The organism is Ornithinibacillus massiliensis (assembly GCF_018310345.1).
In the GTDB taxonomy this organism is placed as follows: domain Bacteria; phylum Bacillota; class Bacilli; order Bacillales; family Amphibacillaceae; genus Ornithinibacillus; species Ornithinibacillus massiliensis.
Genome location: NZ_JAGXBY010000002.1, coordinates 346,028 through 403,698, shown reverse-complemented (window position 1 = coordinate 403,698; position 57,671 = coordinate 346,028). Strand labels below are relative to the sequence as shown.

62 protein-coding genes, 1 other RNA gene and 3 pseudogenes (2 of these 66 running past the window's edge) are annotated in these 57,671 nt (G+C 35.0%); 36 read left to right on the top strand and 30 right to left on the bottom strand.

Features of this window, described 5'->3' with window-relative positions; translation table 11 throughout:
- From KGF86_RS06250 to KGF86_RS06210, 9 genes are all read left to right on the top strand, one after another.
- Window positions 1-699, top strand: the 3' portion of a protein-coding gene (locus tag KGF86_RS06250; protein WP_211741374.1) for an ABC transporter permease. 51 nt of this gene lie to the left of the window's left edge; only the last 699 of its 750 coding nucleotides appear in the window; its start codon lies beyond the left edge, outside the window; it ends in the stop codon at window positions 697-699.
- Between the two features lie 65 nt (window positions 700-764).
- Window positions 765-902 (top strand): DUF1048 domain-containing protein, encoded by a 138-nt coding sequence (locus tag KGF86_RS06245; protein ID WP_186871507.1) that lies wholly within the window; start codon window positions 765-767, stop codon window positions 900-902.
- A gap of 600 nt (window positions 903-1,502) precedes the next feature.
- Window positions 1,503-2,027 carry a sigma-70 family RNA polymerase sigma factor gene (locus KGF86_RS06240; protein WP_211741373.1) on the top strand — a complete coding sequence of 175 codons (525 nt, stop codon included), beginning with the start codon at window positions 1,503-1,505 and terminating at the stop codon, window positions 2,025-2,027.
- Complete coding sequence (locus KGF86_RS06235) at window positions 2,020-3,015, top strand: LCP family protein (RefSeq protein WP_211741372.1); 996 nt, start codon at window positions 2,020-2,022, stop codon at window positions 3,013-3,015. Before KGF86_RS06240 ends, KGF86_RS06235 begins: the two co-directional genes overlap by 8 nt.
- Before the next feature lie 228 nt (window positions 3,016-3,243).
- Window positions 3,244-3,417, top strand: coding sequence for a hypothetical protein (locus KGF86_RS06230; RefSeq protein WP_186871504.1), 174 nt, complete (start codon window positions 3,244-3,246; stop codon window positions 3,415-3,417).
- 643 nt (window positions 3,418-4,060) lie between these two features.
- Window positions 4,061-4,492, top strand: a complete 432-nt coding sequence (locus tag KGF86_RS06225; protein ID WP_186871503.1) for a hypothetical protein — start codon at window positions 4,061-4,063, stop codon at window positions 4,490-4,492.
- 463 nt (window positions 4,493-4,955) lie between these two features.
- On the top strand, window positions 4,956-5,549 hold the full coding sequence (locus tag KGF86_RS06220) for a GNAT family N-acetyltransferase (RefSeq protein ID WP_211741371.1): 594 nt from the start codon (window positions 4,956-4,958) through the stop codon (window positions 5,547-5,549).
- A 217-nt stretch (window positions 5,550-5,766) separates the two neighbouring features.
- Window positions 5,767-6,561, top strand: coding sequence for a class I SAM-dependent methyltransferase (locus tag KGF86_RS06215; protein WP_186871501.1), 795 nt, complete (start codon window positions 5,767-5,769; stop codon window positions 6,559-6,561).
- Between the two features lie 682 nt (window positions 6,562-7,243).
- On the top strand, window positions 7,244-7,393 hold the full coding sequence (locus KGF86_RS06210; RefSeq protein ID WP_186871498.1) for a hypothetical protein: 150 nt from the start codon (window positions 7,244-7,246) through the stop codon (window positions 7,391-7,393).
- 27 nt (window positions 7,394-7,420) lie between these two features.
- Here KGF86_RS06210 and KGF86_RS06205 read toward each other — a convergent pair whose 3' ends face one another.
- Window positions 7,421-8,596, bottom strand: coding sequence for a serine hydrolase domain-containing protein (locus tag KGF86_RS06205; protein ID WP_186871497.1), 1,176 nt, complete (start codon window positions 8,594-8,596; stop codon window positions 7,421-7,423).
- A 351-nt stretch (window positions 8,597-8,947) separates the two neighbouring features.
- Here KGF86_RS06205 and KGF86_RS06200 point away from each other — a divergent pair, with 351 nt between their 5' ends.
- The 17 genes and pseudogenes from KGF86_RS06200 to modB all read left to right on the top strand — a co-directional run bounded on the left by KGF86_RS06200 (window position 8,948) and on the right by modB (window position 23,237).
- A complete protein-coding gene (locus KGF86_RS06200; protein ID WP_211741370.1) occupies window positions 8,948-9,427 on the top strand; it encodes an NUDIX domain-containing protein in 480 nt (159 codons plus the stop codon).
- Between the two features lie 31 nt (window positions 9,428-9,458).
- Window positions 9,459-9,671 carry a hypothetical protein gene (locus KGF86_RS06195; RefSeq protein WP_186871495.1) on the top strand — a complete coding sequence of 71 codons (213 nt, stop codon included), beginning with the start codon at window positions 9,459-9,461 and terminating at the stop codon, window positions 9,669-9,671.
- A gap of 185 nt (window positions 9,672-9,856) precedes the next feature.
- Window positions 9,857-10,567, top strand: a complete 711-nt coding sequence (locus KGF86_RS06190) for a metallophosphoesterase family protein (RefSeq protein ID WP_211741369.1) — start codon at window positions 9,857-9,859, stop codon at window positions 10,565-10,567.
- An 853-nt stretch (window positions 10,568-11,420) separates the two neighbouring features.
- Complete coding sequence (locus tag KGF86_RS06185) at window positions 11,421-11,855, top strand: hypothetical protein (protein ID WP_186871493.1); 435 nt, start codon at window positions 11,421-11,423, stop codon at window positions 11,853-11,855.
- Between the two features lie 271 nt (window positions 11,856-12,126).
- Window positions 12,127-12,963 carry an aminoglycoside adenylyltransferase domain-containing protein gene (locus tag KGF86_RS06180; RefSeq protein ID WP_211741368.1) on the top strand — a complete coding sequence of 279 codons (837 nt, stop codon included), beginning with the start codon at window positions 12,127-12,129 and terminating at the stop codon, window positions 12,961-12,963.
- Between the two features lie 30 nt (window positions 12,964-12,993).
- A pseudogene (locus KGF86_RS06175) lies at window positions 12,994-13,322 on the top strand (HIT domain-containing protein).
- Between the two features lie 483 nt (window positions 13,323-13,805).
- On the top strand, window positions 13,806-14,873 hold the full coding sequence (locus KGF86_RS06170) for a GNAT family N-acetyltransferase (RefSeq protein ID WP_211741367.1): 1,068 nt from the start codon (window positions 13,806-13,808) through the stop codon (window positions 14,871-14,873).
- 445 nt (window positions 14,874-15,318) lie between these two features.
- Window positions 15,319-16,458, top strand: coding sequence for a threonine synthase (locus KGF86_RS06165; protein WP_211741366.1), 1,140 nt, complete (start codon window positions 15,319-15,321; stop codon window positions 16,456-16,458).
- 231 nt (window positions 16,459-16,689) lie between these two features.
- The gene (locus tag KGF86_RS06160) at window positions 16,690-17,655 is read left to right on the top strand and encodes an ornithine cyclodeaminase family protein (RefSeq protein WP_186869719.1); all 966 of its coding nucleotides are present in this window, start codon (window positions 16,690-16,692) and stop codon (window positions 17,653-17,655) included.
- 177 nt (window positions 17,656-17,832) lie between these two features.
- Complete coding sequence (locus KGF86_RS06155) at window positions 17,833-17,991, top strand: hypothetical protein (protein ID WP_211741365.1); 159 nt, start codon at window positions 17,833-17,835, stop codon at window positions 17,989-17,991.
- An 81-nt stretch (window positions 17,992-18,072) separates the two neighbouring features.
- On the top strand, window positions 18,073-18,249 hold the full coding sequence (locus KGF86_RS19660; RefSeq protein WP_366481077.1) for an HAD hydrolase-like protein: 177 nt from the start codon (window positions 18,073-18,075) through the stop codon (window positions 18,247-18,249).
- A 162-nt stretch (window positions 18,250-18,411) separates the two neighbouring features.
- Complete coding sequence (locus KGF86_RS06145) at window positions 18,412-19,068, top strand: hypothetical protein (protein ID WP_186869722.1); 657 nt, start codon at window positions 18,412-18,414, stop codon at window positions 19,066-19,068.
- Between the two features lie 122 nt (window positions 19,069-19,190).
- A pseudogene (locus tag KGF86_RS06140) lies at window positions 19,191-19,520 on the top strand (tyrosine-type recombinase/integrase); the annotation flags it as partial.
- Between the two features lie 763 nt (window positions 19,521-20,283).
- Window positions 20,284-20,583, top strand: a pseudogene (locus tag KGF86_RS19655) (site-specific integrase); the annotation flags it as partial.
- Between the two features lie 6 nt (window positions 20,584-20,589).
- The gene (locus KGF86_RS19470) at window positions 20,590-21,261 is read left to right on the top strand and encodes a tyrosine-type recombinase/integrase (RefSeq protein WP_211741364.1); all 672 of its coding nucleotides are present in this window, start codon (window positions 20,590-20,592) and stop codon (window positions 21,259-21,261) included.
- 535 nt (window positions 21,262-21,796) lie between these two features.
- Window positions 21,797-22,576, top strand: coding sequence for a molybdate ABC transporter substrate-binding protein (modA, locus tag KGF86_RS06125; RefSeq protein WP_186869724.1), 780 nt, complete (start codon window positions 21,797-21,799; stop codon window positions 22,574-22,576).
- The gene (modB, locus tag KGF86_RS06120) at window positions 22,557-23,237 is read left to right on the top strand and encodes a molybdate ABC transporter permease subunit (protein ID WP_186869725.1); all 681 of its coding nucleotides are present in this window, start codon (window positions 22,557-22,559) and stop codon (window positions 23,235-23,237) included. Before modA ends, modB begins: the two co-directional genes overlap by 20 nt.
- A gap of 64 nt (window positions 23,238-23,301) precedes the next feature.
- Here modB and KGF86_RS06115 read toward each other — a convergent pair whose 3' ends face one another.
- Window positions 23,302-24,828 carry an FAD-dependent oxidoreductase gene (locus KGF86_RS06115; RefSeq protein ID WP_211741363.1) on the bottom strand — a complete coding sequence of 509 codons (1,527 nt, stop codon included), beginning with the start codon at window positions 24,826-24,828 and terminating at the stop codon, window positions 23,302-23,304.
- A 126-nt stretch (window positions 24,829-24,954) separates the two neighbouring features.
- Between KGF86_RS06115 and KGF86_RS06110 the strand changes: the two genes are divergently transcribed.
- The gene (locus KGF86_RS06110; protein ID WP_211741362.1) at window positions 24,955-25,224 is read left to right on the top strand and encodes an acylphosphatase; all 270 of its coding nucleotides are present in this window, start codon (window positions 24,955-24,957) and stop codon (window positions 25,222-25,224) included.
- 35 nt (window positions 25,225-25,259) lie between these two features.
- Here the strand turns inward: KGF86_RS06110 and KGF86_RS06105 are convergent, their stop codons facing one another.
- The 7 genes from KGF86_RS06105 to KGF86_RS06075 form a co-directional block, all read right to left on the bottom strand.
- Window positions 25,260-25,499 carry a DUF362 domain-containing protein gene (locus KGF86_RS06105; RefSeq protein WP_186869728.1) on the bottom strand — a complete coding sequence of 80 codons (240 nt, stop codon included), beginning with the start codon at window positions 25,497-25,499 and terminating at the stop codon, window positions 25,260-25,262.
- Between the two features lie 333 nt (window positions 25,500-25,832).
- Complete coding sequence (locus KGF86_RS06100) at window positions 25,833-26,378, bottom strand: NADPH-dependent FMN reductase (protein WP_186869729.1); 546 nt, start codon at window positions 26,376-26,378, stop codon at window positions 25,833-25,835.
- Between the two features lie 94 nt (window positions 26,379-26,472).
- On the bottom strand, window positions 26,473-26,676 hold the full coding sequence (locus tag KGF86_RS06095; RefSeq protein WP_186869730.1) for a DUF6501 family protein: 204 nt from the start codon (window positions 26,674-26,676) through the stop codon (window positions 26,473-26,475).
- A gap of 53 nt (window positions 26,677-26,729) precedes the next feature.
- Window positions 26,730-27,683, bottom strand: coding sequence for a peptide-methionine (R)-S-oxide reductase MsrB (msrB, locus tag KGF86_RS06090; RefSeq protein ID WP_186869731.1), 954 nt, complete (start codon window positions 27,681-27,683; stop codon window positions 26,730-26,732).
- Window positions 27,684-27,758: 75 nt separating this feature from the next.
- Window positions 27,759-28,364 carry a VrrA/YqfQ family protein gene (gene vrrA / locus KGF86_RS06085; protein ID WP_211741361.1) on the bottom strand — a complete coding sequence of 202 codons (606 nt, stop codon included), beginning with the start codon at window positions 28,362-28,364 and terminating at the stop codon, window positions 27,759-27,761.
- A gap of 52 nt (window positions 28,365-28,416) precedes the next feature.
- Entirely contained in the window at window positions 28,417-31,530 is a 3,114-nt protein-coding gene (locus tag KGF86_RS06080) for an AAA family ATPase (RefSeq protein WP_211741360.1), read from the bottom strand.
- A gap of 1 nt (window position 31,531) precedes the next feature.
- Window positions 31,532-32,683, bottom strand: coding sequence for an exonuclease SbcCD subunit D (locus KGF86_RS06075; protein WP_211741359.1), 1,152 nt, complete (start codon window positions 32,681-32,683; stop codon window positions 31,532-31,534).
- Between the two features lie 119 nt (window positions 32,684-32,802).
- Here KGF86_RS06075 and KGF86_RS06070 point away from each other — a divergent pair, with 119 nt between their 5' ends.
- Window positions 32,803-33,126 (top strand): YolD-like family protein, encoded by a 324-nt coding sequence (locus tag KGF86_RS06070; RefSeq protein WP_211741358.1) that lies wholly within the window; start codon window positions 32,803-32,805, stop codon window positions 33,124-33,126.
- A 31-nt stretch (window positions 33,127-33,157) separates the two neighbouring features.
- Here KGF86_RS06070 and KGF86_RS06065 read toward each other — a convergent pair whose 3' ends face one another.
- The 6 genes from KGF86_RS06065 to KGF86_RS06040 form a co-directional block, all read right to left on the bottom strand.
- Window positions 33,158-33,379, bottom strand: coding sequence for a YozE family protein (locus tag KGF86_RS06065; RefSeq protein ID WP_186869736.1), 222 nt, complete (start codon window positions 33,377-33,379; stop codon window positions 33,158-33,160).
- Between the two features lie 23 nt (window positions 33,380-33,402).
- Window positions 33,403-34,146, bottom strand: a complete 744-nt coding sequence (gene tatC / locus KGF86_RS06060; RefSeq protein ID WP_186869737.1) for a twin-arginine translocase subunit TatC — start codon at window positions 34,144-34,146, stop codon at window positions 33,403-33,405.
- Between the two features lie 164 nt (window positions 34,147-34,310).
- Window positions 34,311-34,514, bottom strand: coding sequence for a twin-arginine translocase TatA/TatE family subunit (locus KGF86_RS06055; RefSeq protein ID WP_186869738.1), 204 nt, complete (start codon window positions 34,512-34,514; stop codon window positions 34,311-34,313).
- A gap of 20 nt (window positions 34,515-34,534) precedes the next feature.
- Window positions 34,535-34,771 carry a twin-arginine translocase TatA/TatE family subunit gene (gene tatA, locus KGF86_RS06050; protein WP_281413767.1) on the bottom strand — a complete coding sequence of 79 codons (237 nt, stop codon included), beginning with the start codon at window positions 34,769-34,771 and terminating at the stop codon, window positions 34,535-34,537.
- A gap of 135 nt (window positions 34,772-34,906) precedes the next feature.
- Window positions 34,907-35,398: a dihydrofolate reductase gene (locus tag KGF86_RS06045; RefSeq protein ID WP_211741357.1), complete on the bottom strand. Its 492-nt coding sequence runs from the start codon at window positions 35,396-35,398 to the stop codon at window positions 34,907-34,909.
- A gap of 12 nt (window positions 35,399-35,410) precedes the next feature.
- On the bottom strand, window positions 35,411-36,367 hold the full coding sequence (locus KGF86_RS06040) for a thymidylate synthase (protein WP_211741356.1): 957 nt from the start codon (window positions 36,365-36,367) through the stop codon (window positions 35,411-35,413).
- Window positions 36,368-36,502: 135 nt separating this feature from the next.
- Between KGF86_RS06040 and KGF86_RS06035 the strand changes: the two genes are divergently transcribed.
- Window positions 36,503-37,513 carry a C40 family peptidase gene (locus KGF86_RS06035; protein WP_186869741.1) on the top strand — a complete coding sequence of 337 codons (1,011 nt, stop codon included), beginning with the start codon at window positions 36,503-36,505 and terminating at the stop codon, window positions 37,511-37,513.
- A gap of 67 nt (window positions 37,514-37,580) precedes the next feature.
- Here KGF86_RS06035 and KGF86_RS06030 read toward each other — a convergent pair whose 3' ends face one another.
- Window positions 37,581-38,174 carry an HD domain-containing protein gene (locus KGF86_RS06030; RefSeq protein ID WP_211741355.1) on the bottom strand — a complete coding sequence of 198 codons (594 nt, stop codon included), beginning with the start codon at window positions 38,172-38,174 and terminating at the stop codon, window positions 37,581-37,583.
- Entirely contained in the window at window positions 38,174-39,844 is a 1,671-nt protein-coding gene (locus KGF86_RS06025; RefSeq protein WP_186869957.1) for a formate--tetrahydrofolate ligase, read from the bottom strand. The genes KGF86_RS06030 and KGF86_RS06025 overlap by 1 nt, the downstream gene beginning before the upstream one ends.
- Window positions 39,845-40,195: 351 nt before the next feature.
- Between KGF86_RS06025 and KGF86_RS06020 the strand changes: the two genes are divergently transcribed.
- Window positions 40,196-40,396 (top strand): cold-shock protein, encoded by a 201-nt coding sequence (locus tag KGF86_RS06020; protein ID WP_186869743.1) that lies wholly within the window; start codon window positions 40,196-40,198, stop codon window positions 40,394-40,396.
- 48 nt (window positions 40,397-40,444) lie between these two features.
- On the opposite strand, the gene KGF86_RS06015 is transcribed toward KGF86_RS06020, so the two are convergent.
- Both KGF86_RS06015 and KGF86_RS06010 read right to left on the bottom strand, forming a co-directional pair.
- Window positions 40,445-40,963: an isoprenylcysteine carboxyl methyltransferase family protein gene (locus KGF86_RS06015; RefSeq protein WP_186869744.1), complete on the bottom strand. Its 519-nt coding sequence runs from the start codon at window positions 40,961-40,963 to the stop codon at window positions 40,445-40,447.
- A complete protein-coding gene (locus tag KGF86_RS06010; protein WP_211741354.1) occupies window positions 40,963-42,048 on the bottom strand; it encodes a type III polyketide synthase in 1,086 nt (361 codons plus the stop codon). The genes KGF86_RS06015 and KGF86_RS06010 overlap by 1 nt, the downstream gene beginning before the upstream one ends.
- A 242-nt stretch (window positions 42,049-42,290) precedes the next feature.
- On the opposite strand from KGF86_RS06010, the gene KGF86_RS06005 reads away from it, so the two are divergent.
- From KGF86_RS06005 to KGF86_RS05995, 3 genes are all read left to right on the top strand, one after another.
- Window positions 42,291-42,428: a cytochrome c oxidase subunit 2A gene (locus KGF86_RS06005; RefSeq protein ID WP_186869746.1), complete on the top strand. Its 138-nt coding sequence runs from the start codon at window positions 42,291-42,293 to the stop codon at window positions 42,426-42,428.
- Window positions 42,429-42,452: 24 nt separating this feature from the next.
- Window positions 42,453-42,956, top strand: a complete 504-nt coding sequence (locus KGF86_RS06000; RefSeq protein WP_186869747.1) for a cytochrome c oxidase subunit II — start codon at window positions 42,453-42,455, stop codon at window positions 42,954-42,956.
- 80 nt (window positions 42,957-43,036) lie between these two features.
- Window positions 43,037-44,644, top strand: coding sequence for a b(o/a)3-type cytochrome-c oxidase subunit 1 (locus tag KGF86_RS05995; protein WP_246521386.1), 1,608 nt, complete (start codon window positions 43,037-43,039; stop codon window positions 44,642-44,644).
- 200 nt (window positions 44,645-44,844) lie between these two features.
- On the opposite strand, the gene KGF86_RS05990 is transcribed toward KGF86_RS05995, so the two are convergent.
- The 7 genes from KGF86_RS05990 to KGF86_RS05960 all read right to left on the bottom strand — a co-directional run bounded on the left by KGF86_RS05990 (window position 44,845) and on the right by KGF86_RS05960 (window position 49,701).
- Window positions 44,845-46,344 (bottom strand): carboxypeptidase M32, encoded by a 1,500-nt coding sequence (locus KGF86_RS05990; protein ID WP_211741352.1) that lies wholly within the window; start codon window positions 46,342-46,344, stop codon window positions 44,845-44,847.
- A complete protein-coding gene (locus KGF86_RS05985; RefSeq protein ID WP_211741351.1) occupies window positions 46,344-47,486 on the bottom strand; it encodes a THUMP domain-containing class I SAM-dependent RNA methyltransferase in 1,143 nt (380 codons plus the stop codon). Before KGF86_RS05985 ends, KGF86_RS05990 begins: the two co-directional genes overlap by 1 nt.
- Window positions 47,487-47,615: 129 nt before the next feature.
- Window positions 47,616-47,990: RNase P RNA component class B (rnpB, locus tag KGF86_RS05980), an RNA gene on the bottom strand.
- Window positions 47,991-48,054: 64 nt separating this feature from the next.
- On the bottom strand, window positions 48,055-48,363 hold the full coding sequence (gpsB, locus tag KGF86_RS05975; protein ID WP_186869751.1) for a cell division regulator GpsB: 309 nt from the start codon (window positions 48,361-48,363) through the stop codon (window positions 48,055-48,057).
- Between the two features lie 210 nt (window positions 48,364-48,573).
- The gene (locus KGF86_RS05970) at window positions 48,574-48,972 is read right to left on the bottom strand and encodes a cytidine deaminase (protein WP_186869752.1); all 399 of its coding nucleotides are present in this window, start codon (window positions 48,970-48,972) and stop codon (window positions 48,574-48,576) included.
- 71 nt (window positions 48,973-49,043) lie between these two features.
- On the bottom strand, window positions 49,044-49,394 hold the full coding sequence (locus KGF86_RS05965; protein ID WP_211741350.1) for a DUF1798 family protein: 351 nt from the start codon (window positions 49,392-49,394) through the stop codon (window positions 49,044-49,046).
- Between the two features lie 97 nt (window positions 49,395-49,491).
- Window positions 49,492-49,701, bottom strand: coding sequence for a hypothetical protein (locus tag KGF86_RS05960; protein ID WP_186869754.1), 210 nt, complete (start codon window positions 49,699-49,701; stop codon window positions 49,492-49,494).
- 159 nt (window positions 49,702-49,860) lie between these two features.
- Between KGF86_RS05960 and KGF86_RS05955 the strand changes: the two genes are divergently transcribed.
- Window positions 49,861-49,962, top strand: a complete 102-nt coding sequence (locus KGF86_RS05955) for a spore protein (RefSeq protein ID WP_211741349.1) — start codon at window positions 49,861-49,863, stop codon at window positions 49,960-49,962.
- A gap of 274 nt (window positions 49,963-50,236) precedes the next feature.
- Here the strand turns inward: KGF86_RS05955 and KGF86_RS05950 are convergent, their stop codons facing one another.
- The 4 genes from KGF86_RS05950 to KGF86_RS05935 form a co-directional block, all read right to left on the bottom strand.
- The gene (locus KGF86_RS05950; RefSeq protein ID WP_186869755.1) at window positions 50,237-50,920 is read right to left on the bottom strand and encodes an ABC transporter ATP-binding protein; all 684 of its coding nucleotides are present in this window, start codon (window positions 50,918-50,920) and stop codon (window positions 50,237-50,239) included.
- The gene (locus tag KGF86_RS05945) at window positions 50,910-53,423 is read right to left on the bottom strand and encodes an FtsX-like permease family protein (protein ID WP_211741348.1); all 2,514 of its coding nucleotides are present in this window, start codon (window positions 53,421-53,423) and stop codon (window positions 50,910-50,912) included. The genes KGF86_RS05950 and KGF86_RS05945 overlap by 11 nt, the downstream gene beginning before the upstream one ends.
- Complete coding sequence (locus KGF86_RS05940) at window positions 53,420-53,815, bottom strand: hypothetical protein (protein ID WP_186869757.1); 396 nt, start codon at window positions 53,813-53,815, stop codon at window positions 53,420-53,422. Before KGF86_RS05940 ends, KGF86_RS05945 begins: the two co-directional genes overlap by 4 nt.
- 677 nt (window positions 53,816-54,492) lie before the next feature.
- Window positions 54,493-55,440 carry a DUF2515 family protein gene (locus KGF86_RS05935; RefSeq protein ID WP_186869758.1) on the bottom strand — a complete coding sequence of 316 codons (948 nt, stop codon included), beginning with the start codon at window positions 55,438-55,440 and terminating at the stop codon, window positions 54,493-54,495.
- A 105-nt stretch (window positions 55,441-55,545) separates the two neighbouring features.
- Between KGF86_RS05935 and recU the strand changes: the two genes are divergently transcribed.
- The gene (gene recU, locus KGF86_RS05930; protein ID WP_186869759.1) at window positions 55,546-56,130 is read left to right on the top strand and encodes a Holliday junction resolvase RecU; all 585 of its coding nucleotides are present in this window, start codon (window positions 55,546-55,548) and stop codon (window positions 56,128-56,130) included.
- A gap of 17 nt (window positions 56,131-56,147) precedes the next feature.
- Window positions 56,148-57,671, top strand: partial view of a transglycosylase domain-containing protein gene (locus KGF86_RS05925; RefSeq protein WP_211741347.1) — the 5' portion only. The gene runs 1,182 nt beyond the window's last position; the window shows 1,524 of its 2,706 coding nt (coding positions 1-1,524); the start codon lies at window positions 56,148-56,150; the stop codon falls past the right edge of the window.

Here is a 57,671-nt window from a genome sequence, read left to right as displayed (position 1 = left end):
CGCAGTCCAGATACGATAATTACGGTGGCGATTACACCGATAATGATGATGTTACTATTTGTCTACGTATTTGGTGGCGCTATAGAAACAGGAACGGACAATTACGTCAATTATTTATTACCGGGAATTTTACTGATTGCTATCGCATCCGGCGTTGCATATACTTCCTTACGGCTATTTACAGATGTAAAGAGCGGGCTGATGTCGCGTATTATTACCATGCCAATCAAACGCTCGTCCATATTGTGGGCTCACGTGGTAACCTCGCTTGTATCCAATGCGATTACGATTGTGGTGGTTATTCTTGTTGCGCTCTTAATGGGGTTCCGATCTAATGCTGATATCCTAGAATGGTTCGCAGTAGTTGGGATTCTTGGGCTGTTTACGCTGGCACTAACGTGGTTGGCGGTCATTCCCGGATTGACAGCAAAGTCTATAGAAGGGGCGACAGCATACTCGTATCCGCTGATTTTCCTGCCGTTCATCAGTTCAGCCTTTGTACCCACCGAATCCATGCCCAACATTGTTCGTGTGTTTGCTGAGAACCAGCCTGTGACGTCAATCGTGAATTCTATTCGTGCTCTCTTGTATGACGGTACTATTGGCAATAGTATCTGGACCGCGCTCGCCTGGTGTGTAGGAATCATGATTATCGCTTATTTGATTGCCAGAAAAGCATTTAAACGCCAGTTAGGATAAGAATATCAGAGAATATGTAAAGGAGGAGACGACAATAAACTTCTTAGAAAAGTAACCAGCAGCATATGACAAAAGAAATGAAAGGCTTCGATACCCGAGTAAAAGTTTTGCCAGCTGAATATCAGACTGCTTGGAAAGAAATTATGAATAATCTCTGGATTTATGGAGATTTCACCGATAGTAATCTAATGCCGATTCTTTAAGTAAAAGGACAAGAAAGATTGAAGTAGAGAAAAGTATAGAATGAAGAGAATTCCTAAAAAATGCCTGGTAAGCTAAGGAGGGTAAAGTCAACCAAGATTACCCATGGCTAAATCAGCAGACTAAAATAATAATTATTTCAATTATACTGGTTATTCTATTGGGAAATAATGTTAAAATTATAATATATTATTGAACAAACGAGGTATTGTACTTCAATCAAAATTTAAAAATAATGCGTCATTCACTCTTATCGAATTAATTTATATGTTAACTATAATATGCTTGTTCCACTAAAGAGGGCGTTAGTTTAAGATGATGGTTAAACACTTTTTGTATTAACCGGACAGGTTAGTGAAAAAAATAATTTAAAAACAATAAACCTGTATCCATGATTATTTGGTAATCAGAGATACAGGTTTTGTATTTCAGTTATAATTGTGTGAATGTATTTATCCATTATTCGAAAAAAGCAATTAACTATTATACATCGATTAGAAGAAAATCTTTGTTAAAATAAATATTTTCTTAAATGAACCTATTATGACTTAGCAATCGTCTAATAGCAGAATTCGAAATAGGTTAAAAGGGGGGTAGTAGAATTGGACAGAGAAGAAAAAGATTCCATATTAGAAAAAATGATGATTGAATATGGTGATGAGTTGGTACGCTTGGCATTTTATTATGTGAAAGATAAAGAGATTGCTAGGGATTTGGTTCAAAATACGTTTATCAAATGCTATAAAAAACTTGATTCGTTTCGATTTGACGCAAAAATAAAAACATGGCTCTATCGTATAACAATTAATGAATGTAAAGATTATTTAAAAAGTTGGAATTACAGGATGGTACAGGTAAAAGAACTTATAAATGAAACAACAAAGTCAATATTACCGTCAACAGAAAGAACAGTTATCGATAAATACAATAATGAAGAAATAAAAGATAGTATCTACTCTCTTCCAAAAGTCTATCGGGAAGTGGTTTTTCTATACTACTATGATTCATTAAAAACAGAGGAAATTGCAATCGTTTTAGATATCCCAATTAATACAGTGAAAACTAGATTAAGAAGAGCAAAACATAGATTAGAGTCGATGTTAAAGGAGGCAGAATTTTATGGATAAACGAATAAAAGATAATATTAATAATCTATTTGATCAAGAATTAAGATTTACGAAAGAAGACCGAAACAAAGTCTTTGAACAAATTAATATAATGGAGAAAAATACTACACAAAAGAAATCTCTTGTTTCTATTGTAAAACAATTCTCCATCCTTACAGCTTCTTTATTAGTGGTCAGCTTCTGTATATTTTTGTTTATTCCATCGATTCTTTACGAAAACTCTAATAACGAAAACAATGGAAGTAATCTAAGTGGGGTAATAACTCATGAAGACGAGTATGTTACCACTCTCTTTACGGTGAAAGATGAGAATAATAGAATACCTATTAACCTTTTACTTACTTATAGTAAAGATAAAAAGATGATGAAATTTATCTCTATCCCTCGTGATACTTATGTTCCGATATTAGGTAATGATGAAACTACTTCGTATGATAAATTGACACATGCTTATGCTTACGGAGCGGAAGGTACTGAAAGTGTAAAAACAACAGTTACTAACCTATTTGATGTAAAAATTGATTATTATGCAGTTTTGGATTTAGATACGTTATCAGCGTTGATTGATTCAGTTAATGGTATAGATTACGAATTAGAAGAAGATATTCGAGTAAGAGCTATATCTCAAGTGGCATTTGAATTTAAAAAGGGGACGCATCGTTTGAATGGAGAAGAGGTTGTAGCATTAATGATGGATGCGACTGTGGGAAAAAGTATGGATGATAAAGACCAATTAAACCTCATTCATGCAGTTATAAATCAAACAATAAACGTAATATCACAAACACAATTAAAAGAATTTAGTACTAAAATAGAAGGCAATATTCCAATTGAACAATTGTTTGAGGCTAAAATGGAGCTTCCTTCAATACATTTGGTATCATTAATTGATGGAATGGTAAGTACAATGATTGACGAGGCTTACTATATTAAATTTGAAACAGACTTTTTAAATTCTGTTTCAGAGGAATTGACAACATTTAACTAAATAGAAAACTTGAGAAATTTCTTTAATGCACTTCTGGTACAAAATTTAAATTGATTTAGGATAAATGTTAGTACACAATAGAAAAGTTTTATAGAAAGATAAAGAGAGACTGTTATCATTACAGTAAATTTGAATATATGTACCAAAGACTATGAGCAAATAAAGATAGCTATAGGTAGCAAAAAATATTATAATTAGAGACATACGAATGAAGAGGAGACAAATACGATGTCCGAGAAAAAGAAGCTTAGTACCAGAGAAATTGTACAACAGCAGTTGGAACGGAAAAAACAAGCACAAGCAAACAATACAAACACCATACATGGCAATGGATCAGCAAAGCATATGCAAAGCCAGCTCGCAAAGAAACCAAGTATGACCCGACGTAAAATGGGTAGTTAATATTTGATTTAAAAAGGTATTTTTTATATTATAGCGAGTTTGATTAACAACGAGAAAACTTCAAAGAACTGATTAATAGAGGCATTAATTTCACCCCGGAATTATGTCTCTATTTTTGTTTTTATATCTTAATGATTTTAGTGGGCTGATTAACTCATAAGTTAACATACAAATTGTTTGTATCAATAAATTTTTGCATTTTTGGTAAAACCTCTGCCCAATTTTTTTTCAAACAGTAAGATTACGGAGGGTGTGTTTGATATAGATATTGTGTGAAAGGGTGCATTACTTTAACAAAAAACATTGTACACCTTTTATAGCTGTAGGTTAGAACTTAATAAGAATCATCAGATTATCTAAAATAAAGGGATCATCAAATTAATGATTCCTTTATTTTTTGGATAAAGGTTCATAATATTATGTTAGTATTTTGCAAAGAAGTTATTTTACTAACGGGGAATTTAGTTGAACAGCTTAATGAATGTTTACAAAGCTAATAACAGATATATGTTTTTTGATGAAAATAATGAAGAAAACACAGACTGGTAGTGTCGAAAGTGAATATTACCGAAAATAATTAAATCTTTGAAAAGTGAAACTTCCAATTAAATAGAAACGTATAGAAATTATAATTTGAAAGGAAGTGGATCTAATCAGCTTAATAGAGGTTGTAAAGAGTAATGAAATTCTGTTTATCCTGTTATATTGCTGTATTATTCTGTGGATCAATTACGGTTATCTTAAAGAACATAAAGAGATAAAAAAAGGTTTAGGAGCGATTACGGAAGAAGAGGAGAAAGAGATGTTTTGGAAAACCGATAGTATCTCTGTTCTGCTATTTGCCGTTGTATTTAATTTTTTCAGAAGATGGTTGTTCTATCTAATAGCGGTACTGATGATAGACAATATTATTATCACTATTATTGCAGTCGTGTTATTTATCATCGGTCTATATGACGCTGTGTTTAACGTAAGTATAGCAAGGTTGAGAAAGTCCAACCTCAGCTACTATCTTGCAATCATTGATACAATTTTAGTTGTTTTATTTGTTATATTTTTACTTTATGTTAATTAGAATCACTGTTAACGATTCAGTGGCTTATTGGAACCATCTAAATGGGTAAGGGAGAGATTTAAGCTAATACGAAAGGGTGATTTATGTGGATAAGATGATGTCCCCTGTTATTTAAATATCTAAGCAGGTTAGTTGAACAATAAGATATTTAAATAACGGGAGGAGTAGGCAACATTTTGCTATTACATACTGAAGTTAGGCAAGAGAACTAAACAAAGCGTCCTTGTTTAACAAGAACACTTTTCATATCAATATTTACTTACTGTCACAGAGTAAACCAAAGTTTGCTGATATAAGCACATCGCTAATTCCATCATTGTGATAAGAGGTTGCTGTAATGAATATGCACCTTGTAATTAGTTTTTACTATTCAATAAACCTATATATTACTTCAAGAAGGTAAACTACCTTTTATGCAACTTTTGGGGCGAGATAAATTAATTAATGATAAGGAGTAGTCAAAATGATTGAACATAAAAATTTTTCTAACATAGAATCAGATAGGCTGCTATTGCGAAATGTAAATAATGAAGATGTTGATTTTATTTATAAGCTTTTTAGTGATGAAACAGTATGTAAATATTTATATGATGAGGAAATTTTCACAAGTAAAAATGATGCAATAGAGTTTGTTGAATGGAATAAAGACCCAGAAGAAAAGGGATACAATCGTTGGGTATTAGTTGAAAAGGATGCTAACCACGAACCAATTGGGACCTGTGGATATGATAATTGGGACAGAATGAACAATATCGCTGAAATAGGCTATGATTTATGGCACGAATATTGGGGACAAGGATATATGAAAGAAGCATTAATTAGTGCAATTGAAAGTGGATTTAATCATATGAAATTGAATAGAATTAACGCTTATGTTGCTTTAGATAATGTCAACTCTATGAAGTTATTAGAAAAACTTGGATTTGTTAATGAAGGAGTTTATAGAGATAAGCATTTATTTAGGGGCAAATATTATGACCATTATTCTTTTTCTTTGTTAAACAGAGATTGGAACCATTTAAAGGATACTAACTTTCAAAATAACAGACACAAATAATACGTGATTTGTTTTAAATTCGCAGAGCCATTAGTTTAATATGACTAACTGCTTGTTGCACTATAGGGGCAAGGTTATTCAAAAAGACATAAAACAAAAGAATAAATGACATAGGAAGATTTGTTATCTTATAAGCTTAACTAAAATTCTAGCAGCTACTGATAACCAACACTATAGGAACCACAATAAACTATAATAAAGGAAGGTGTAGTAGACAATGAAAGCAGACTTCGGAAAAGTGTCGAAAGAGTACGCTCAATATAGAAATGATTTACCGGAAGAATTGACGACGAGTTTAACGATGAGAGGAATTGACTTTCAGAAGAAATTCATTGTGGACTTGGGATCAGGCTCTGGAGTTCTTACAAGGATGTTGTTTGATCAAGGAGCGGAGGTAGTCGGTGTTGAACCCTCCATGAAACTAATAGAAGAAGCCAAATCAATCGATATAAAACTTGGTGCAAAAATCAAATACTTAAACAAGTACTCCGAAGATACAGGCTTGCCAAATCTCTCATATGATTTTGTAACAGTTTTAAGAGCTTGGCATTGGTTTGACCGCGAAGCTTCTTTAAAAGAAATAAGGAGAATCTTAAAACCTGGTGGCTACTTAATCATAATGGATTCTGGTTTTACCAATTTTGATCATGTGGTTAAAGATACAATGGTAATCTTAAAAAAGTTAATACCGGCAGAACGACTCAAGCCCGCTGGCACAAAAGCGGATTCAAAGCAATCAATAAACAGTTTTCCAGTCGAGTGGTTCAAAGAATGGGAAGAATATGGTTTAAATATGAAAGATACCTATAACTTTGATTATAAAGTATCGTTTACAACTGCAGAGTGGTGTGACAGAGTCGGAACTTTGTCTTGGCTATTGCATTTGAGTAAGGAAGAACGAAATGAAATTAAAGAAAAAATCCGTTCCCACCTGACTGACATATACGGAGATAGTACCCATAGAATCTCGCATAAATTTCATTTGGTTTTAATGAGAAATTCTTCTTTATAACTATCCATACTGAAATATTTGGTGATAATACAGTTGTGACCTTCAAGAAAAAAAGCATGTCTGTGGAACGATAAGAGAAATAAGGAAAGAGAGGAGAAAAATGGATAATAGATATAATCTGTTAAAGCGAGCTGAAAAACAAAAAAGGAATGAGATATATAGAATCTGTTCTTATTCCAATGGGTGAAACAGATAAAATTAGATTCGATGATGAAGAATACAACCTTAATTACCATATGCTACGTATTAGTTTATCAAAATTGCTCGTAGTTAACTTTATTATAAGGAACCTTATATCATTTACGTTTATCCATGAATAAAAAATCTTTAGATATAATGTTAGTGTTGAAGTATCATATATTAAAATAACGACTGCTTAGTTGAACAACTTTCAAAATGACATTAATAGAGTGTTACGTTAAATTTAAAATTTCCAATAGTGAAAGAAGAATAAACTAAAAAGAGATGTTTTGGGGGAAATCTGATTAATGATAATAAGGAAATAGATGCTTTCAAGTAGAGATTTTCATGATGTAGTTCAATTAGCTTTTGACAGACCGGGATACGGATATAGTGAAAGATCCAAAAATGTTAAAGTAACCCGGATTTTGCAAGCATGTCTTATTAATAAAGCGTTAAAAGAACTTAGTATTGATTAATAAATAATTTTAGTTGGTCATTCATGGAGAGGCACGAACTCTTTGTTGCAGGAATTACCACGTTAGCAGGAGCTATGTACAAAGAAGGTTATCCAGCTGAGCATGGCGATTTATTATCTAAGGTAGTCACAACGCCTATCCTAGGAGAGAATAAAAGAACAAATGTTCACTGATTGAAATGATCAATATAAAAGTAGACATTATAAAGAAGCTTCTTTCACAAGTCTTTTTATCATTAAATAAATATTTATCGTTTGTATATTAATCCCTATTTCCTGGTTCATAAATATTACCAGGCCATTCTTTTTTTCTGGATTGTAAAGTGCTATAGTAAACACCCCTGGATCGGAACCAGTATGTCCGACAATGTTTCCAGTATTTAATTTTTTCATTAAAATTTCGTCTAATGATGAATAACTCCAGCCTAAAGCTTGCTTTCCATCGTTCGAATACGGACTCAACATTTCTTTTATAGTTTCCGGTTTTAGTATGGAAGTGTTATCTTTGTTTGGAAAAGACATGCTCATAAGAAATTTACTAAAATCAACCACATTTGTCTTTAAGGAACCATCAGGATATGTTGGAAAAGAGTATTTTGGCAAAGCTGTACTCCCCTCATACGGCACTGCGAAATTTTCTGTTGTTACATCTTTATGAAGCCAATGCGTTTGTGTCATTCCTAATGGATTAAATATGTATTGTTGAGAATATTGATCGAATGGCAGTTGACTAATTTGTTCAACAATATAACCCAATAGCCCGTAACCGACATTACTATAAACAAAAGTTGTTCCAGGTTTATTCACGGTATAGTTTTTTTCCTCTGAATACCATTTTCCGCCTTCGTTTAAGTATTCTTTGGAAAATTCACCAATCGAAATTTCTGAGTCACCTCCGCCACTATCAATCGTATAAAGACTGTCTAATATATCCCAATTGTCTTCAATACCTGACGTGTGATCCAATAACATTCTAACTGTAATCGACTCATTTGGGAAATTAGGATTTACAACTGAAAATGGAAGATACTTATTAATTTCATCATCTAAATTGATTTTTTTCTTCTCATATAGTTGCATGATGGCGGTAGCAGTGACAACTTTTGATAATGATGCAATTTGAAATACTGTGTCTTGATTAACCTTTTTTCCTTCATTGATATTTGCATAACCATAACTTATATATTTTTCAACTTCATTATTTTTTATAATAGCAATTGAGACACCTGGTACATCTGTTTTATTCAACTTATTATGTACAAAACTTTTTAAATTTACTGGGTTTGAAAAATCTACTTTAAGTGTTACTACTATGCTTGTAATTATAAAAACCATGGCGATAATTATTCCCATTATTTTAGTGGCTTTTTTAAGCATTTAAAACACTCCTTTTTTCCATAAACGGTTATATTCAATATACCATTTTTTTCTAATAGATATTTGTTTTAATAAAAAATTTACAACTTCACTTTCGCCAGTTCTCCATTTCTCCATTTCACTGAATCCAATGTCTCGTAGTTTGCCATTTCCGAAAACGATAAATTAATAGAATAAAAATTAAAGAAGAGGGTGGGAGAATGACGACTTAGGGCTAATTCTGCGAGGGAGAACTGAATGGAAAATGTGACTTTGACAACCTTTATTGAGCTAAAGGGTGCAAGAGTTCTCCAGTACATTTTCTTCGATTTAATTTTAACAATTGATAGTAATTATATGAGGTGATATTCATTGCAATTTCATATCAGAGTACGAGCAGGCGCAATTATCATTGAAAATAATAAAATATTATTGACAGTTTATAATGACTCGAAAAGAGGAACCATCTATGATTTACCTGCCGGTGGAACAGAACCTAATGAATCTATTACTAATGCAGTTATAAGAGAAGCCAAAGAAGAAGCATGTATAGATGTAGAAGTAGGGCCTTTAGCCTTTGTTTATGAATATACACCACATCTTAATCTTGAAAAGTTTGGAAAGGTCCATACATTAGTTATGATGTTTGAATGCAAAATAAAAAACCACTCTATTCCAAAATTCCCAGAAAAACCAGATTCGAATCAAATAAATGTTATATGGTTACCAATAACGGAGCTACAAAATGTTGAAATGTATGCTAATATCGGTTCTTATTTACAGGATTATACCATTAGCCGTAGAAACATTGATCTAATAGAAGAACATAAACTAAATCAAACTATTAAGTGAAGCTGCAAAAAAATTAACCCTTACCTCAGTAATGGGAGGTAGTGAAAGGCTAAACAACTTCCTACATGAACTTTGCTCAGTAATCCCAGAACCATTCAACACGATCAATCTGTACTTTCATCCAGATCAATTTAACGAGGAATTTACTCGTATAAATTATCATAGTAGTGATGTTCTCATGGTTAGAGGGGATTTAGTCGATATGCCACCTTTTGTGAAAATACCTATAACAGCAGCGTTTTAATTAATACAGAATGGATAGGAATAAGATTGGCAATATCTAACAAACTTGAAGTAAAACTCTAAACTAAAATTATTGCGATTATTAGTTAGATACTTATTTTCAAGGTCGACATTAAAAATATTGACTACCACTAACGGGGCAGGTTTATGAAAGAAGAAATTAAAAATTTAAGAGGAGGTGTTATAGTGGTGAAACGAGTGGCAGCGATTTATGACATACACGGAAATTACCTAGCTTTAAACGCTGTTCTAAAAGAAATGCAAAGGTGTAATGTGGATACCATTGTAATTGGTGGTGATTTGGCATGGGGACCCCAACCTGCATTAGTAATGAAACGGATTATGGCTTTAGAGGGAGATGTGCATTTTATAAAAGGCAACGCCGATAGAGAGGTCGGAGAGCGATATGGAGTTGAACAGGGACTTGATGAATCGATCGCAGAGATAAATCAATGGTGTGCAGACCAATTAACCGAGTCTCAGTTGAAATTCTTAAATAATCTACAAAAAGATGTGACTTTAAATATCGATGGATTGGGTGAAGTCTTGTTTGTTCATGGTTCACCAAGAAATGATGAAGAAGCTATTCGTAAAAATACACTAGAAATGGAGATTAAACCCATGATTGCCTCAGTAAAGCAAGACATTATAGTTTGTGGTCACACACATATTCATTTTGACCGTACTGTACATGAGAAAAGAATTATTAACGCAGGAAGTGTTGGACTTCAAACTGCTGCAAGAGGAGCGTGTTGGGCTTTGCTGGGTCCTGATGTAGAATTGCGTGAGACAGAATATAATTATCAATTAGCTGCTGAACAAATTCGCCAATCAGGGGTGCCAATGGCAAGTTCATTCGCTGAACATGTTTTAAACCCACCAACCGTAGGACCGTGAAAATGTCCTTCTAAATTACTTAGTAATTTACCATCTTCTTGTTAAACAAACGGGTGCAATAGTTAAACAAGGTGATCCGAGTGGGTCGCCTTTTTCTTTTGGATAAATTTTCAATTATATTTTTGGAATATTATGTTAGTATTTAGATAGAAGTTATTAAGCTAACGAGGCAGTTTAGTGGAAGATCGATGTTTTACTCGTGTTTCACGCTCGAACCATTTTACGGAATAAATAAAACCTATACTGAACGGGGTGTATAAAGTGAATCGGTTAATTGTTAGTGTGGTTATCATTATTTGTTTAATTTTTTTAAATGGGTGTAGTGAAGCTGAGGGGAGAAATTTAAAATTTCTGATGGATATCCAGTTGTTTTGACTCATAATTTAGAATACGATATGGAAGCAGAACTTAAAGGTGTTCTTGAATACGAAAATGAAACGAAATGCTTGTATATTAAGAGCACCATCAAAGATGATCTAAATCCCATTAATGTACCCATTTGACCAAAGGGTACTACTGCATATACAGAAAATGATCGACATCGTGTTAAAATTCCAACCCATGGAACTTACCTTGAAGGAGCCATTGTAGAAGGTGGTGGTGGAGTTGATGTTTCGAATTTAGAAAGTGACTGTCTGGAAAATGGTATAAGCTTTGTAGTTACAAGCCTCAATAAATAAAAAGCATAGTTCAAGAATCGGGTGTAATAGTTCGACAAGGAATCATCAAATTGATGGTCTTTATATTTTGGATAAATAATTTAAATATTATGTTATTATTTAACTAACTCTAAAGATCTTGTGATAATAGGGCAAATCACTATAGGACTTACCCAAACAATGAGGGGATAATTATGAATAAGGGAAAACTTCAAGTATTATATATTATCAGCGTTTTAGCATTGCTAATGATTTTTAGCAATAGGAATTATATCAGTATTGAAGAGCTAAGTTTTATAGTACCTGTTATAATTGTTTCTCTGTTAATAGGAGTGATAGGGGTATATTTATTTGGAAAAGATATGAAACTTTATAAATACTTGTATTTCATATGTTATATGATTACGATAGGATTTGTATTTGTACCTGTTCTAGGGGTTTATATTGAAGATGGTAGTTATTATTATGGGTTTCCTGCTCAATGGTTCAATTACTATTCAAATGGCTATGTTAACTTTGAATTAGGAGGTTTTGTATTTAATTATTTCATTGTTTATTTAATTCTCCGTTTTTTAACTAAAATATTTTTAAGATTTTCTAACGATAACTACACAGAAACAAATAATTGATATTCAAGTAACGGGTGTTAGAGTTGAACAAGGCGGTCTTTAAATCAGATCGTCTTGCTATTTGCTTCAATATATTTGGAATATTATGTTATTATTGGGTTGTAGAGTTATTGAAGTAACGGGGCAGGTTAGTTGAAAAAGGCGGTCTTCATATCGATATTTTACTAAAATAGCTGGTTAATAAAACAAGTGAGTGTATAAGTAATCTCATGAAATTAAAAGTATTAGGTTGAAAAATAGAAACAAAAACCAAACAATTAGGGGGGATTAAATGGCAATACCACGTATGGTTGAAACAGTATTAAATGAGTATATTACCTTATTTAATGAACATTTACCTGAAACAATAGAAGGGGTATATATACATGGATCTATTGCCCTAGATGCATATGTAGATGATTCAAGTGATATTGATTTTATCACTATAACAAACCGTCCTTTAGTTGAGGAAGATTCAACTGTTTTATCTTATATTCATTCAACGATTGCAAAAAAATACCAAAAACCAGAATTGGACGGTGTTTATATTCACTGGAGCGATATGGGAAAACTCTATACTAACAGTAGTGATTTTAACCGTAAATATCATTTTTATAACAGTGAAAAACTATCTTTCGGTGATTTTTACTTTAATTTTAACCCTGTAACTTGGTGGATGTTAAAAAACAATGGAATAAACATATTAGGACCAGACCCTAAAGATTTTGAGTTTGATATTCAACCACAACAATTAGTTTCTTATGTACTTAAAAATATGAATGCATATTGGGCTAATAGGATTAAAACTGCAGAGAATTCAATTAATGACTTAGTTGCAATGCCTACGAACCAAATTGATTATGAAATAGAATGGACCGTTCTTGGATTACTACGTCAGTTCTTTACACTAAAGGAGTACGACATTGTTTCTAAGTTGGACGCTGGTGAATATGGATTAACGCAAATTCCATATGAATGGCACAGTATCATAGAGGAAGCAATGAATATACGTAAAGGTATAAAGGCAAGTATTTTCCGTTCAGATTGGGAGCGGATTGATAAAACTATAAGATTCTCAAAATATTTGATTACACATTGCAATAAAATGATAGAGAAAAATTTAACCTAACAAATATGAGTCTTTTATAGGAGGATTGTTATGACTGAAGATTTTTATTGTGATGAAGTATTAAGTGGTAAAACCCAAGTAAGAATGGTGTTGGAGACGGAAAACGCATTAGCCTATTATCATACAAAACTTTTTGGCCAGTCCATATCATTGCAATACCAAAGAAACATATCCCTTCGTTAATTACATTGCAAGATAGAGATAATGAATTATTATTAGAACTACTGGGAGTAATTAAAAAGGTTGCTACTATGGTTACCGTAGAAAACGGAGCCTGTAGAGTAATTACAAACTTAGGGAATTATCAGGACTCAAAACATCTCCATTGGCATATAGTCTCTGGAGCACCGTTGGGATAGGTATTAAACTAAAGGTTGCAAGATTTGAAGATGAGATTGATCGACAGCTTTTCTTCTTATTGTACTAACTAACGGGGCAGGATTATTTAATAAGCGTTTTGGAATCCGAGTTTGATTTTAAAATAAAGAGATGTTATAATTTTCTTAACATTAAAGAAGGGAGTGAGAGGTAACAATGCGAATTTTAGAGGAGATAACCTTGAAAGTTAAAAAAATTGCCTCTCATTCAAGCGGATTAAGGAAGAGATTTTAATTTTATCCTCATGATTAAAACTTGGCAATTGTGAGCATGGGCTTTTGTATGATTTTAAGCATTAGCTACAGGGTTATTTATATAACTCTGTGGCTTTTTTATTTCTAATCATATTAATGTTGAGAATGCGGTCGCATTTTATAACTTCGTTGTTATTCTTCTCTTCTGAAGAGAGGTGACATAACAAAGAGCGTGCAGCTTTAATCTTGAAAACATGGAGGGTTGTTAATTTGATATTTGAATTGGAAAATAGTGATTATGATAAAATACCCAAGTTGATTGAAAATACAAATCATGAACTATCTATTGATGCAGTGATAACGGGAAATGTACCAGGGAAAATTTATGTAGATAATGTAATAGAGCCTTCGTCAACACTAATAGTGACACCAGAATGTAATGTAGTTGCGGATAATGCGAACAATCATTTATTTAATGGAGAAATTAAAAAGAAACTTCATTTCTTTGACCCAGTTACTTGTGACTCTAAAGAATGGGAAAGAAAAATACATGATATCCATTGTAATGTAGCTATGAAGAAATATAAGCGAAGATATTACCAGTTTGATGAACTACTCTATGATGATTTTTTGGAAGATTTGGATGAAAAATACACTTTGGAGTATGTTTATTCTGATAATCTCGAGCAGATACAATATGAAAATAGTAAAGCAATTAAAGATTGGTATATTTTTAGTAACATTCATGATGTAAAAGACTATTGTCTGGGATCTTATATAAGAACAGGCAATAAAATTGTATGCTGGTGTTTAGTAGATTGTATCGTAGGAGATAGAATTGAAATAGGGATAACGACACATAAAGACTTTAGAAGGAAAGGATTAGGGTCTATTTGTTGTGCAGCTACCGTAAGTGCTTGTATATCTAATGGAATAAAGGAAATAGGATGGCATTGTGTGGATTCTAATATAGGTTCCTACACCATAGCTGAAAAGGTAGGATTCAAGAAAATAAAGGAATATAGTTGTTTCACTCCATATCCACCAATTGAAAATGTGACGGACTTAAATAATGAACAGTGGAGTGAATGGGCACTTCATTATGAAAAAATGAATGGAATGGAATCCGTATATTATGAGCAAGCAGCGAAATGTTGGGGATATGCGAATAATATGGAAAAGACCATGCAAAACATTAAATGTCTCGCAGAAACGAAGCCGAAATTTTTGAATAAAGGCTTTTTGGATTTTGGAGGATTTGCATCTTTCCAAGAGAGAATAGAGTGGAAAAACTTCATAAAAATATTAACAACTGATGACCTTGAATCAAAGTTATGAACTAATAAAAACGCCAGATTCCAGAGGAAAACAGCAAGAAATAACATGGCTGTCAAAGATTACACTTAAACTGGTGGGTGCACGTTAGTTGAACAAGAGAGGACATAACATATTAGTCATATAAAATAGGTTATGTCCTTTAATTTAGTTTTCTTTTTTTATTTGGGTCTTGTTAAGTTTGTAGCTCTGCGTTTTTATAAGTTCAAAATGATGCTCCCATGGCTTTTGGTACAGCTAATAGAAGCTCTTCTTTTATTGCACTATAGGGTGCTATAGTGAAGCAAGGTGATCTATGAAGGTCGCCTTTTTCTTATGGTAAAATTCCAATAATATATTTGGAATATTATGTTAGTATTGATTTGTAGAGTTATTGAAGTAACAGAGCAGGATTGTTGAAGCAGGGAAAGTTATACTTGGAATTATTTATTAATCGGAGTTGAGAAAAATGTATAAAATTAATCCTAATGTAGAGTGCATTGAATGTATTAAATGTTACCACAGATATCCGTTAAAGGACTATTTTATAGGATGTCCAAGATGCTTTGAAAAAGGAAAGCCATCTAGCGTCTCCTTAAACTATAAAAATTTCAACTTGAATAATAACCAGTCTGGTTTTAAAAAGTATACTGATGTACTTCCCTATTTAGATTTTCCGACAATTGGTGAAGGTAGTACGCCAACAGTAAGGATGAAAAGACTAGGAGATGAATTGGGACTTGAAAATTTGTGGATTAAAAACGAAGGTCAAAATCCTACTGGATCTCACAAAGATAGGTATAGTCCCTTTGTAGTAGCAAGGGCTATATCATTAGGATTCGAAACAGTAGCTGTGGCTTCGAGTGGTAATGCTGGAGTATCTATTGCAACATATTCAGCAGCTGCGAACTTAAAATGTGTAGTATTAACTACGAAAAATATGAATCCCATTTGGAAACAAGCAATTGTACAAACGGGGGCAGAAATAATTTATAAAGACAAGCCGATGGATAGATGGGAACATTTACAAAGATATGTATTAAGGAATGAATGGTATCCTGCTACTAATTTCATCAATCCGCCCGTAGGAAGTAATCCATTTGGAGTACAGGGTTTGAAAACTTTGGCTTTTGAAATTATAGAGGATTTTGAACAGCTACCAAATATAATTATTATTCCTTCTTCCAGAGGGGATTTGCTTTGGGGAGTGTGGAAAGGATTTAATGAAGCATTAGAAAATGGTCTGATATGTGATATACCAAAATTGATTGCTGTCGAACCTTTTCCTAGATTGAAAGCTGTTTTAGGTGGGGACAAATATACTGATAATTTTGAAGGGGATTCGACGCATACCCCGTCAGTTGGGGGAACAACTGTAACATACCAATCTATCCAAGCCATTAAAAACTCAAAAGGAAAAGTCGAAGTTGTACCATCTTTTAATGCAATTAATGAACAGGAACATTTAGGTAAGTATGGCATATATGCCGAAAGGTCTTCGTCTTTGGTATTAGGTGCTTTAAAATCGTTAATTCAAAAGGAAGAAATTAAAAAAGATGACAAGATTCTTTTAATTATTTCTTCAAATGGTTATAAGGAATTAGCCTAAATTGTAGAGCTGATTTATCGATTACCATTAATTACGTGTTCATTAATTACGTGTTAAAGAAACGGGTGCAAGAGTGAAAGGAAATTAAGAAAAAAGAATTGCCTTCTTATTGATTAGTCGGTGATAAGATTAGCAATATTTTGTTATTATTAATGAATAGCGATAAGGAGCAATTGGGCTAGTTTGAGATTAAATTATTACCATATTTAAAAGAAAGTGGGTAATCGTATCTTGGAAACTATACTACTTACAAAAAGTGAAGTGGAAAGATTATTAGACATTAATCAATTGTATAAGGATTTAGTGGAAGCCTTCAGATATTACTCCAAAAGAAAAGAAAGAAATGGGCTTCGTGTTCGTTCCTCTTTAAAGTATGATAACTCAAGTGCCATGATACTATTTCCAGGGTTGCTTGCTAACATACCCGCTTTTACAATAAAGAATCATACCAAATTTCCTTCAGAAACACCCTCTATTAAAGGGGTCATTCATCTTCACGATTTATATTCAGGGTCATTATTATCAATAATGGACTCAACATATATAACTTCAGTTCGTACCGGATTATCTGGTGCGATTGGAACACACTTTTTAGCACGTAAAGATGCAAATAAGGTAGCTATAATTGGTGCTGGAGTACAAGGAACTCAACAATTAAGAGCATTAAGTATGTTAAGGGAAATTTCGGAGATCTTTATTTTTGACGAAAATAAAGAGAATGCTAAGCGAATGATTTCAAATCTACAACAAGAAATTCATTCATCATTTACTATTTGTCAAAGTCTAGATCAATCAGTTGTTGATGCAGATATTATCATTTGTGCTACATGGTCAAAAAAGCCATTTCTTTTTTCCAATATGATTAAGAAAGGTACTCATATCACCACACTGGGACCTGACGAGCCTAATAAAGCGGAGGTAAGTGCCGAGTTAATAGAAAAATCCTTGTTCATTTGTGATGATAGGGAGCTTGCTGTAAGTATGGGAGCTATAGGAGGAGTCGGGTTAGATGTAAGAGAAATTGATGCAGAACTTGGAGAAGTAATCGACAATAAGAACCTTGGAAGAAGAAATGATGATCAAATAACGATTTTTGGCATGGTTGGATTACCCTTTCAAGATTTAGTTGGAGCTTGGATGGTATATCAACAAGCCATTAAGGATGAAATTGGATTAAGAATTAACTTCTTACAATAACAATAAGCTCAAAAAAAGAATATTTAACTTCAAACAATTGGTTTCTGTAAGGTTAATTTTTATAGGAATTCTTCTGTAAGCTATAGAAACAAGGCGGTCGTCAATTGATAGCCTCTTTTTAAATGAAAGATATCAATTATGGCTGTGGGATATTATGTTAAAGAAGGTGGTAACCACATGATTGGAGTGTTCGTAGATCGTGATGGAACAATTGGTGGGGAAGGTGGAGGAGTACATCCCTTAGATTTTAGTCTATATGATTATTCAGCTAGGGCCATAAACCTTCTTAATAGACAAGGAATAAAGGTTTTTCTTTTACTAACCAAAGTTGGATAGGGATGGGTAAGTTCACTGAAGAGATCTTTCTTGAGGGGTGCAAAAAGATGAAGCAGAAAAAAGTATGCTTTTCTAAACTGAATTTATTATTGTCCCCATAAACCAGAGGATAACGGTAAGTGTCGTAAGCCTCAAACTGCCTTATTGGAGCAGGCTAAAAAAGATAATAATTTAGACTTAAATAAGTGTTACATTATTGGAAATAGATTGAGTGATATACTTTCTGCTGAAAATGTTGGTTTTGATAGAAGAATGTAATTTAAAGAATTTCTTTATAATATGATTGATTTCTTCAGTCGGACCTTTAACATTGTCCTTAACAACTGGATATTTATGCTAAAATACATATAACATTAAGAATATTAAGTACTTCAACTAAAGGGGCAGAAGAGTTGAAAAAGAAAAAGGGAGATTCTAATTTTGAAAAAACTTATCTTCTTGATAATAATTTTGTTGAGTATATCTGGATGTAGTCAAAAGGATGTTGTAAACTTCAATAAAAATTCCACTCTTGTTATAGAAGAAAGAGTAGGAGATGAATCCTCAAATGATTATGTGGTCATCAACAAGATAGAAGATGATAAAATTGTCCAAAAGGTTATGGATATCTTTAAAAGTGCAAGATGGGAAACGAACATAGATGTATCTCTTGAACACGAACCAGATTATAAATTAAATTATAATTATCTTATTTGGATTACACCTAAAGGAAAAAATTTAGAAATAATTAATCGAGATATTAGTATTTATGTAAAGTTACCTGAAGAAGTTTCATCAGAGTTATTTGAACTAATGACAGGAACAGACTTTATATTAAATGTATTAAACCAAATTAAATATGAACTAATAGCATCTATTGCTAAACAAACCGGACTTGAAAAGGATTCAATAGAAATAATGGTAGGATCTGGCTCTGATTCTTTTGGAGAAAATATTGACGTATCAGTAGATTTACCAAAGGATGCAAAGATTGATGAAGCGACAATTCAACAAATAGTTAAAAATATTATTAGGATTGTTTCTAAAAAAGAAAATGTAACAATTAGCGAGGAGAATATTGAGATAATAATCGACTAACGGGTGCAAAAGTTGAACAAGGCGGTCTTTAAATCAGATCGTCTTTTTATCTGCTTCAATATATTTGGAATATTATATTACTATTGGGTTGTAGAGTTATTAGTAACAGAGCAGTTTAGTTAAATACTGCAATAGTATCATTAATCCTTGGTTCCGGACTACGCCTTTCGGAAGTGGTTATCATTGATCTGGATGATATCGATTGGAAGAAGAACACTGTAAGAGTGATTAGAAAAGGGAATAAAGAGCAATATGTATATTTCAGTGAACAAGCAAGCATAGATTTAAAGGAAGATTTAACTGTTCGGAAAGATAAATACCTGGTTGGCAAAAAGTACAAAGCTCTATTCATTGCAGCAACGATGGGACCAAAAGGCACCACAAGAAGACTAACGGGACGGTCTATTGAAAAATATGCAAAAGCTTTTGGTAAACCAGCCTTATCCGTTCATAATTTTATCTAGTTTACATAATACTTATTATGGGAAGTTATTAAGAAATCACTAAAACTCATCTCATAAATAAAGTATACTCATGATAGTGAGACAAAATTAAAAAAACGCTATTTTACATATTAAATTTTATTTTATAACACGCTTAAAATTATTTAACCATACAATGTGTTTTATCTAAAAATCGTTTGGCTATCGAATTATTCTAATGGGTACGCCGGCCAATCATTCTACTTAGACTAAATAACACTTGTCTAAATCTGTATCTATAGCTCATAATTACTGTTACATAATATTTAAAGTTTATTTTGTGGCTTTACTCGATTAAATATTTTAATATGTTAGTTTCTAATGCTCACATTATATACTTTGATAACTTGTCCATTTCTAAACTTATACATTTCCATGCATCAATTCGTAGATCATGCCGTTAAATTCGACGACCAAAGCCATTTTTTTCTTAATCCCTAGTGATATTTTCACAAATAATATCTTTTGCTTCTATTTCTTCTAACAACACAATAACTCCGGCTTGCTTAATTTACACAATAATCCCTTTTTATCCATTGTCATGGTTCTAGATCACTCCTTCACTGCTTAAATGTTCTTTAATTGAGCAAAAAATATGACAAATATAATATATTTATAACAATATTACACCCATTTTCTACCATCTAACCGCACATAATTGTTATTATGTGCGGTTAGAATGAAATTACAGTATAATAAGGTCATCGATTATCTATCAAAGGAGTGACATACACTGAAAATAGCCGAAAATATTACTACAGATCAAAAACAAGAAATTCTTTCGTACTATGATGAAGAGTTAGAAATATTCCAAACTTACTTAGAGGATTTAGGATATTCCGATTTTACGATCCACTCTTACTTTTATGATGTAAAGCTATTCCTGGAGTATATAAATCTTGGTAAAAGCGAATGTGTTGGGCTGAACATCGTATCTAAAAGAGATATAGCATCGTTTTTAAGAAAGCAGCATCAAAACGCAGCAAAATCTAGCCGAAATAGACGGTTAATGACCCTTCGTACTTTTTTAAAATCCCTAGTGAAGGCAGAATATCTATCATATAATCCGGCTTTAGAAGTAGATATGGCCAAACAAGAAAATGGTCGCCTGCCTACATATCTAAGTGACAAAGAGCTAGAACAATTTCTTTTATCCATTGCACCAGGACAATATCACATCCGAAATAGATGTATTCTTATGTTAATGAGTTTGGCTGGATTACGAGTAGTAGAAGTTTATAATCTAAACTTATCGGATTTAATTCGTGATGAAGACGAACCTGGTATCGAGGTATTGGGAAAGGGAAACAAAACACGTTATATCCCCCTCCCCATTCCATTGTATCAACTGTTGTTAGAATACGAGAAAATGTATCGAGGAGTTCCGAAGCCCGATCATGCAAATGCCTTTTTTCTTTCAAAGCGTGGAACTCGTATTTCCAGAAGGAGAATTCAAGAAATAACGGAAGAAACCTTTGAACGGTTAACCCAACAACCAGGCTTTCATTATTTAAAGCAAAAGAAATTATCTTCTCATAAATTACGGCATACCTTTGGAACCGGGATGGTTCGTGAAGGTATAGATTTAGTGACAATTCAGCAACTGATGGGGCATACCAATCTTAATACAACTCAGATTTATACGCATGTTAACAATGAACAGAAGAAAAGAGCGATGAAGAACAAAGATGTATCCCGATTCTTTCATTAAAACACTCGAAAACCTCTAATTACTTATGTTTTTCAGTGCATAAAAACAGTCGTAAAACCTTGATATTATTGGGTTTTGGGACTGTTTTTTTTAATTCCACTTCGTTCTCAGGGGAATTTACTTTGTATTTATGTACAACCACCCAGATAATTCTCTTAGAATTCTCTTCTTACAGCATACGATTTTTTACAAATTTAATGAATGATTTTATCAAGTTTACATAAGTAAATTATGGTTAACTAGAGTGATGATCAACAATTTATTTATCACCTCTTGAAATTCCAAAAGCAATGTTCGTATAAAATGACACTCGTGATTTTTTGCAAATATTAATTTATACTATGCTCTATACTATTTTCTACTTATTGATATATTTCCGAATTAAACAAACCACTTTCCCCATACACTTCTACAGCATGCATGCCGTATACGAGCCCATTATTCCTTCCTTTCTATTTAATTAGTAAACAAAAATGGTAATTATTATAGTAAACTATAAATAGATTGCTAGATTCTTCAAGCGAGGTGGAAGTGCGTGCTACATAAAAAGAAACCTATTTTATCCATACTTCTATTGATTCTGATAATAACTGCTTGCTCGAACCATTCCGTAAACCAATCAAATAAAGTTGATCTAACCGTATCAGCTGCAGTCAGTCTGAAAGATGCTCTAGAAGATATTAAACAATTATACGAGGATGAAAATCCTCATGTGAATATTCGATTTAACTTTGGTGGATCAGGATCCTTACAGCAACAAATTGCGCAAGGTGCTCCTGCTGATATCTTTTTTTCAGCGGCAGAGGATAAATTTAATAGTCTAGTTGAAGATGGATTCATTAAGAAGGAAGATAGTACCCAATTGCTGAAAAATGAGCTCGTACTAGTTGCTCCGATTGAACATAATGGAAGTTCCGAATTTGAGGACTTACTTCAAGATGATGTACAGCGTATTTCAATCGGTACACCAGATACGGTTCCAGCTGGTAAATATGCTAAAGAAGCACTTGAATTTTACAATCTATGGAGTGATCTTCAATCCAAGTTTGTTTATGCGAAGGATGTTAGACAAGTACTAGCTTATGTAGAAACCGGTAATGTAGAAGCTGGTATCGTATATAAAACAGATGCATTGCTGTCTGAGAAAGTGGCCATTATCGCTACCGCAGACCCATCATCGCATTCACCTATTTCCTATCCAGTCGGGATTATTCACGATACGAAGAACTATGAAGCTGCTAGAGATTTCTATCAATATTTACAAAACCAAAATTCATTAGAGGTATTCGAACATTATGGATTCATTACTCACTAGTTTAGTATCAGAAGAATTTCTAAATCCGATATGGTTGTCTCTAAAAGTTGCTACAATCTCTGGTATTCTGGTTATTCTAATCGGTACGTTAATCGGACGACTTTTCGCTAGAATATCTTTTAAAGGAAAAGCAATAATCGAAACTATCATGATGTTACCAATCGTCCTCCCTCCTACTGTTGTTGGATTTTTTCTTATTGTCGTATTTGGAAGAAATAGTTTTATTGGTAAAATAATGGAATGGTTATTTCATCAACCTATTATGTTTACTTGGTACGCTGCTGTTGTTGCAGCTTCAATCGTTGCCTTTCCACTCATGTATCAATCAGCAAAATCAGCCTTCCAAGGTGTGGATAAAGATATTGAAGCTGCGGCTAGGTTGGATGGTGCAAGTGAATGCAAGCTATTATTATTTGTTTCGATTCCTCTGGCATCAAAGGTGCTCATCACTGGATGCATATTAAGTTTCGCACGTGCATTAGGTGAATTCGGCGCTACCTTAATGTTCGCGGGGAATATACCCGGTGTAACCCAAACTATACCTACCGCAATCTATGTTGCAATGGAGTCTGGTAACCTTACCTTGGCATGGCTATGGGTTTTTTCGATAGTTTTACTATCATTTATCATGTTGCTATTTGTGCGAGTTAGAGAAGAATAAAAATAAGCCATACAGCGAACTAGAAGCTGTACGGCTTATTTTTGTTCGAGCAACTATCTTTATCCTACTCCAAATCAATTCGTTCTAATGGCCGCTTCGCTGGTCCCTCTACTACCTCACCAGTGTAAGAAAATCTAGAACCATGACATGGACAATCCCAGGTTCTTTCTCCAGAATTCCACTCTACTTCACACCCCATATGGGTACATGTCGTATCCACACAATGGTATTTATCTTCTGGATCCTTATAGACACCTGCCCTTTTTCCATTGATTCGTGTAACGGTGGCGTCATCCTTGGAAAGTGATTTAATACTATTATCCGTAAACTCTAACTTTCCTTTAATTAAATGCTTGGCTACATCGGCATTAATTCGCGCAAACTTACGTAAGGAAGGGTCTGTTTGGAATCGAGAAGGTGAGAATAATTCAGTATATGGATTTTCATGACCTAAAATCTTGTCCGAGATAATTTTAGCGGCCAGAATACCATTTGACATTCCCCATTTCCGAAATCCTGTAGCAACGAAAATCTTATCTTCTTCCTCCGAAATTCTACCTATATATGGAAGTTTATCTAGTGTTGTTAAATCTTGTGCGGACCAGCGATATAAAATTTCTTCCACACCGATATGGGCTTCTGCAAAATCCTGTAATGCTTTGTAATGTTCGATTGTGGACTTACCTTGACCTGTTTTATGATTATCCCCTATAACAAGCCAAGCTTCCTCACCATTTATCGTAATAGATCGTAGAGAACGAGTAGGCTCCTCAGCTGTAATATACATTCCACCAGGATAGTTCTTCTTCGATTTAATTGCTAAAACATATGCTCTCTCTGCATACATTCTAGCAGGGTAGAAACCTTGCCCATCATAAAATGGAAAATGGGAAGCGACAAATATATTCCCACAAATAACTCGATGTCCCTCTCTCGTAATGATTGCGGGATGCTTATTATACTCTACATCAACTGCAGTAGTATTCTCAAAAATTTGTGCACCATGTTTTACCGCTTCTTTAGCCAGTACACTTAAGAATTTCAATGGGTGGAATTGCGCTTGATTTTTCATTATCAATGCTAATTTATGCTGCACCTTTAGCGGTATCGAATCCGTTAATTCACTATCAATCCCTAATGTATCATACGCTTTTTTCTCCGTTTCTAGCTGATTAACATAGTCATCCGAATTTGTATAAATAATCGCATCCTGTTCTTCCAAGTCACAATTAATGTCCAATTCCTTCGCTGTAGCTTCTACAAATTCTTTCGCTTCCATTTGTGCTTCATAATATAATTTCGCCTTTTCTTCCCCAAAATGTTGGATAAACTCATCATAAATGAGGCCATGTTGGGCTGTGATTTTTGCAGTAGTATGCCCGGTAGTTCCATTTAAAATTCTACCTGCATCAAGTAGAGCTACCGTTACATTTTGCTTAGCAAGTAAATAAGCTGTCGTTATACCAACAATGCCTCCCCCTACAATTCCAACATCGACTTTCATACCTTCTTCTAATTTCGGATAATTTGGTATATCTATTTCCCGCCAAAATGGCTCTGGAAACTGAGGTAATTCTTTTGATTGCGCCATGTATAAACCACTCCTTCTTACCATGCATGATTTAGTTTGATATGTCATAATGAAAATATCTATAATCAGTATCCCCAATAATCGATGGATTTATATGGTATTCTTGTTAAATCAAGGAGGATTAAGATGAATGTTCATATTATCGTTAGTGGACGCGTTCAAGGTGTTGGATTTCGGTTTGCAGCAAAACAGAAGGCTATTGACTATGATTTAAAGGGATGGGTGAGAAATCTAGAAGATGGTAGAGTCGAATTGGAAATCGAAGGTACAAAAGCACATACCACAGCTTATATAAAACAATTAAAAGAAGGCTTTCATCCATTGATACGAATTGATGATGTACAAGTAACTGTAACTGAAACGCATCAACACTATAAAGCATTTGATATAAAATAAGAAACCGCTATTCCAAACGGATAGCGGTTTTACAATTAACGATCTTCAAAAAATTTACGATTTAATAGGATATATTCACTTTCCTCTTCTGGAACTTCATCTTCCATATAGATAGCTTCTACTGGACAAACTGCTTCACAAGCTCCACAATCAATACAAATATCTGGATCAATAAAAAACATATCTTTGCCTTCTTCTATACAATCAACAGGACAAACTTCAACACATTCCCCTGCTTTTTCTGTTTTACAAGGCGACGTAATAACAAATGCCATGTAAGAACCTCCTTTTACAAAATATAAACCTCAATAAATGCCATATTATAGTAATTATACTACAGAAGTTCAATTTTTTGTTCAAGCAATTACTAATAGAATCACCTTTTTCATTTTTTTCATACGATTTCTTTAGGGAGAGGTAATAAGGAGATAGATGTACAGGACGGACTATTATATCTTTCATGTCCTACTTCCTTTAAATACGCAAGCAGATCCAAATGTCACATTCACTCAACTTCTGATTAGTCTTACAATATGGCTAGATTTATCAGTTGTATTTATAATAAAAAAGAAGCTTACTGCAAGAGTAAGCTTCTTCCCCTTTATGAATTAAGAATTAATAAATTCAATAAACGTATCAATTTTGCTATCCAAAAATTCGATAGTTGTCTGATCAGTTAACATATCCGTCTCTACATCTACTTTTTGTCCTGCTAAATTGATTAACACTTCATTTCCTCCTGGTGGAAGTATTCTTGCTTGAATACCTGTAGAGGATAAAATATCTCGTAAATGAAGTTGTGCCCGAATTGTTCCAAGTACTCCTTGTGAAGCCCCTAGAGGAAATACAGGTTTATTTACTAATACTTTTTCCACACGTGAAGCCCAATCTAGAGCATTCTTTAATACCCCTGGAATCGACCAATTATACTCAGGCGTTACAATGATTACAGCATCAGCATTCGCTATCTCTCTTTTAAAGTCCTTCACTACTTGTGGGGGATTATTTTCGTCATCCTGATTATAAAATGGTAGTATATCAATATTTAAAATCTGCATATCAAATTTATCTTTGTAACGATCCTGCATGAATTTCGCAATTTTCATGTTCAATGACTCTTTTCGAATACTTCCTACTAACGTAACAACGTTCATTTTATTACCTCCATTAGTTGTGATTCCATTCCTGATTGTATTAAACTACTTATGTAGGAATGGCAGCAATTCTGCCATTATCGTACAGACTCTATTAAATTTCTTTAAAGTAATCTTTACGAAATCCTGCAATACGATTACTATCATCAAAAATGAAATAGAACTCTTCTGTCTCGTTTTTGACATCGTATACTTTTCCAGGTGTTAACTTATTATCTACAATGAATTTCTTTGCGTTAGCATGTACACATTCTATTTGTTTGATTGTTGGGTTATTCTCCCATTTTAGATGCATCATAAGTCATTTTCCTCCTTCAGTTAACATAATGCAATTATGGTAAACTCAGTTTTCTAATTAAATAATTTCAATAAATGTCCATATCCTTCTTCTTCCATCTTCTCTTTCGGAACGAAGCGCATTGCAGCAGAGTTCATACAATAACGCAATCCTCCATGTTCGGTAGGCCCATCTTCAAATACATGTCCCAAATGAGAATCAGCAGTTTTACTGCGAATTTCAGTTCGAATCATTCCATGTGACGTATCGAGTTCCTCTACGATTTCATAGCTATCGATTGGCTTCGTAAAGCTTGGCCAACCACATCCGGCATCATATTGGTCTCTTGAAGAAAATAACGGTTTACCGGAAATAATATCTACATATATTCCCTCTTCTTGATTATCCCAATACTCATTTTCAAACGGACGCTCAGTCCCTTTTTCTTGTGTGACGTGATATTGAAGTGGCGTAAGCTTTTCCTTTAGGTTAGATTTATCTATTTTCCACGTATTCTTTAGAAAATCCTCTCTGCCAGAGCCTTTTTTATACAGCCGGTAATGGAAGGACTGCTTCTTATAGTAATCTTGGTGACTTTCTTCTGCTTCATAAAAAGGCTTGGCAGGAAGAATCTTCGTAACGATAGGTTTGGAGAACTTACCGCTTTCAGCTAATGCTTGCTTCGATTTCTCCGCCATTTTTTTTTGTTCATCATTGTGATAGAAAATCGCAGTCTGATAAGATTCTCCTCGATCATTAAATTGGCCTCCAGGATCGGTTGGATCAATTTGTTGCCAAAAAGTCTGGAGTAATTGTTCATATGGCATTATTTCTGGATCAAAGGTAATTTGTACCGCTTCTACATGTCCAGTAGTATTGGAACAAACTTGTTCATAGGTTGGATATTCAACATGTCCTCCCGTATATCCTGAAACAACCCGTTTAATTCCAGGACGAGTGTCAAAAGGTTCTACCATACACCAAAAGCATCCACCTGCAAAAGTGGCTTTTTCAAATTGAACTGTCATATTTACTACCTCCATAAACTGCTACTATAATTCATTTTTTCCTTTTTTCATCGAAAAATCAAGTTTACTGCCTTATTAGATAAATAATTTTGGTGTGGATTGCCCTTCTCTCGATCGTCTTACAGGAGACTCCTCGTCAATGGTATTAGTAGTAATAGACTCCTGTTCTAGACTTTCAAGCTCATTACTTTCTTCTGCTGCATCCGAACTTTCCATCGAGTTAAATGCTTTCATCATCCGATACATAGCAGGCAAATTTCGAACAAGTGGTCCATATTGTTTTACTAATGGTGTAGCAGTATCTACTACACGTAATACTTGCTGCACACCATTTAATGTCTTCGATAAACCCTCTACGCCCCTAGAAGCCATTTGGCCAACGTTCTGTGTTTGCCCAACATTTGGCCCACTCCTACCTAAAAATTGCTGAACTAAGCCTGCTAACGGGTTATTTCTTGGTGGCATTTGACGATAACCAGAGTTCGGAAATGGAAAATCGTTTCTAGGGAAATTGCCTCTTGATTGTCTCTGCGGTGGGAATACCATATTGCCATCCCTCATTTCAATAGTTGTATCTAGTTCATTGTACGTACTGAATCGTAAAGCGTGTAGGCAAACAATATGAATAATAAAAAAAGAGCCTGTATTTCCCGGGGAACCGCAGGAAACTACATGTATCATGCGATATAGAGCGATTCTTGACGAAAGAGCGCATTTTTTGAATAGGATCCGGTTAATTTCCAAAACGGAAAGCTAATTTAGACCCTCTATGAGAAGGCTCGATAACTAGTTTCGTATGAATTTCACTCTTTAGAGCTGGTACATGAGAAATAATTCCGAGTAATCGATTGCTTTCTTGGAGATCCTTTAAGCAGTCAATTGCTTGTTGTAGGGAAATCTCATCTAACGTGCCAAATCCTTCATCGATAAATAATGTATCAAGTTGAACACCACCAGCATGGGCTTGGACGACATCTGCTAATCCTAGTGCTAAGCTTAGTGCCGCTTTAAATCCTTCCCCACCTGATAAGGTTTTGACTGATCGTGTAATCCCAGTATGATGATCCATGACTTCTAAGTCGAGCCCACTCTGTGCACCTCGCTTCGCCACTTCCCCACTTCGGACTAGTTGATAGCGATGATCTGTCATACGATCCAATCGCACATTTGCTTGTAGTAAAATTTCATCTAAGAAAGAAGCTAATACGTACCGTTCAAAAGATAAACGTAAGGCATTATTTCCACTCGATAAATCTGCTAATGATCCGACTATATAATAATCGGTTTCTAACTCCTTATTATTTTGCATAATAGTCTTTAGTCGTTGTCTACTTTCCTCATCATGCTTTTGTTTTGATTGAATGGTTAATAATCTTTCCTGCATTTGTTGTAGCTCTTCCTTACATAGATTAGCCTCTGCTTCCAACGCTTCTAAATTTACTCTTTCTACCTTTTCTAGCTGTTCGTTTAGTTCCTCTAATCGAAATTGAATTCTCTTTACTGTTGCTTCGTATGTCTCTATTTCTGTCTCTAGTTGTTTTTGTTGTTCAAGTGATAATTTTACTTTATGGTATTCTTCTATATTCGCGAATCCATTTTCGGCAATTGCAGTAAGAAACTTCTGCTTTTGCAGTTGATAGCTATCGTTTGTTTCTTGTTCAAATCCTTGAACTTGTTCTAAAACGGTCGTTTGTTTTTGTCGTAGCTCATTTATTTTCTCATAAGAAGACTTTAATTGCTCCCATTCGACCATCATTTGTTCATACTGTTTTTCTTTCTCGATTACGAGGTTAGTAAATGTTGTCGGATCTTCCACTTCGGTTGGTAATTGTTTTGCTAATGCTTCCGCTTTTGCAGAGGTTTTTAGTAATTCATCATTAAGCTCTTGCACATGTTTGGATATTAAATCAAACGTTTGTTTTAATTCTGTTTCTTTATTCTGATAGGTGACTTTTTTGTCTTGGATACTTTTTATTTCCTTTAGTTTAGTGGTTATTCCTTCTAATTTTCGTTTGATACTGTCTACCTCATTCGTTACATTGGCTTCCACAGTTTGAACTTGTTCATTCGTGAAGCCAGGGAAAATCGTTTCTAATTCAGCTTGTAGCTTATCAACGAAAGAACGCTGTGTTTGCCCATTCGTTTTATGGTTAACAAAATCCTGTTGCACAGCATCAAACTCTAGCTCCTGCTTCTGGATTAATGCTTTTAATTCTTCTAGTTCTTCCATGTTATGTTCGAATGTATCTTGTACAGCTTTATTCGGATGATGTGTAGACCCACAAACCGGACAAGGTTCACCTGGTACTAACTCATGGGCAAGCCATCCAGCAAATTGCTCATTTTGAGCTAGTAGTAGCTTATCGTACTTGTCCTTTAAATGCTTAATATGCTCTTGTTTTTCTTGATATTTTCGCTTAGCGGTTGCATATTGTTGCCTTAAACCAATTAGCTTGTGACTTTCTATTTGATATTCCGTTAATTTTTTCTTCCTATCCTCTTGTTCTATTAACGCATCTCTTGTTTCATAATACGCTTTAGTTAATGTCGTCTCTTCTGCTAATTGTGTTTCTAACTCTTTCATTTTAGCTTCTAATTTTTGTAAGTTCATTTGCGTTTGCGTTAGTTGATCATTGGCTTGGGTTTTCTTCTGCTCCAGCTCATCCATTGTCTTCGTTAATTCAAGATAAGTATTCACAAGCTGCAGCTGTTCTTTGCCACGTTTCATTTCTTCTTTTAATGTTTCGCGTTCCGATTCCTTACTTATCGCCACTTCATATTTCTGTTTCACGCTCTCATACTCTTTATTTAGCTGAGCTAGATTGGCTTCTTGCTCCTGTAGACGTTTAGCTTGTCTTTGCCACTCTACCTGTCGTGAAGCGGCTTGTTCTTCAAGTGGGACAAGTTGCTGAGCGGTTCTAGCAAGGTGAAGCCTTGCTTTCTGTTCTGCCATTGAAGATTTCTGCTGATCAAGCCGATGCTGTTCTACTAAGAGGGCTTGTTGTTCCTTAAACTTCTCTTCAATGATACTCGCTTTTCTGAGCTTATCCTCTACAAGTTTTAACTTTTCCCGCTGCTTCCCTATTGCTTCGTTTTGCTCAGTCGCTCTATTCTCTGTTTCTTCAATTTCTAGACGGAGTTTATCTAGTTTAACCTCATTAGTATCCGACTCTTCTATTTCAACATGTTGCCAGTCAATTTTAGATAGTTCATATTCCATATCCGCTTCTAGCTTTTTCATTTGAGTTTCTAATTCTTTCGCTTGAATTTTTAATTCATCCGTCATTTTTTCATAAAAATGGGTACGGAATATCTTCTGAAGAATGGCTTCACGTTCTCTACTATTTTCTGAGATGAGCTTACGAAATTCTCCTTGAGGAATTAGTACCATTTTACGAAATTGCTCATAATCAAATCCAAGCTTCTCTTCAATTGTTTCATTGACATCCTTAATACGAGAGGATAGCAATTGTTTTTCTCCATTGACAATCTCATACAGGATTGCCTTAGCTGGCTCTTCGGTGTAACCATCGCCACGTTCTTTTTTCTTTTGTTGCTTAGGATTACGTATAATCTCATACACGCGGTTATTTAGGGCAAATTGGAATACTACTTCAGTAGGCTCATCTATTGCTGCAAAATGGCTGCGTAGCGAGTCTTGGTCACGATCAGAGCCACTTGCTCTCCCATATAAAGCATAACAAATCGCATCAAACACAGTTGTCTTTCCAGCACCAGTGGGGCCAGTTATTAGAAAAATAGATTCATCACCTAACAACTCAAAGTCAATAACTTGCTTTTCTAAATAGGGACCGAAAGCAGTCACACTTAGCTTGATTGCACGCATTTTATTCCCCTCTTTCCTTTGCCATTACAGTCGAAATCGTACTTTCGATATACGCCATTCGTTTCTCATCGATCGCTTCACCAGTAATCTCTTCATAAAAGGAAGCAAATAGCTCTGTATGAGATTGTGTTTGCTTTTGGCGAATTTGTTGTAAATCTAGTAAGCTCTTGGTTGTAGAAAATCCAATCCGCTCTAATCGTAAAATATTCGGATACACTTTCCTTAGCTTGTACATCGGATCCATTATCTGTCCCTTGTCGAGAAGGCGGATGTGCAAGTAATCCTCATTGTTTTCTAGTGGATTGGTAAGAAGATCCTCAAAATATCCTTCCACAATACGCATATCATGCTTCGGTACTAACGGAATAGCTTTTAACTCACACGTTCCATCAGCGTCTAGTTCAATAATGGTGACAGACTTCTTATGAGTAGCTTCAGAAAAGGAGTATTTTAAAATCGAACCACTATACCTTACCTCATCTCGCTTAATACGCTGTGGTTGATGCAAATGTCCTAACGCAACATAAACAAAGTCTTGAAACAAATTCGCATCAACATATGGAGTTCCACCAATCATCGATAATCGCTCCTCTGATTCAGACTCCATTCCCCCAGCTACAAAAGCATGTCCTACAAATAGGTGACGTTCCTTCATGTCATGATGCTCTCTAATATAGTTCGTTACGGCTTCCATTGCTGTTTGATGGGAATGAATCGTATCATCGTTAAATAGTTCCCTAGCCTCGGCAGGCTCAATGTATGGAACTAAATGAAAGTAAACAGGACCATGCTCGTCTTCTATAACAACAGGCTCAAGACTTCTACTTAGCCTGGTTTCAATATAAAGCCCTTGTGAGCGGAATAATTCCGTGCCAAATTCTAAACGTTCTGGACTATCATGATTACCAGAAATCGCTAATACTGGGATCTTTATGTCTGTTACAAGGGTTGTTAATACGCGATTTAATAAATCTACAGCTTCCTTTGGTGGAATAGCTCTATCATACAAATCGCCTGCAATTACTAACACATCCGGGTTCTCTGTTCGAATGATGTCTACTAACTGATCAAGAATATACGCTTGTTCCTCTGTCATATGAACGCTATTCACAATCTTTCCAAGATGCCAATCAGCGGTGTGTACTATTTTCATACTACTTTCCCCCTTGTGATTTCTTCTTCTATTTTATCATGTTTCGTTACTCTACAGTATATTGCTTTCTTGATAAACAAACAAATGTTCGTATATAATAAGGATGAGGTGATAAAATCGTGAATGATAGAGGATCCATCAAATGGACTTCATTAATGCTCCCTGAGCATGTAGAACTCCTAAAATCTATATGGAGTGAGGATAAACGTATCCAACGGCCTCTGCTAGATGAGCAGGAGCTTGAGCTAATAAACAATCAAATTATCGAGGCGTATCAGGACAATCAGCTTATTACATTAACGTATTACCAAAGCGGGAAAATGTTAGCGATTAGTGGGACGATTCAAAAGTTCGATCAACTAAAGCAAAAGGTTCTCTTGAAGAATCTAAACGAAGAAATACTAGCTATTCCATTTAACGATATATATCGTATTCAATCATAGTAATGGGTCTGTCTAATCGACAGACCCTAGTTTAATCTTTTTCTTTTATTACATATATTTCCCACAGCGAGTCAAATACAGATATCGCATTGGTGAATGGACTATTCCATTCTAAATACTCGCTAATTTCGTCATAGTTATCAGAGTGCCTCGGAAAATTATGATCCTGAAACATCCAATCTGCCAGTTTACTTTCCTCATCTGGCTTCTTTTTTCCACGATAGCTCATCATAAAATGATAGAACGAGCGCATATAAAACACCTCAAAAATATAAATTAGCCTTCCATAAATTCACGATGCTTCTTCTCTTTCTTTCTATATACCGTAGTAGAAAGGTAAATACTGATTTCATATAATAGAAAGAACGGAATTGCAACGATTAATGGTAAAATAAAGTCTGGTGGTGTAACCATCGCAGCAACGATAATCAAAATAAAATAAGCATATTTTCTCATTTTTCGCATCGCGTTTGGCGATAAAATGCCAATACTAGTTAAAAACATCGCAATAATTGGTATTTCAAAAATAATAGCAAATGGTAAAGTAATGCGAAAGACGAACTTAAAATACTTTTCTACCGTAAACATTTCATTAAACATACCATCATTTAGTGATAATAAGAATGGTAATATTAAATTGATAAACATGATATAACCAACAACTAGTCCACCAACAAACAGCAGGAAAATGACCGGGATATACGCTAAGGATGCTCTTCTTTCTTTAGGCGTAAGCCCTGGCTTAATAAACAACCAAATCTGCAAAGCTAATATTGGAAGAGTAGCAGCTAATGCAACGATTCCAGCCATAGTAAATTGCACCCAAAACACTTCTCCTAAACCAATTACTGCTAGTTTAAAGTCAATATGACTCTCAAAAAATCCATAAATATCTCTAACATATACAAAACCTATAATAAAAAACGCAACAAAGAAGAGAGCAGTTACCACTAACCTATTTCTAAGCTCCGCTAGATGACCAGTAAAATTCATTTCTTTCTCTTTATTCTTACGCGCCATACAAAACACCCCAAGAGTTCAAATGCTGTATCAAATTTCATTATACTAATACTTGTTATAAAAGCTTGTCTATATACGGTATACTAGGAATCCTCACCATGATCTGGCAAGAAAGAGATCACAACAGAAAAGAAGATGCAAGGTTATCCACCTTACACCTTTAGTTAGTCATTTTTAATCGTTGTATTTACTTCGTTAACCGGCTTTTCTTGCTTGTTATCCTCTGAAACAATGTCCTTTGCAGCATTGCGAAACTCGCGTAATGAACTACCAAAAGCCTTTCCGATTTCAGGTAGTTTCGACGGACCAAAGATGACTAATGCAACAATAAGAATTAATATTAAACCAGGTACACCGATACCACTCATTGCTGTTCACTCCAAGTAATTTATTTATTATCCTTACCTTGCGTAAGATCTTTTGCATCCTTAATTTCTTCCGTTACATCTTCCGTTAAATCCTTTGCAGATTTCTTGAACTCCTTTAACGTTTGACCAGCGGCCTTTCCGATTTCAGGTAGTTTTTTTGGACCAAAAATAACTAAAGCAATGATTAGGATTAAAATTAAACCTGGAATTCCAATAGGACCCATATTGACACCTTCTTCTATCAAAATTAGTTTCATTATAGTTTAAAACACTTACAAAATATATGTATCAAAAGAAACGCTCACAAAACGTTCATAAAACAAAGATGGTTACATCATTATAACCACCTTTATTTTATCAGTTAACAGTAGAATAAACAACCACCAAGCAAATTAACGGATTCGATCATACTGAATAAAGTAATAATCATACGGATTCTTCTCATCCTTTATCCCTTTAACAGTAGAGGTTTCTCTCCACATATCAGATGAAAAGGTCGGAAAATAAACATCTCCTTCAAATTCCTCATCAATTAAAGTCACATACATACGGTCTGCATATGGAAGGATGTCTTTAAATAAAGCACCGCCACCAATGACAAATAACTCTTCATTAGGATCCTGTTCCTTCATTTCGATAATCGTGTCCATATCGTGAATTAATTCTACACCTTCAGGAAGTGTTATATTGTTTCTGCTTAACACAATATTTCTCCGGTTCGGTAGTGCTCGTCCAATCGAATCGAACGTCTTTCTTCCCATGATAATCGTATGGCCCGTCGTTGTTTCCTTGAAAAATTTCAAATCATTCGGTAGATGCCAAGGTAAATCATTATTGGAACCAATGACACGATTACGGTCCATTGCAAATAATAGTGATAACAAGTAAATTCCTCCTTACACCGCAATAGGCGCTTTAATGGTAGGATGTGGGTCATAGCCAATTATTTCAAAATCGCTAAGTTCGAAATCAAAGATTGACGCTTTTTCTTGGTTCAATCTAAGCTTTGGCATTGCTTTCATCTCTCGAGTTAATTGTAGTTTTACTTGTTCTACATGATTCCCATAAATATGAGCATCTCCCAGTGTATGGACAAACTCCCCAACTTCAAGACCTGTTTCATGTGCAATAAGATGGGTTAATAATGCATAACTAGCGATATTAAACGGCACTCCTAAAAATACATCTGCACTGCGTTGGTAGAGTTGACAAGATAGCTTACCATCCGCTACATAGAATTGAAATAGCGTATGACAAGGCGGTAATGCCATATTTGGAACCTCTTCCGGATTCCAAGCAGATACCATATGTCTACGAGAATTTGGATTCGTACGAATGGCTTCAATTACCTCTTGTAGCTGATCAATCGTTTCATTTTGTGATGTTTTCCAAGCTCTCCATTGCTTTCCGTATACAGAACCAAGGTCACCATATTTTTCTGCGAATTGGTCATCTTCTAATACTTTTTGCTTAAAATAATCCATTTGTTCTTCATAAACTTCATTGAATGCAGGATCTACCTGACTGCGATTCCCAAAATCGGTCATATCAGGGCCAATATACTCATCACTTTCTACCCATTTTTTAAAAGCCCATTCATTCCAGATGTTGTTATTATTTTCTAATAAATAACGGATATTAGTATCCCCTTTAATAAACCATAATAATTCACTTGCAACTAAACGAAACGGAACTCTTTTCGTCGTTAGTAGTGGAAAACCTTCTTGTAAATCAAATCGCATTTGGTGACCAAATACGGAATATGTACCAGTATTGGTTCGGTCATCTCGTTTTGTACCATTAGTTAATATATGCTGACATAAGTCTAGATAAGCTTGTTCTCCTGTTATCATTACGAGCTCCCCCATATCTTCTTCATTTTTTTATATTGTACCATAATAATCTTGTAACATAATCGTAATTCATATTTTCTATATATTTGCAATAAAACTAGTTAACAAGAGTCCAATCGAAAGGGGTATTAACGCATGTTAAATGGTACGGTTGAAAATTTAGCCAAGAATACATTGTTATACAGCTTTGTTCTGAGTCAACCATTTGCCCTTTACGCAGGAGCCTATCCTATTATTGGAAATAAAACATTATTAGAAGCGAATCAATTAGAATATGGTGATCACGGAGAAGCAGTTCGTATTTTACAGTATAAATTAAATGAGCTATCGTATTATGACGATAAAGTTGATGGAGATTTAGGCATTCTAACCGAGCATGCTATTAAAAAATTTCAACGGGATCACAATATTACGATTACCGGTCAAGCAGATAAGGAAACGATTATTGCGCTTATTGAAGTAGATATTGAACGACATATTAAAAGGCTAGAAAAATTATCAGATAAAGTATACCCAGGTCTTCACAGTGAGGATGTTAAAATTATTCAGGAATCCTTACAGTACTTCGGTTATTATGAAGGTGAAATTGATGGAATGTATGGCCCGTTAACTAAACAGGCTATCGAAATTGCAGAAGAAAAACATGATATTGATTTTCTTGATGAAGCACCGCAAGAATCCCTTCAAACAATGTATAACCAAGAAAGACAACAAGCAACAATTAGCAATTCTAGTACAGAAGCAGAAACAAAGTCCAACACAAAGGTAAAAAATGTTACAGCGCCAGCAAATTATACTAGTATAATCCAAGCGGCTCAGGATCATATCGGAACTCCTTATGTTTGGGGTGGTAGTTCACCTGGTGGGTTTGATTGTAGTGGCTTTTTACAATATATTTATAGCGTAAATGGTGTCACTATTCCGAGAACAGTAAGTGACATTTGGAACTTTGCCACTCCGGTAAATTCACTATCAGTTGGAGATATCGTTTTCTTTGAGACATATAAACCAGGCCCGTCTCATGCTGGAATTTATATAGGGAATAATCAATTTATCCATGCCAGTTTAGAAGGTGTGGAAGTGAGTAATATGGACGAATCCTATTGGCAAACCCGATACTTAGGTGCGAAGCGGATTGATGGCTAAGCATTAATGAAGGAGAGCGGTATTCGCTCTCCTTCATTACAATTTTATTGATACGATTACTTCCCGTTTATCCCCATTCTTCGAGAAATTGTTCGATAAAGGCTTCAACAAATGCATGTCTTTCCTCAGCTAGTTTTTTAGCCGCATCTGTATGTAACGTATCCTTTAGATGTAAAATTTTATCATAAAAATGCTGTAATGATGTATCCTGCTTTTCTACATCATGATACATTAGCCTTCCCTTCGCCCCTCCATATGCAAACGTTCTTGCAATACCAACTGCACCAATGGCATCTATTCGATCAGCGTCTTGAATGATTTTTCCTTCTATGGACGATGGTATTTTCCCTTTACTGAAAGATATGTTTTCTATTGCTTGATGAATGGCTTGAATATCCTCCTTAGAAACCTGTATAGAAGTCAAGAATTTGTCCATATCGTTAAGGGCTCTTGCAGGGGCATCGAACAATTTATGATCTCCAACATCATGAAGCCAAGCACCTGATACACAGATAAAAGTGTTCGCATTCTCTTGTTTTGCAATTTGACTTGCAAGTCTTGCTACCCGTTTTAAATGAAAAAAGTCATGTCCGGTTGAATCTTTGCCAAAAAGTTTTTGACAATATGCTTGAATCACTAAAATTTGTTCGTTTTGGTTCATTAAAATAGCCCTACAATCTTACCATCTTCTGTTACATCCATCTTTAAGGCGGCTGGTTTCTTTGGAAGTCCTGGCATCGTCATAATATCACCGGTTAATGCGACAATAAATCCAGCTCCGATAGAAGGGCGGAACTCTCTTATCGTAATTGTAAAGCCCGTTGGTCGTCCAAGTAATGCAGGGTTATCCGACAATGAATACTGTGTTTTTGCCATACAAACCGGTAAGTTCCCCCAGCCTTGCTTTTCAAAGAAAGCAAGCTGTTTTTTGGCTTTGGATGAAAATTCTACGCCATCCGCACCATATACGGTTTTAGCGATTTTAATGATTTTCGTATCTAATGCATCCTCTAGCTCATAAACATGCTTAAACTGTTTTTCTTTTGATTCAATCGTTTGGACAACTTTTTCAGCGAGTTCTATTCCACCTTCTCCTCCCTGAGCCCATACATTTGTCAATGCTACTTCATAGTTGCTTTCCTCACACCATGCTTTAATATATTCCACTTCATTCGTTGTGTCTGTTGGAAATTGATTAATAGCAATCACAAATGGTAAGCCAAAGTACTGGATCGTTTCAATATGCTTTTGAAGGTTTTCCATACCAGCCTTCAGTGCGTCAATATTTTCTACTGTAAGCTCATCCTTTGGCACACCACCATGCATTTTTAAAGCCCGCACTGTCGCAACAATGACTACTGCATCGGTTTCAATATTTCCAGCTCTGGTCTTAATGTCAAGGAACTTTTCCGCTCCTAAATCTGCACCAAATCCCGCTTCTGTTACTACATATTCTCCTAATTTCGCTGCTGTCTTTGTAGCAATAATACTATTACATCCGTGTGCAATATTAGCAAAAGGGCCACCATGTATGATGGCTGGTGTATTTTCGATTGTTTGGACTAAATTAGGCTTAATCGCATCCTTCAAAAGGAGTGTTAAAGCACCCTCTACCTTCAAATCTCGAGCATAAACGGGCTCTTCTTCGTAGGTATAGCCAATAACAATATTAGAAATTCGGTTCTTTAGGTCCTGTAAATCGTTAGACAAACATAGGATTGCCATAATCTCTGAAGCAACCGTAATATTGAAGCCATCCTCTCTAGGAACTCCTCGTAACGGTCCACCAAGACCGACTACAATTTGTCTTAAAGCGCGGTCATTCATGTCCATAACCCGTTTAAATTCAATTCTTCTTGGGTCAATATTTAATTCATTCCCCTGATGAATATGGTTATCAATCATAGCTGCTAAAGCATTATTAGCACTTGTAATAGCATGTAAGTCACCGGTGAAATGCAAATTTATATCTTCCATTGGAAGTACTTGGGAGTATCCACCACCAGCTGCGCCACCTTTAATTCCCATTACCGGACCAAGTGAAGGCTCTCGTAGTGCAATGACAGTCTTTTTTCCAATCTTATTCAATGCTTGTCCAAGACCTACAGTAACTGTGGATTTCCCTTCTCCCGCTGGTGTCGGACTAATGGCAGTTACTAAAATCACTTTCCCATTCGGTTTATCAGCTAATTTAGCCAAAAGCCGATCGGATAATTTAGCCTTTGTATGGCCATAGGGTTCATAATCTTCATCGGATAAATTAAGTTCTTCAGCAATCTTATGTATCGGCTTTAACGTAGCTTCTTGTGCGATTTCTATATCGGACTTCATTTTCATTCTTCTTATCTCCTTTTTACCATTTTTTGCTGACCAGAAAAAAATAATATAATACATATTTCAGCTAATAAACAACATACTATAATTATACAATGAATGTCAGTTAAATAACAGACAGATTGGATTATTCCGTATTATATACCAATTTGCAACTTGACTGACATATCAAAATAAGCTATATTTATCACAAGCAATGAAGATTTATGGATCATTAAAAGTGGTAGCTTCGAACGGAAGAAGTGGGTTGATATGATCCAGTCTTTCTTTAAGAGCTGCCTTTTTTGATACTCATTTTTCTGATTTGTATTATCACGATTACGTGAAGGTTTTAGGAGGATTATTTACATGGAAAACGGAGTAGTAAAATGGTTTAATGCAGAAAAAGGCTATGGTTTCATTTCTGTTGAAGGTGGGAACGATGTATTCGTTCACTATTCAGCTATCCAAGGTGAAGGCTTTAAGACACTAGAAGAAGGCCAAGAAGTTTCCTTCGAGATCGTTGAAGGTGAACGTGGTCCACAAGCAGCTAACGTAGTTAAAAAATAAAAAAACCTATATAATGAAGAACGGTAATCAAAGTTGATTACCGTTTTTTTATAGCTTTGGTATCGAAGTTAATGCTTTCTCCTCTGCTGGAATTCGAATCCTTAATAACAACACATGGAGTATTGGGAATACAATTGCACTTAGATACGCACCAAATAACATCGGAATCACAAAGAGTTCAACAGCTACAATAACGTAATTCGGATGCTTTATATATTTATAAGGACCCTTTTTAATTAAGGCCACTCTAGGCATAACAATGATTTTAGTGTTCCAAAATCGCCCAAGAGAGTAGATGCACCAAAACCTAGCCAACTGTGCCAATAAAAATACGAAAAAATAGAAATAACTAAAGACAACCTCCTGATTAACCAATTTCATCGATGTTTCTAAAAAGACGCTTATAAAAAACAGAATATGTAAATAAATAAACCATTTGTAATGTGCACTTCCTGTTTCGATTCCCCCTCTTGCCTTCATCCATTTCTCATTTTGTTTAGCAATAACTAATTCTACTAATCGTTGTCCAATAATAAATAAAATTAACATCCACATCCATAATGCCATTATTCATCCCACTCCAGTAATAATATTTCAGAACTAAAACCAGGCCCTAATGCACAGACAATGCCTTTATTTCCAGGTACCATATCCTGCTGTAACCATTCTCGTAAAACATAGAGCACCGTGGAGGAGGACATATTGCCATGATCTTCTAGTATCTTATACGTATATTTAAGTCTCTCTTTCGGAATATGTAATGCGTTTATCATGGCTTCGATTACCTTCTTTCCTCCAGGATGTGCGATTACACTATGAATATCCTCTACCTGTAAACCCGTATCCTGTAAAAACATTTCCATATGGGGCTTCCAAACGGTGTTAACTAGTGTAGGAATACTCTTTGAGAAAATAACTTCAAATCCTGTATTGACTACCTTCCACCCCATTACATCTGTAGAATTCTTCGCGGTATACGAGCTATAAGATTGAATAACCGGTAAGGGCTTATTCAGCTTATTGCGAAACGGAGACTTTTCTCCAATGAGTAATACAGCACTAATCCCATCTCCAAATAAAGCTGTTCCAACTAAATTACTTTTCTTATTATCTGTTTTTTGAAATGTAAGACTACACAGCTCACAAGTGACTAGCATAGCGACTTTACTTGGATTGGCCTTCAGCCAATTAAACACTCTAGATAATCCAATCGCTCCACCAGCACACCCTAATCCCCAAAGAGGCATTCGGTCTACATTAGGCCGAAATGGACGTTTGTTCATCAAATAGGCATCCACAGAAGGAGTAGAAACACCGGTACTAGATACAAATGAAAGTAAGTCAATATCCTCATAGGATATTGCCTCTATCAGATTAGCACGCTGTAAGCAATCATCCATTGCTTGAGTAGCATAATCAATCGAATATTGCTGGTACAAGCCATTACGTTCTTCAAAGCTGTGATCCGTTAAAAACCAATCCTCCTCTACTACAAATTGTCTAGATTGGATCGAAGCATTATCAAATACTGGTAAAAGTCTCGTTACTTCCCTTTCTGAGTACTGAAAAATCTTCTGTACTAAATCTTTTACTTGATTTTGAGCTATTTCATATTTTGGTATAGCTCTCCCAACAGAACAAATAATTGTCATGGTCTCACCTTTTAAAAAGCCATTTTTGAAGTTAGTTTGTTACGCTTTTCATAATTTATTACTTATTTTTACATATTTCTGCCACAATTCATTTCGTTCTCTTCTTATAAAACGCAGTAATACCAAGGATTCCAAGGCACTATTGAACAAAAGATGAACGTTAGCTGATTGGCATTTTCTGTATTGGAAATTTGTGTATGATGAAGGTGTAATAACTAACAAATCAAAAGGGAGGATCTCTTATGCGAAATCAAGAAACAAAAAAAGCATCTGAGAAAGAAAAGCCCGAACTAAAAGGTACCTTCATTTCAGTAATGCTATTAGGTGTATTTATCATCATCAGTTGGATTGGTGCATTTGCGTTATTTATTTCGAGGTAACTAAGAAAAGGAGTGTGAATGAGGATGCATTTGCATAAGTATGAAAAAATCTGGTTAACATTTGGAATTGGTTCCCTAATTGTATTCTTAAGCGTGCTAGGTTATGGCGCATTCTGGCAAGGAACACATCCACAAAGTCATGGCGTTACCATCGACCCAAACAATATTGAGTCAAATGAAGCCTTTAAACCAGAAAACTTAGGGTTAACACAGGTAGACGATGATAAGTATATCGTAAACATTGCTGCTAGTGCCTTCTATTATGACTTGGGAAAGGATGAGGAAGGAAATTCGGTGAAACACATCCGGATTCCTAAAGGATCAACGGTTCTATTCCAGGTAGCAACAAAAGATGTTGTTCACGGTTTTAATGTTGCTGGCACAAATGTAAACATGATGGTTGAACCAGGTTATGTAAGTAGTCTCGAAACCGTTATGAACAAACCGGGTACGTATACCATTGTATGTAACGAGTATTGTGGAATTGGGCATCATCTAATGTATGCCACCTTGGAGGTGTATGAATAATGCAGTTAGCAAGAAAAGTAATCGATAGACAAACTTCCGCTCTGGCATTACCTATATCTAAACCTGAATCAAGACTTTATATGTCGTTTCTATCTATTGCATTTATCTCATTATTTATAGGTGGACTAATGGGCTTACTACAAGTTTTCGTACGTACAGGAAAATTCACCTTACCATTTGGGATTGACTATTATCAAGTTCTTACCGTACATGGTGTCATTTTAGGGCTAGTCTTAACCACCTACTTTATTATAGGGTTTCATTTTTCCTTAATGGGAAAAACAGTAGGTATTTCAGATAAACAACGTAAGATTGCATGGATTGCCTTTTGGATTATGGTAATCGGTACGATTCTAACAGCTACCATGATTCTGCTTGGTGAAGCAAGTGTACTCTATACATTCTATGCACCACTTCGAGCACATCCGGTATTCTATATTGGGCTTGCATTAGTTGTTGTTGGTAGCTGGATAGCTGGATTTGTCAACTGGCATCAATTAGCTGTTTGGAAAAAAGCACATCCAGGTGAAAAATCACCACTTCTTGCCTTTATGGTTACCATCAATACCATTCTATGGTTTATTGCTTCATTAGGTGTTGCTGTAGCAGTACTCATTCAGTTTATCCCATGGTCTCTTGGATTTGCAGAAACCATTAATGTGTTGGTAAGCAGAACATTATTTTGGTATTTTGGTCATCCATTAGTCTATTTCTGGTTACTGCCTGCATATATGGCTTGGTATGCTATTATTCCTAAAATCATCGGTGGTAAATTATTTAGTGATTCATTAGCTAGAATGTCATTTGTATTATTCCTATTCTTCTCGATCCCAGTTGGATTTCACCATCAGTTAACAGAACCTGGTATAGATCCAACATGGAAGTTCATTCAAGTGGTATTAACCTTTATGGTTGTCATTCCAAGTTTAATGACCGCGTTTTCCATGTTTGCAACATTCGAAATTACTGGTCGTCGTAAAGGTGCAAAAGGATTATTTGGCTGGTTAAAAAAGTTACCTTGGAAAGATGTCCGTTTCCTAGCTCCATTTATTGGAATGGTAGCCTTTATTCCTGGTGGCGCTGGCGGAATTATAAACGCATCACACCAAATGAACGCAGTAGTACACAATACGATTTGGGTAACAGGTCACTTCCATTTGACTGTTGCTACAACCGTAATGCTAACTTTCTTTGGAATTAGCTATTGGTTAATACCGCATCTAAGAGGTCGTAAACTAACACCGAAGATTAATCGTTTAGGTATCATTCAAGCTATTGTCTGGGCTGTTGGTATGTCCATCATGTCTGGTGCCATGCATATACAGGGACTATTAGGTGGACCTAGACGCTCCTCTTACTCTGAGTATGCTGGCGGTGACCAGGTAACAGAATGGATTGGATACCAAATGGCTCAAGCTATTGGTGGAACAATCTTGTTTGTCGGTATTCTTTTAATGGTTTACATTTTTATCAAACTAACTTTCTTTGCTCCAAAGGGTGAAGAAGAATTTCCAATTGCTGAAGAGGAAGAAAATGCTGAAGCTACACCTGCTTACTTTGAAAATTGGAAATTATGGATTGGTATTACCGTAGTATTAATTCTTGCAGCATATACGATACCTTTTATTGATATTATACAACATTCACCAGCAGGATCTGTACCATTTGATTTTCCAATAGGGCGATAAATTCTATCCAGTAATGAACTGGTAGCCTTAATAAAAGAATTCTGTATCTAGATGATACGGAATTCTTTTATTAAGAAGCATATGATTAGTGAAAAACAATCTGATTTACTTGATTAGTAGGCTAATTCTGTAACAGCTATTGCTTTTTCCATAGTCTTGCCATGTCTTACTCTAACAAAGATACCGACTACCAAAATTACTTATAGCTTATAAATTTCACGATATTTGCTTGTTAAATAGTTTATTAGATAGTCTGGATTTAATCCCTCTCCAGTAACATCTTTTAAGATATCTAGTGGTTTTTTCATTTTACCATACTGATGGATATTCTCAGTAAGCCACTTACGGATTGGAGCAAAATCTCCTGATTTAATAACCTCATCTATCTGAATCGATTCACTCATTTTATCCTTAAATTGTGCTGCATACATATACCCTAATGCATACGATGGGAAATAACCGAAGTCTCCACCTGCCCAGTGAATGTCTTGCAGTACTCCTTCTTTATCTGTTGGTGGTTCAACTCCTAGGTACTCTACCATTTTCTCATTCCATAATTGCGGTAAGTCTTTTACCTCAATCTCTCCGTTAATTAATGCTTTTTCTAATTCATATCGTATCATAATATGAAGTGGGTATGTTAATTCATCAGCCTCTATTCGAATTAAAGATGGTTTGACTTCATTAACCGCTTGATAAAAATCATGTAAATCTACTTGTGCAAAATGCTGTGGTGCGTACTTTTTAAATACGTCATAATGGGATTCCCAGAACACATTATTTCTGCCTAAAAAGTTTTCCCAGAATAAGGACTGTGATTCATGAATACCCATCGAAGTTCCAGACGCAAGTGGGGTACCTTCTAATCGTTTATCAATATTTTGCTCATATAATGCATGTCCTGCTTCATGAATAATTCCAAAAACAGCCATACGGAAATCCTGTTCATCATATCGAGTAGTAATTCGAACATCATTTAAGTTGATAGTAATTTCAAAAGGATGAATCGTATCGTCTAATCGACCAGCATCAAAATCGTACCCCATACGATTTAAAATTTCTACAGAAAATGCTTCTTGAGCTTGTTTAGGAAAATGTGCCGTTAATAAATCAGTATTAGGCTTGACGGAACTTTGCTGTATCTTTTGAAGTAGCTCCGAAAGTGATTTGCGCACTTTTGGAAATACCTCATCTAACGTTTTCACTGTTACACCTGGTTCATAATTATTTAATAAAGCATCATAAATATTTACTTTATAGCCCCAGTAATTCGCAAACTTGATGTTATATGCTACTAGCTTCTCTAAGTACGGTTGAAATAAAGAGAAATCAGCTTTATTTCTCGCCTCTTGCCATACTGCTTCCGATTTGGATTGGAGCATAACATACTCTCTATACTCATCTTCTGGTATTTTTCGATTCTTCTCATAGGTATCGAGGCACTCGAGTACTGACTTTTGAATAATTTCATCTTCCGTATTATCCTTTAATGCGTCAATGAAAGCCTTCATTTTATCAGAAACTTGCATTTGATGTATTTTTTGTGATAGATAGCCTACTACTTCTGAGCGCTGCTCCACACCTTTTTTTGGGATCTTCGTACGTAAATCCCATTGGATTAATGTTACCGCCTCACGCATTGCGTTAATTTCTTTCAGATAATCCTTAAATTCCTTTTCCATTTCCGAAATAGTTGCCATTATACTTCCCCCTTTACTTTTTTCCCGAAGTATTGATAGTAATCGGTCTTAATAAATCCATTAAATAGCTTTCTTTTTTTAGTAGCTTTTGTTCCGTAATGCTTTTCAAATGATTCAAGAGCTGTTAAAACATATACACTCCAGGATGGATGATTCTTCATAATATTCCCCAAATCCTTATACATCTTTTGTACTGCTTCCTGATCACCAATACGTTGACCATAAGGTGGATTGGCGATAATATAACCATTTTCATTACGGATAGTTAAGTCACTTACTTGCATTTGTTTCCAGGTTACTAATTCACCTAAGCCTGCTTCTAAACTGTTCGCCTTCGAAATCTCAATCATTTTATGATCGATATCACTTCCGATGATGTCTAGCTTCTGATCATAGTTGGCTAAATCTTCTGCTTCCTGAAAGGCTTCATCCCAATACTTATTGCGAATAATTTCCCATTCCTCCGCAGCAAATTCTCTATTAAATCCTGGGGCAATATTTTGACCAATCAAAGCTGCTTCAATAGGTATCGTTCCAGATCCACAAAAAGGATCAATTAACGGGAATTCCGGACGCCAGTTTGTAAGTAAAACCAATGCAGCTGCCATTGTTTCTTTTAATGGTGCTTCCCCTTGTCCAACACGATACCCTCTTTTATGTAATCCTACTCCGGATGTATCAATCGTTAATAACGCCATATCCTTTAATAACGATACTTCTACTTTATACATTGCACCTGTTTCTGGCATTTTGGATGCCATTCCATACTTTCGTTTTAAACGCTCTGCAATAGCTTTTTTCACTATCTTCTGACAATCTGGAACACTATAGAGTGTTGATTTAACCGATTTACCGGATACAGGGAATTGACCTTCCTCACTTATATACTCTTCCCAGGCCAGTGCCTTCGTACCTTCAAAAAGTTCATCAAACGTAGTCGCTTTGAATTCACCTACAACTAACTTGACCCTATCAGCCGTTCTAAGCCAAAGATTACACCTTGGAATGGCTGAGATTGGAGCTTCAAAAATTACTTTCCCATTATCCACTTCTACCTCATAACCAAGCTTCCGTACTTCTTCTGCTACTACCGATTCTAGTCCCATAGCAGCTGTTGCGATTAATTTAATATGCTTTGCCATTTACAAAATCCCTTCATTGTTGGAGTGAACGTAACGTTAGTTTACCACACATTTACTATATAAATAAAATAACCTCTCCGCAGTATGCAGAAAGGTTATTGGAATAATCATATGTAAGACCATTGAATACTCGATAAGCCATGTTCTGTACCATTGTACTCCAAACGGTGGTCAGCCTCGTACTCCGGTTGTAATCATCTATCTACAGGAATTACCTGTCCCTCGTTCGGTTCATTTCCCTAATAAAGGATGCCCCTACCATAATTTGGGTTGCTCACTCGTGGGGTTTACCTCGTTCCACCTAAAGTGTTTCCACTTTAGCTCCGTCACTGTGGCACTTTCAAGGCTATCATTCCATATCTTGCGACTTAGGAACTTCACCTGCCGTTAGTCTTTAAAGACTACCTTGACTTATGAATTCGTCAAGCACGAACACTACAAACATCGCAGTTTGTGTGAGCATGGACTTTCCTCTGCACAAACGTGCAGCGATTACATGAGTATTCAATTTATCGCTAAAATTTATCTTACCATATTCCGAAACTTATTTCACTGGTAATTATTGGATTTATGAATCAGCGTTTGCGTACTTACTACCAAATACAGCTTTTTCTAAATTAGAAAGACGTTTTAATACATCATAATTAACTTGTTGAGGGACTGGATTAGTCGATCTTGTTCTTACTTGTCCTTCACTATTTTTTTTCAATCGTTGGATTTCTTGTTTTAGGCGATCTATTTCCTGACCAAATGCCTCATAATCTTGAATAACAACGTCTAGAAATTCATCTACTTCTTCTTGGTTATATCCGCGCATTGCTGTTTTGAAATCTTTTTCAAGAATATCTTTTCCACTTAATTGAACACGATTTTGCATGGCTTCTTCACCCCATCTAATGTAATCATCTAAATTTATTAGTATCAACTATTAACTGTAAAACAAGTTATTTTACTATATGTATATCGTTCGTATTTTATTATAGCAAAAAAGTAAGAAGCAGGACAATCCGCTTCTTACTTTAATTTACCACAAGTTCCGCTATTTTTCAGTACAAAATACCGGTATTTATTGTCATGTTACTATGTATTATTTTTCCATATCTGTTTTTTGGAAGGAGAATGGAAGTAATTCATCCACCTTAACTGTCATCGTATTGTCATGTAGATTAGTTAGGTGTACCTTCATCTCTCCAGCAAAAAATTCACTCATCACTTGGCGACATGAACCGCATGGCGGTACCGGTCTTTCCGTATCGGCAACAACAGCCATCTCAACAAATTCAGTTTCTCCTTCAGAAATTGCCTTGAATATTGCAACTCTTTCAGCACATAAAGAAACTGGGTATGCTGCGTTTTCAATATTACATCCAGTATATATTTTTCCTGACTTCGTTAAAAGCGCAGCACCAACAGAAAAATTCGAATATGGGACATATGCCCTTTCTCTAATTTCAATTGCTTTTTCTATCAGTTCATTTTTAGACATTACCTTTCCCCCTCTCGGTGTGTGGAAGCTAATTATATTAAAAGTTGTCAGAATTGTAAAGATAAAGGCAGTTAGTCCAAAGCTCGTATCAATTGATCCAATACGTATAGGACAGACTGGTGTAATTCCATATATCGCCTACGTCGAACATCCACATAGTAACTATGCATTAATAATAGTTCCATATTTTCTCGTGTGGATACAATTTGATTTGGGTGTACACTTATCTTACTCGCTTTGATCACTTCTAATGCAAGTGCTTCCCATTTCTCTAAAAGCACGTATACAGGCAAAGTCTTCACCCGTACCATTTCAAAATAAACTTTATCCTTCCTGTCTTCTGGAGGATCTGTTTGTTCAAATATATCTTTCAGTTTCACTAATTCTTGTTTAAGTTGATTTGTATACTCAATTAATCGCATGGTTACGCCTCTATTCATCCGTTCTTACCTATACCATATCATGTTTAGCAAATTTAGGCATTAAACCAAGCTTATCATATTAAATCGATACAATAATTCATTGTTTTAGTAACGAATGGATTGTCAGTTTAACCTGTTCATATTCATATAGTTGTTCTTCATAATGTTGCTCTATTGAGTTATTTACGCTTATAGTTAAACGTTGCTCTACCTTTCGCGTAATATCCCCAAGTTGTAACAATGCTGTCTCAAAATCTTTTCGGCAAGCGCCACTAACTTCTGTAACTTTCACTAGTGCTAGTCCCATTATTATCACCTCACGAATTTAGTCTCTTACCTTTACTATTCGTTAAGATTAAGCTGACTCCTTCCTGTTCGACAAAACTAGAAGTAATCGTACAAAACTAGTGAGGATACTCATTTTTTTTCATTAATTAGACAAACTATTAGTAAAGGAGGTTATCTGATGAAAGGCAACCATAAAAACAAACAAAAAGAAAATGAGAATGGGAAATCATTAAAAACTGGTGATAAGAAATTAAACGGCCCTAATCGCCCATCAACATAACATTAGAAGATTTAGTTATCTTTTTTGAACGAGGCTGGGACAAAAGTCTTTATAATTGAACAAAAATCGAACCTATCTTAGCTAGAGAAAAGATGCCGATTCGGAAATATAATTCATTTCCGCGGCAGCTGCCTTAGCCCTCTCAGAGCAAAAGCTCATCAGTCTCATCTAGGCCTTTCTTCCCGCAGGAGTCTCCATATATTTCCTGCGCTAAGATAGTGTATTGATTTGCTTTTTTAGTCTAACTTATTGTATTGTTCCAGCCTCATTCGCATTATCGTACTATGCTGATTGTTCTATCAATTAATTGACCATTCCTTATTTCAAAATGCGCATCACCATATTTGGTAAGCTCCAAATCATGGGTTACGAGTATAATGGTAACGACATTTTGGTGAATTTCTTGTAGGATTTCTATAATTTGATCACGTTTTTCTATATCTAGGTTCCCCGTAGGCTCGTCACATAAAATTAACTGAGGATTATTAATAAGTGCTCTAGCGATAGCTGTTCGTTGCTGTTCCCCACCAGATAATTGAGAAGGCATATGATTTTTCCTATGAAGCATTCCTACCATGTCTAGCAGTTTTTCAGCTTTTTCTTCCGCGACTTTTCTAGGTTCGTAAGGCAAAAGCGGAATCATTACATTGGTTTGGACATCAAATTGCTCAAACAATTGAAAGTCCTGAAAGATATATCCAACAGAATTTCTACGAAAACTTCTTCGTTCCTCTTCATTTGCCTTTATTGCATCCAGATGTCCAAGTACAACTTGTCCATTATCAGCTTGCTCGATTGCTGATAATAGACGTAATAAGGTAGTTTTACCAGAACCAGAAGGGCCAGTTATGTTTAACCATGTACCTGATTCAATGGAAAAATCAATGTTATTCAATACTTGAATTAATTCTGTACCTTTTTGATAGGACTTACTGACATTTTGAAGTTTAATTTGCAATCTTTTCTCCTCCTTCAATTACTTGGTGTAACGAATACATCGAACAACCTAGCGCCACAGCAAAGACAAGAAGGAATCCTGCTATTCCTAGCAAAACCGTATCAAATGATACATCCGTCATAGACCATGTGATGAATAGACTGACTACCCAACCGAATGCGGTAGTTAAACCTGCCCATAAGAAAACTTCTTTCACAAAATAGGTTCTTGTGGCACTTTTCCCCCACCCTAAAAATAAAAACAATTGAATTTCTTTTTTTCTTTTTTTCCACATGCGCCTTAGAGATTGATACACTGTTATTACAGTAAGAATATACAGCAGTACAACAATTACAATAAATAAACCTTCAATCTCCCCGTGGATATAGGAGCCAAGTCTTGTTTGAGTAGTACTCTCCACATTTTGTATTAAGAAGAACGGAAGGAAACACGTTAAAATCGTTGACAGAAATAGTTGTATACAGGAGGCTACTAAGCTATATTGGTAAAAATGTATATTTTGGATTGCTATATTCCTTCCTTGTCTTTTAATCAGTCTTGGTTTCCTCTTAATAGAGTGTTCCGCTATTACAAGCAAAACAACAAAGATACAACTCACGCCAATAGAAAATATAAAAGGCAACCAGTTATCAGCCCTGATGCCAAATAGGCTAAACCCTATTAAGACAATAAAGATAGGTGTACCTAACATCCATATCCATTCTTTATAACGAATTCGACCAATAACTTTTTCAGACCAACCAAGCTTGGCAAGTAATTGTTCATCTTTTTGCCTATCAGAAAGTAGGTTAAAGAAAGTAAATCCAACAAAGGTTATGGCAACAATCCCATATAGTACTGTTAACATTATTTGGAGTGTATTCCAGCTAGATATGACTGTATCTGCTGCCCCAAGTGTTGTAAATGGTTGTACTACCTTGCCAATTCCTTCTACATCTACCGTAATATCTTGTAAAGACGCTCCAGCTACAATGTCAACGGTAAAGCCTTTATTTTCCCACTCATTTGCAACGTCTCTAATAATTGCGGCAGCTGATTTGTCATAACCTTCTAGCTCTGCAATCTTTACCCGAATAGCGTCAATTGGTGCATTCCCCTTAATTTTTTCTGCCCAATCGATAGATATTAATCCATGGGCAGGGGTAGTAATGAAGCTACCAGGAACAGCTGAGGGGTGAAGTTTAATATCTCGATTAGAAGCTAAATAGGGCATTTCTCGACCGTAAATTCCGAGTGGAGAAGAAGCTAAATCCTCCGTGTTTTCTTGTATCGAAAAAAATCCAACATTATAAAACTCGAATGCTTCATCTCTATTTAACGGTTCTCTAGAAATTTCATCAAGTTCAAAAAACTCAATCTCCTGAATTTCTCGATATGTAGGAACATGATATACATCATCTATACCTGTCTGTTTAACTTCAAGGTTCTTTTTATCTATCAATTCATACTGAATCGGTTCTAGTTGATAACCAATATTTTGGCTTAAACTTTGATGAGCACCCCCTAACATGTTCTCTCCTGTTCCATCATCAGGTGCTAGCTTCATATTTTCATCAACATAAAGTAGGAGGTTCTCAAAGGGTGAAGGACCGTCTTCAGGTTTAAATGTATAGACTAATTCATTGTGAAGTCTTTTTTTACTTATAAATTCATCTACTACTCTATGATAAATATCAGGTTGTTCTATCATTCCTTGAATTGGATTTTCATTTATGAAACGACTGTTCCATTCCATTATTTCACTTTCTGTTGGTTCTTCTAAGTCATCGATTGTTAATTTAATTGTACTGGGGACTGGAACATCCTTTAAACTCAAAATTGGGATTGCCAAGTCTTGATCATCAACATAATGTCCAAATATATTCTCAACTGGCTTATTCAATAAACCTAAATCATGATGTGTTAATTTCTCTTCTTCTACTGCATCGACGGCTACCACTTGATGATAGGAAGTAGGAAAATAAAAGGTCGCTATTTCTTCTATGAAGAAATTATCACCTACTTCGAATGAGGAAGGGTATTGTACTCTAGGGGAATCAAAGTTACCTTGGAAATCATACATGAATGTATCTTCTTTTGATTTATATGAATTTACCCCATCACTAGTATAATAGTCTACCTCATAATATTGAAGATTTTCTCGTTCTATCATCCACGTACGTTTTCTAGCTGTGAAAAGTCCTATGGAAGCTACAGGGGCGGCAACCTCAACTTGTGGATGGTTTTTAATTTCCTCCCATTCTTCGATTGTGATACCCCCATCACCAACACCAAGATAATTCTCTTCAATAATATTCAATTGCTTTTCAACTTCTGTTTGCTTTCCGCCTGGGCGTATTAGAATATCATAGGATCCTCTTGAAAAATTTGTTATATCCCTTTTTACCTGCTCATTAGCTTCAGAAAGTATAGATAACGTGTAAGAAACAGTGCTTATAATAATTATAAGCACTGTTATGATAATAAAAATGAAACGCTTGTTGATAAGGTTTACTTTTTTCATTTATAAGCTATCCTTGCAGTTCCATAAAACCATGGGCTTGGTCCATAATCAACATTTGAAGCTTGAGCAGAGGTTGTATATACACGATATGAGTTTGTTCTCCATATATTAGTAAACTTTTTACTGTAGCTGCCATAACCCTCTTTTTTGGTTCCATTACCAAAATCAATTTTAAAATAGCTAGATCCGGAATAATTAGTATTTACAGTTAGTGTATATTCTTTATAAGCAATACCGTCAAAGTTTGCGGGACTTAAATTTACAGTAGTTTGGACTTGTATTAAATCAGGATCTAAATTAGGATCAATCATTTCTGCAGCAGATATTTCAACGTCATTAAACATAAAAACTAAACCAAGTGCCAATAAAGATACTAACAACATTTTTTTCATTAGAAAAACCTCCTGTTTTTGGAATTATAACTATTCACATTTAGAAGATCTTTGTTGCGTACTCTAATTATACTTTAAGTTTATAGCTATAAAATTCTTAAAGTAATTTAATAAACTATTTCCCCCTTTATGGATAATATTATACTTAGTAAAATAAGAGTTTTCAATAAATTCCCAATTAAATCAATTTTTACTAAAAGCAGATGATTCATGAGGATTATTTTATTAAATACAAGCAAAATACATGAAAATTTTCCTTAAATAAGCAAATGATTATTGTTAAGTAAATGTGTTAAACTTTTTTATAATATTTTGTAAAGACTATTTAGTTAATACTAGAATAGATCTTTAATTGTTACACACCATAGTATAAATAGTTGAAAGAAAAGTGAGTAATATGGAGGCTATAAAATACAGTATGTAAGATTATAACACGCTGAACAACTAATACATAAAAAAACAAGGGTACATATAAACGAAGCTACGACACTATAAAATTTGTAGGTTGTCCAACCTAATAATACTTTACTAGCGCCGAAAAAGAGCGAGGTCTATGTTATTCGGTATTTATAAGATAAACTATTGTCTCAGCACCTTCTTTTCACAAAGTTATGCATGAAAAACGCATAATTGAAATGCTATCCTACCATAACTATCTAAATATCCAGAAAAATTTGTCATGTTGTTCTTTCTTGCATCAAGGATTTTAAATGATAGTAACCATAAAAAACCTTTCGTTTTAAATAAAATGAGCCTCCTATTTCCTTAGGTTCAACTGCTACTGGTTCAAACCACTTCTTTTTAGTGCCCCCTAAATAAAACCAATCCCGACGAATACTATCTTGGTGATCGATTATAGGATAGACAAGTCTTAACATTGGACTCTTTGGAAGTGAAATGTCGTAGAGACTTTCATAATCTCTTCTTGAGCCAGTATGTTCGACCGTTACTATAAAATCCATCAAGCCAGAATAAACTTCAGGATGGAATATTTGTGAGGCTAGCTTTTTACCGAGTGTGATTCGATTGGTTACATTAGTAAACCCGTGAACATAACATCCATACAGACTTCCTCCTCTAGTAGGAAGTAAGACAGCATTAAGCATTAAATTATTTTGTAGCCAATATGGAAGACGGAAGAATACGCTTCTTTTAAAATACGGCTGCGTAATAACGGGACGTTGTATAACGTTTTGCTCATTTATTATAAGTGCCAGCATCAATCGTTCTTTATTGTTTGTTTTTCTAAATATTTCCCATTCATGAATCATAAAATCAGACACATGAAGTTCCTTTAAGATATCTACTAATGAATGCCCATGCTTAAATAACTCATAAGCTAATAATTGTGGGTAAGCATCGGAAAAAATCAGCCAATTTGCCCGTTCATAGGTCATGAATAAGTTTTGCAATTCCTTATTTCCAAGCATGTTTTTATACGGTGGTAAATATAAATCAGTCATATTCCATCCAGCATTTCTCGATACAATACTAGCAACTAATGCCCATTTTACTTCTGGATGTTTCAAGTAAAACTCTTGGTATGCTTTTGTACGTGATATGTTGTCTAGATTATGCTTATTCGTTCTATTTATTATATAATAGAGGTACTCCCGTTTTTTCATATATATGCCCTGCCCTATATGTGATATTTTGATCTATTTTTAACTTTAAAGTTACAATGCAGGAGTTTTTCTGATATGATACTGTTTATGCTAGGGGGGAAAGCCGTGAATTATCCAAATGGAAAACGGTCACTATCCAATATAAAAAGTAAAACGACGAATCAAACATTCTCAAATAGAGGTATGACACTGGAAGAGGATATTAACCAAACGAATCAATATTATTTGGACATGGATCTTGCTATCATTCACAAGAAACCCACACCCATTCAAATCGTAAAAGTTAACTATCCTAAGCGTAGTGCAGCTGTCATTACTGAAGCGTATTTCAAGCAAGCATCAACAACTGATTATAACGGATTATACCGAAATCATTACGTAGACTTTGAGGCAAAAGAAACGAAAAATAAACATTCATTTCCGCTAGCCAATGTGCATGAACATCAGATTCATCATATGGAATCAATTATTAAACACGGCGGCATATGTTTTATGATTATCCGATTTGCACATCACGATGAAACATATCTGTTAGAAGCAAAAGAATTATTAGCCTTTTGGTATGAAAAGGAAGCCGATGGTAGAAAATCAATACCATACACGCAAATTAAGCAAAGAGGACACTTCATTCCTTTTAAATACCAAACTAGAGTTGATTACCTTTCGATTATTGATCAACTTTATTTTTAGATTGGAGGTAGTGAGAAATGGCAGAAAATAGCCAAACTCGCACTGCGCGAAGAAAACAAAAAAAATCAAAAAAGAAACCATTATGGAAAAAGATATTATTAGCATTACTTATTATTTTTCTTGCAATCGGCATAGGTGTAGCTGGTTTATTTACTTATTATATTGCCACAGCACCAGAAATTGATGCATCAAAATTATCAGATCCACTTTCTTCAAAGGTCTATGATATGAATGGTGAAATCATCGCCGATCTTGGAGAATATAAACGGACAAAAATCTCGTATGACGACTTACCTGATATACTAATCGATGCCGTGACCGCGACTGAGGATGCTAGATTTTTTGATCATTCTGGGATCGACTTAAGAAGGATTGGTGGTGCTATTATAGCAAACATCCGCCACGGATTTGGTTCTGAAGGTGCAAGTACCATTACACAGCAAGTAGTAGAAAAATCTTTCTTAACACCAGATAAAGAAATCAAACTTAAAGTACAAGAACAATGGCTCGCCTTACTGCTAGAAAAAGATTATTCGAAAGAACAGATTTTAGAGATGTATTTAAATAAAATCTATTATGGATCTGGTGCTTATGGTGTGGCTAAAGCTGCCGAAACTTATTTTGGAAAAACCGATTTACATGAGCTAACCGTAGCAGAAGCAGCTATTTTAGCAGGGCTACCGCAAAGACCGTCTGCTTATGATCCATTTAAAAATCCGGATCTAACGAAAGAAAGAATGGAAACTGTACTAAAACTAATGGTTCGTCATGACAAAATAACACAAGAAGAAGCTGACGAAGCAATGAAAGTGGATATCCCTTCCCTACTAGTTGAAAAGAAAGAAGTATCGAATCCATACGATGCCTTCCTTCAGCAAGTAGAAAAAGAAGTACACGAAAAATTAGATGGTGCCGATATTTATTCTGATGGTCTACAAATTCACACCACCTTAGATAAGAACGCTCAAGACTATGTAGATCTATTATTATCAGATTCAGAAAATAATCCAGTTGCCTTCCCTAACGAGGACTTACATGCTGGACTAGTGTTACTTGATACAAAAACGGGAGCAATTCGTGCAATTGGTGGGGACCGCAATTATCAGAATGGCTGGAACTATGCAATTCAAGGTGGTAGCCAAGCTGGTTCTACCTTTAAGCCTATCGTAGCTTATGGCCCAGCCATTGAATACAATAAAATGTCTACTTATCATCAAATTAATGATGATAAGCCATACGAAATTGCAGGAACGGACCAAGCAATCCGAAATTGGAACAGAGCATATCAAGGCTGGATGACCGCTCGATATGCTTTACAAGAATCACTCAATGTTCCAGCAGTAAAAGTATTAGAAGAAGTTGGCTATGATAACTCGCAAAAATTTGCTAATAACCTGGGGATTGAATTTGCAAATGGTCGCCCACAATTAACGGATGCAATTGGTGGCGCCGATACCAATGTTAACCCACTACAATTAGCAGGAGCTTACCAAGCATTTGGTAATGAAGGTATACGATACGAGCCTTTTGCCGTTTCGAAA

What these genes read in the sequence shown, in the direction of transcription:
- KGF86_RS06080 (WP_211741360.1), bottom strand. Translation starts at nt 31,530, where the DNA reads ATGCGTGCAATCAAGCTAAGTGTGACTGCTTTCGGTCCCTATTTAGAA.
- KGF86_RS06235 (WP_211741372.1), top strand. Translation starts at nt 2,020, where the DNA reads ATGGATAAACGAATAAAAGATAATATTAATAATCTATTTGATCAAGAA.
- KGF86_RS06040 (WP_211741356.1), bottom strand. Translation starts at nt 36,367, where the DNA reads ATGATAACAGGAGAACAAGCTTATCTAGACTTATGTCAGCATATATTA.
- tatC (WP_186869737.1), bottom strand. Translation starts at nt 34,146, where the DNA reads ATGGCGCGTAAGAATAAAGAGAAAGAAATGAATTTTACTGGTCATCTA.
- KGF86_RS05985 (WP_211741351.1), bottom strand. Translation starts at nt 47,486, where the DNA reads ATGGCAAAGCATATTAAATTAATCGCAACAGCTGCTATGGGACTAGAA.
- KGF86_RS05955 (WP_211741349.1), top strand. Translation starts at nt 49,861, where the DNA reads ATGAAAGGCAACCATAAAAACAAACAAAAAGAAAATGAGAATGGGAAA.
- KGF86_RS06035 (WP_186869741.1), top strand. Translation starts at nt 36,503, where the DNA reads ATGTTAAATGGTACGGTTGAAAATTTAGCCAAGAATACATTGTTATAC.
- KGF86_RS06155 (WP_211741365.1), top strand. Translation starts at nt 17,833, where the DNA reads ATGATTGGAGTGTTCGTAGATCGTGATGGAACAATTGGTGGGGAAGGT.
- msrB (WP_186869731.1), bottom strand. Translation starts at nt 27,683, where the DNA reads ATGACAGTTCAATTTGAAAAAGCCACTTTTGCAGGTGGATGCTTTTGG.
- KGF86_RS06185 (WP_186871493.1), top strand. Translation starts at nt 11,421, where the DNA reads ATGAATAAGGGAAAACTTCAAGTATTATATATTATCAGCGTTTTAGCA.
- KGF86_RS06030 (WP_211741355.1), bottom strand. Translation starts at nt 38,174, where the DNA reads ATGAACCAAAACGAACAAATTTTAGTGATTCAAGCATATTGTCAAAAA.
- KGF86_RS06210 (WP_186871498.1), top strand. Translation starts at nt 7,244, where the DNA reads ATGGAGAGGCACGAACTCTTTGTTGCAGGAATTACCACGTTAGCAGGA.
- KGF86_RS06165 (WP_211741366.1), top strand. Translation starts at nt 15,319, where the DNA reads ATGTATAAAATTAATCCTAATGTAGAGTGCATTGAATGTATTAAATGT.
- KGF86_RS06180 (WP_211741368.1), top strand. Translation starts at nt 12,127, where the DNA reads ATGGCAATACCACGTATGGTTGAAACAGTATTAAATGAGTATATTACC.
- KGF86_RS06000 (WP_186869747.1), top strand. Translation starts at nt 42,453, where the DNA reads ATGCATTTGCATAAGTATGAAAAAATCTGGTTAACATTTGGAATTGGT.
- KGF86_RS06205 (WP_186871497.1), bottom strand. Translation starts at nt 8,596, where the DNA reads ATGCTTAAAAAAGCCACTAAAATAATGGGAATAATTATCGCCATGGTT.
- modB (WP_186869725.1), top strand. Translation starts at nt 22,557, where the DNA reads ATGGATTCATTACTCACTAGTTTAGTATCAGAAGAATTTCTAAATCCG.
- KGF86_RS06025 (WP_186869957.1), bottom strand. Translation starts at nt 39,844, where the DNA reads ATGAAGTCCGATATAGAAATCGCACAAGAAGCTACGTTAAAGCCGATA.
- KGF86_RS06075 (WP_211741359.1), bottom strand. Translation starts at nt 32,683, where the DNA reads ATGAAAATAGTACACACCGCTGATTGGCATCTTGGAAAGATTGTGAAT.
- KGF86_RS06055 (WP_186869738.1), bottom strand. Translation starts at nt 34,514, where the DNA reads ATGAGTGGTATCGGTGTACCTGGTTTAATATTAATTCTTATTGTTGCA.
- KGF86_RS06215 (WP_186871501.1), top strand. Translation starts at nt 5,767, where the DNA reads ATGAAAGCAGACTTCGGAAAAGTGTCGAAAGAGTACGCTCAATATAGA.
- KGF86_RS06010 (WP_211741354.1), bottom strand. Translation starts at nt 42,048, where the DNA reads ATGACAATTATTTGTTCTGTTGGGAGAGCTATACCAAAATATGAAATA.
- KGF86_RS05945 (WP_211741348.1), bottom strand. Translation starts at nt 53,423, where the DNA reads ATGAAAAAAGTAAACCTTATCAACAAGCGTTTCATTTTTATTATCATA.
- KGF86_RS06065 (WP_186869736.1), bottom strand. Translation starts at nt 33,379, where the DNA reads ATGCGCTCGTTCTATCATTTTATGATGAGCTATCGTGGAAAAAAGAAG.
- vrrA (WP_211741361.1), bottom strand. Translation starts at nt 28,364, where the DNA reads ATGATACATGTAGTTTCCTGCGGTTCCCCGGGAAATACAGGCTCTTTT.
- KGF86_RS06105 (WP_186869728.1), bottom strand. Translation starts at nt 25,499, where the DNA reads ATGGCATTTGTTATTACGTCGCCTTGTAAAACAGAAAAAGCAGGGGAA.
- KGF86_RS05970 (WP_186869752.1), bottom strand. Translation starts at nt 48,972, where the DNA reads ATGTCTAAAAATGAACTGATAGAAAAAGCAATTGAAATTAGAGAAAGG.
- KGF86_RS05960 (WP_186869754.1), bottom strand. Translation starts at nt 49,701, where the DNA reads ATGGGACTAGCACTAGTGAAAGTTACAGAAGTTAGTGGCGCTTGCCGA.
- KGF86_RS06245 (WP_186871507.1), top strand. Translation starts at nt 765, where the DNA reads ATGACAAAAGAAATGAAAGGCTTCGATACCCGAGTAAAAGTTTTGCCA.
- KGF86_RS06220 (WP_211741371.1), top strand. Translation starts at nt 4,956, where the DNA reads ATGATTGAACATAAAAATTTTTCTAACATAGAATCAGATAGGCTGCTA.
- KGF86_RS06230 (WP_186871504.1), top strand. Translation starts at nt 3,244, where the DNA reads ATGTCCGAGAAAAAGAAGCTTAGTACCAGAGAAATTGTACAACAGCAG.
- gpsB (WP_186869751.1), bottom strand. Translation starts at nt 48,363, where the DNA reads ATGCAAAATCGTGTTCAATTAAGTGGAAAAGATATTCTTGAAAAAGAT.
- KGF86_RS05995 (WP_246521386.1), top strand. Translation starts at nt 43,037, where the DNA reads ATGTCGTTTCTATCTATTGCATTTATCTCATTATTTATAGGTGGACTA.
- KGF86_RS06015 (WP_186869744.1), bottom strand. Translation starts at nt 40,963, where the DNA reads ATGGCATTATGGATGTGGATGTTAATTTTATTTATTATTGGACAACGA.
- KGF86_RS06115 (WP_211741363.1), bottom strand. Translation starts at nt 24,828, where the DNA reads ATGGCGCAATCAAAAGAATTACCTCAGTTTCCAGAGCCATTTTGGCGG.
- KGF86_RS05935 (WP_186869758.1), bottom strand. Translation starts at nt 55,440, where the DNA reads ATGAAAAAACGGGAGTACCTCTATTATATAATAAATAGAACGAATAAG.
- tatA (WP_281413767.1), bottom strand. Translation starts at nt 34,771, where the DNA reads ATGAAACTAATTTTGATAGAAGAAGGTGTCAATATGGGTCCTATTGGA.
- KGF86_RS06020 (WP_186869743.1), top strand. Translation starts at nt 40,196, where the DNA reads ATGGAAAACGGAGTAGTAAAATGGTTTAATGCAGAAAAAGGCTATGGT.
- KGF86_RS06100 (WP_186869729.1), bottom strand. Translation starts at nt 26,378, where the DNA reads ATGAACGTTGTTACGTTAGTAGGAAGTATTCGAAAAGAGTCATTGAAC.
- KGF86_RS05965 (WP_211741350.1), bottom strand. Translation starts at nt 49,394, where the DNA reads ATGCGATTAATTGAGTATACAAATCAACTTAAACAAGAATTAGTGAAA.
- KGF86_RS05990 (WP_211741352.1), bottom strand. Translation starts at nt 46,344, where the DNA reads ATGGCAACTATTTCGGAAATGGAAAAGGAATTTAAGGATTATCTGAAA.
- KGF86_RS06005 (WP_186869746.1), top strand. Translation starts at nt 42,291, where the DNA reads ATGCGAAATCAAGAAACAAAAAAAGCATCTGAGAAAGAAAAGCCCGAA.
- KGF86_RS06110 (WP_211741362.1), top strand. Translation starts at nt 24,955, where the DNA reads ATGAATGTTCATATTATCGTTAGTGGACGCGTTCAAGGTGTTGGATTT.
- KGF86_RS05940 (WP_186869757.1), bottom strand. Translation starts at nt 53,815, where the DNA reads ATGAAAAAAATGTTGTTAGTATCTTTATTGGCACTTGGTTTAGTTTTT.
- KGF86_RS06195 (WP_186871495.1), top strand. Translation starts at nt 9,459, where the DNA reads ATGGGAGGTAGTGAAAGGCTAAACAACTTCCTACATGAACTTTGCTCA.
- KGF86_RS06095 (WP_186869730.1), bottom strand. Translation starts at nt 26,676, where the DNA reads ATGATGCATCTAAAATGGGAGAATAACCCAACAATCAAACAAATAGAA.